General features: G+C 41.1%; 55 protein-coding genes (2 of these 55 only partly in view). 21 read left to right on the top strand and 34 right to left on the bottom strand.

Going from position 1 to position 57,671, the window contains the following annotated elements:
- Positions 1–685, top strand: the 3' portion of a protein-coding gene (locus tag H5180_RS08130) for a CBM9 family sugar-binding protein (protein WP_145237951.1). Its footprint begins 44 nt before the window's first position; the window shows 685 of its 729 coding nt (coding positions 45–729); its start codon lies off the left edge, out of view; the stop codon is at positions 683–685.
- 485 nt (positions 686–1,170) lie between these two features.
- Here H5180_RS08130 and typA read toward each other — a convergent pair whose 3' ends face one another.
- The gene (typA, locus tag H5180_RS08125; RefSeq protein WP_182758036.1) at positions 1,171–2,994 is read right to left on the bottom strand and encodes a translational GTPase TypA; all 1,824 of its coding nucleotides are present in this window, start codon (positions 2,992–2,994) and stop codon (positions 1,171–1,173) included.
- A gap of 520 nt (positions 2,995–3,514) precedes the next feature.
- Here typA and glnA point away from each other — a divergent pair.
- The 5 genes from glnA (at position 3,515) to H5180_RS08100 (ending at position 8,618) form a co-directional block, all read left to right on the top strand.
- The gene (gene glnA / locus H5180_RS08120; RefSeq protein ID WP_145237945.1) at positions 3,515–4,921 is read left to right on the top strand and encodes a glutamate--ammonia ligase; all 1,407 of its coding nucleotides are present in this window, start codon (positions 3,515–3,517) and stop codon (positions 4,919–4,921) included.
- Between the two features lie 132 nt (positions 4,922–5,053).
- A complete protein-coding gene (locus tag H5180_RS08115; protein ID WP_246175485.1) occupies positions 5,054–5,566 on the top strand; it encodes a DUF4124 domain-containing protein in 513 nt (170 codons plus the stop codon).
- Between the two features lie 90 nt (positions 5,567–5,656).
- Entirely contained in the window at positions 5,657–6,727 is a 1,071-nt protein-coding gene (gene glnL / locus H5180_RS08110) for a nitrogen regulation protein NR(II) (protein WP_145237942.1), read from the top strand.
- Between the two features lie 18 nt (positions 6,728–6,745).
- Positions 6,746–8,131, top strand: a complete 1,386-nt coding sequence (gene ntrC, locus H5180_RS08105; RefSeq protein WP_145237940.1) for a nitrogen regulation protein NR(I) — start codon at positions 6,746–6,748, stop codon at positions 8,129–8,131.
- A gap of 28 nt (positions 8,132–8,159) precedes the next feature.
- Positions 8,160–8,618: a cyclic nucleotide-binding domain-containing protein gene (locus H5180_RS08100; protein ID WP_145237937.1), complete on the top strand. Its 459-nt coding sequence runs from the start codon at positions 8,160–8,162 to the stop codon at positions 8,616–8,618.
- Here the strand turns inward: H5180_RS08100 and H5180_RS08095 are convergent.
- Together H5180_RS08095 and H5180_RS08090 are read right to left on the bottom strand one after the other, a co-directional pair.
- Positions 8,615–9,277 (bottom strand): hypothetical protein, encoded by a 663-nt coding sequence (locus H5180_RS08095; protein ID WP_145237934.1) that lies wholly within the window; start codon positions 9,275–9,277, stop codon positions 8,615–8,617. The genes H5180_RS08100 and H5180_RS08095 overlap by 4 nt on opposite strands.
- 56 nt (positions 9,278–9,333) lie before the next feature.
- Positions 9,334–9,621, bottom strand: coding sequence for a hypothetical protein (locus tag H5180_RS08090; protein WP_145237930.1), 288 nt, complete (start codon positions 9,619–9,621; stop codon positions 9,334–9,336).
- Positions 9,622–9,878: 257 nt separating this feature from the next.
- Between H5180_RS08090 and H5180_RS08085 the strand changes: the two genes are divergently transcribed.
- The 5 genes from H5180_RS08085 (at position 9,879) to H5180_RS08065 (ending at position 14,928) form a co-directional block, all read left to right on the top strand.
- Positions 9,879–10,262, top strand: coding sequence for an RNA-binding S4 domain-containing protein (locus H5180_RS08085; protein WP_064667768.1), 384 nt, complete (start codon positions 9,879–9,881; stop codon positions 10,260–10,262).
- Between the two features lie 76 nt (positions 10,263–10,338).
- Positions 10,339–10,767, top strand: coding sequence for a hypothetical protein (locus H5180_RS08080; RefSeq protein WP_145237927.1), 429 nt, complete (start codon positions 10,339–10,341; stop codon positions 10,765–10,767).
- A 195-nt stretch (positions 10,768–10,962) separates the two neighbouring features.
- Positions 10,963–13,710 carry an aconitate hydratase AcnA gene (gene acnA / locus H5180_RS08075; protein ID WP_182758035.1) on the top strand — a complete coding sequence of 916 codons (2,748 nt, stop codon included), beginning with the start codon at positions 10,963–10,965 and terminating at the stop codon, positions 13,708–13,710.
- A gap of 125 nt (positions 13,711–13,835) precedes the next feature.
- Entirely contained in the window at positions 13,836–14,072 is a 237-nt protein-coding gene (locus H5180_RS08070) for a hypothetical protein (RefSeq protein ID WP_145237921.1), read from the top strand.
- 10 nt (positions 14,073–14,082) lie between these two features.
- On the top strand, positions 14,083–14,928 hold the full coding sequence (locus tag H5180_RS08065) for an ABC transporter substrate-binding protein (RefSeq protein ID WP_182732340.1): 846 nt from the start codon (positions 14,083–14,085) through the stop codon (positions 14,926–14,928).
- Here the strand turns inward: H5180_RS08065 and H5180_RS08060 are convergent.
- From H5180_RS08060 to H5180_RS08040, 5 genes are all read right to left on the bottom strand, one after another.
- A complete protein-coding gene (locus H5180_RS08060; protein ID WP_145237915.1) occupies positions 14,925–15,455 on the bottom strand; it encodes a DUF4124 domain-containing protein in 531 nt (176 codons plus the stop codon). The genes H5180_RS08065 and H5180_RS08060 overlap by 4 nt on opposite strands.
- Positions 15,456–15,489: 34 nt before the next feature.
- The gene (locus H5180_RS08055) at positions 15,490–16,224 is read right to left on the bottom strand and encodes an ABC transporter substrate-binding protein (protein ID WP_182732338.1); all 735 of its coding nucleotides are present in this window, start codon (positions 16,222–16,224) and stop codon (positions 15,490–15,492) included.
- A gap of 137 nt (positions 16,225–16,361) precedes the next feature.
- The gene (locus H5180_RS08050) at positions 16,362–17,102 is read right to left on the bottom strand and encodes a phosphoadenylyl-sulfate reductase (protein WP_182732337.1); all 741 of its coding nucleotides are present in this window, start codon (positions 17,100–17,102) and stop codon (positions 16,362–16,364) included.
- Positions 17,103–17,145: 43 nt separating this feature from the next.
- Entirely contained in the window at positions 17,146–18,843 is a 1,698-nt protein-coding gene (cysI, locus tag H5180_RS08045; RefSeq protein ID WP_182758034.1) for an assimilatory sulfite reductase (NADPH) hemoprotein subunit, read from the bottom strand.
- Between the two features lie 68 nt (positions 18,844–18,911).
- The gene (locus tag H5180_RS08040) at positions 18,912–20,720 is read right to left on the bottom strand and encodes an assimilatory sulfite reductase (NADPH) flavoprotein subunit (protein ID WP_182758033.1); all 1,809 of its coding nucleotides are present in this window, start codon (positions 20,718–20,720) and stop codon (positions 18,912–18,914) included.
- Positions 20,721–21,128: 408 nt separating this feature from the next.
- Here H5180_RS08040 and H5180_RS08035 point away from each other — a divergent pair, with 408 nt between their 5' ends.
- Positions 21,129–22,760 carry an endonuclease gene (locus H5180_RS08035; RefSeq protein WP_182758032.1) on the top strand — a complete coding sequence of 544 codons (1,632 nt, stop codon included), beginning with the start codon at positions 21,129–21,131 and terminating at the stop codon, positions 22,758–22,760.
- A 750-nt stretch (positions 22,761–23,510) separates the two neighbouring features.
- Here the strand turns inward: H5180_RS08035 and rpsQ are convergent.
- The 11 genes from rpsQ to rpsJ are packed head-to-tail and all read right to left on the bottom strand — an operon-like array spanning position 23,511 to position 28,477.
- Positions 23,511–23,768, bottom strand: coding sequence for a 30S ribosomal protein S17 (rpsQ, locus tag H5180_RS08030; RefSeq protein ID WP_016709053.1), 258 nt, complete (start codon positions 23,766–23,768; stop codon positions 23,511–23,513).
- The gene (gene rpmC, locus H5180_RS08025; protein WP_054552371.1) at positions 23,768–23,959 is read right to left on the bottom strand and encodes a 50S ribosomal protein L29; all 192 of its coding nucleotides are present in this window, start codon (positions 23,957–23,959) and stop codon (positions 23,768–23,770) included. Before rpmC ends, rpsQ begins: the two co-directional genes overlap by 1 nt.
- On the bottom strand, positions 23,959–24,372 hold the full coding sequence (rplP, locus tag H5180_RS08020; protein WP_002957890.1) for a 50S ribosomal protein L16: 414 nt from the start codon (positions 24,370–24,372) through the stop codon (positions 23,959–23,961). The genes rpmC and rplP overlap by 1 nt, the downstream gene beginning before the upstream one ends.
- 12 nt (positions 24,373–24,384) lie before the next feature.
- The gene (rpsC, locus tag H5180_RS08015) at positions 24,385–25,086 is read right to left on the bottom strand and encodes a 30S ribosomal protein S3 (protein WP_054206128.1); all 702 of its coding nucleotides are present in this window, start codon (positions 25,084–25,086) and stop codon (positions 24,385–24,387) included.
- Positions 25,087–25,097: 11 nt separating this feature from the next.
- Positions 25,098–25,430, bottom strand: coding sequence for a 50S ribosomal protein L22 (rplV, locus tag H5180_RS08010; protein WP_004588690.1), 333 nt, complete (start codon positions 25,428–25,430; stop codon positions 25,098–25,100).
- Between the two features lie 14 nt (positions 25,431–25,444).
- Positions 25,445–25,723 (bottom strand): 30S ribosomal protein S19, encoded by a 279-nt coding sequence (gene rpsS / locus H5180_RS08005; protein ID WP_010561269.1) that lies wholly within the window; start codon positions 25,721–25,723, stop codon positions 25,445–25,447.
- A gap of 15 nt (positions 25,724–25,738) precedes the next feature.
- A complete protein-coding gene (rplB, locus tag H5180_RS08000; RefSeq protein ID WP_007376192.1) occupies positions 25,739–26,563 on the bottom strand; it encodes a 50S ribosomal protein L2 in 825 nt (274 codons plus the stop codon).
- 17 nt (positions 26,564–26,580) lie between these two features.
- A complete protein-coding gene (gene rplW / locus H5180_RS07995; protein WP_054206127.1) occupies positions 26,581–26,883 on the bottom strand; it encodes a 50S ribosomal protein L23 in 303 nt (100 codons plus the stop codon).
- A complete protein-coding gene (gene rplD, locus H5180_RS07990) occupies positions 26,880–27,485 on the bottom strand; it encodes a 50S ribosomal protein L4 (protein ID WP_054206126.1) in 606 nt (201 codons plus the stop codon). The genes rplW and rplD overlap by 4 nt, the downstream gene beginning before the upstream one ends.
- A gap of 17 nt (positions 27,486–27,502) precedes the next feature.
- Positions 27,503–28,138, bottom strand: coding sequence for a 50S ribosomal protein L3 (gene rplC, locus H5180_RS07985; protein WP_054206125.1), 636 nt, complete (start codon positions 28,136–28,138; stop codon positions 27,503–27,505).
- Between the two features lie 27 nt (positions 28,139–28,165).
- Positions 28,166–28,477 (bottom strand): 30S ribosomal protein S10, encoded by a 312-nt coding sequence (gene rpsJ / locus H5180_RS07980; protein ID WP_002957900.1) that lies wholly within the window; start codon positions 28,475–28,477, stop codon positions 28,166–28,168.
- A 419-nt stretch (positions 28,478–28,896) separates the two neighbouring features.
- On the opposite strand from rpsJ, the gene plsB reads away from it, so the two are divergent.
- Positions 28,897–31,341, top strand: coding sequence for a glycerol-3-phosphate 1-O-acyltransferase PlsB (gene plsB, locus H5180_RS07975; protein WP_182758031.1), 2,445 nt, complete (start codon positions 28,897–28,899; stop codon positions 31,339–31,341).
- Positions 31,342–31,355: 14 nt separating this feature from the next.
- On the opposite strand, the gene tesB is transcribed toward plsB, so the two are convergent.
- Positions 31,356–32,213: an acyl-CoA thioesterase II gene (gene tesB / locus H5180_RS07970; RefSeq protein WP_145237887.1), complete on the bottom strand. Its 858-nt coding sequence runs from the start codon at positions 32,211–32,213 to the stop codon at positions 31,356–31,358.
- 76 nt (positions 32,214–32,289) lie between these two features.
- Between tesB and H5180_RS07965 the strand changes: the two genes are divergently transcribed.
- Both H5180_RS07965 and H5180_RS07960 read left to right on the top strand, forming a co-directional pair.
- Positions 32,290–32,748, top strand: a complete 459-nt coding sequence (locus H5180_RS07965; protein ID WP_182731739.1) for an EVE domain-containing protein — start codon at positions 32,290–32,292, stop codon at positions 32,746–32,748.
- Between the two features lie 87 nt (positions 32,749–32,835).
- Positions 32,836–33,867, top strand: coding sequence for a cytosolic protein (locus tag H5180_RS07960; protein WP_145237879.1), 1,032 nt, complete (start codon positions 32,836–32,838; stop codon positions 33,865–33,867).
- 62 nt (positions 33,868–33,929) lie between these two features.
- Here H5180_RS07960 and H5180_RS23570 read toward each other — a convergent pair whose 3' ends face one another.
- Both H5180_RS23570 and H5180_RS07955 read right to left on the bottom strand, forming a co-directional pair.
- Entirely contained in the window at positions 33,930–34,139 is a 210-nt protein-coding gene (locus H5180_RS23570; RefSeq protein WP_145237876.1) for a PLDc N-terminal domain-containing protein, read from the bottom strand.
- On the bottom strand, positions 34,139–35,206 hold the full coding sequence (locus H5180_RS07955) for a potassium channel family protein (RefSeq protein WP_145237873.1): 1,068 nt from the start codon (positions 35,204–35,206) through the stop codon (positions 34,139–34,141). The genes H5180_RS23570 and H5180_RS07955 overlap by 1 nt, the downstream gene beginning before the upstream one ends.
- Positions 35,207–35,374: 168 nt before the next feature.
- On the opposite strand from H5180_RS07955, the gene H5180_RS07950 reads away from it, so the two are divergent.
- The gene (locus H5180_RS07950) at positions 35,375–36,325 is read left to right on the top strand and encodes a chemotaxis protein CheV (protein ID WP_145237870.1); all 951 of its coding nucleotides are present in this window, start codon (positions 35,375–35,377) and stop codon (positions 36,323–36,325) included.
- 165 nt (positions 36,326–36,490) lie between these two features.
- Positions 36,491–37,804: a short-chain fatty acid transporter gene (locus H5180_RS07945; protein WP_182758030.1), complete on the top strand. Its 1,314-nt coding sequence runs from the start codon at positions 36,491–36,493 to the stop codon at positions 37,802–37,804.
- 51 nt (positions 37,805–37,855) lie between these two features.
- On the opposite strand, the gene H5180_RS07940 is transcribed toward H5180_RS07945, so the two are convergent.
- Positions 37,856–38,872 carry a metalloprotease gene (locus H5180_RS07940; RefSeq protein WP_145237859.1) on the bottom strand — a complete coding sequence of 339 codons (1,017 nt, stop codon included), beginning with the start codon at positions 38,870–38,872 and terminating at the stop codon, positions 37,856–37,858.
- Between the two features lie 144 nt (positions 38,873–39,016).
- Between H5180_RS07940 and H5180_RS07935 the strand changes: the two genes are divergently transcribed.
- Positions 39,017–40,237, top strand: a complete 1,221-nt coding sequence (locus H5180_RS07935) for an EAL domain-containing protein (RefSeq protein WP_145237856.1) — start codon at positions 39,017–39,019, stop codon at positions 40,235–40,237.
- Here the strand turns inward: H5180_RS07935 and H5180_RS07930 are convergent.
- A complete protein-coding gene (locus tag H5180_RS07930; protein WP_145237853.1) occupies positions 40,234–41,310 on the bottom strand; it encodes a CNNM domain-containing protein in 1,077 nt (358 codons plus the stop codon). The two genes, H5180_RS07935 and H5180_RS07930, sit on opposite strands and share 4 nt — an antisense overlap.
- A 171-nt stretch (positions 41,311–41,481) precedes the next feature.
- On the opposite strand from H5180_RS07930, the gene H5180_RS07925 reads away from it, so the two are divergent.
- Together H5180_RS07925 and H5180_RS07920 are read left to right on the top strand one after the other, a co-directional pair.
- Positions 41,482–43,977: a S9 family peptidase gene (locus tag H5180_RS07925; protein WP_145237850.1), complete on the top strand. Its 2,496-nt coding sequence runs from the start codon at positions 41,482–41,484 to the stop codon at positions 43,975–43,977.
- A gap of 154 nt (positions 43,978–44,131) precedes the next feature.
- On the top strand, positions 44,132–44,839 hold the full coding sequence (locus H5180_RS07920) for a response regulator transcription factor (RefSeq protein WP_182731734.1): 708 nt from the start codon (positions 44,132–44,134) through the stop codon (positions 44,837–44,839).
- Positions 44,840–44,852: 13 nt separating this feature from the next.
- On the opposite strand, the gene H5180_RS07915 is transcribed toward H5180_RS07920, so the two are convergent.
- The 3 genes from H5180_RS07915 to dinF form a co-directional block, all read right to left on the bottom strand.
- Positions 44,853–46,367: a YifB family Mg chelatase-like AAA ATPase gene (locus H5180_RS07915; protein ID WP_145237843.1), complete on the bottom strand. Its 1,515-nt coding sequence runs from the start codon at positions 46,365–46,367 to the stop codon at positions 44,853–44,855.
- 33 nt (positions 46,368–46,400) lie between these two features.
- Positions 46,401–47,015, bottom strand: a complete 615-nt coding sequence (locus tag H5180_RS07910) for a trimeric intracellular cation channel family protein (protein WP_145237840.1) — start codon at positions 47,013–47,015, stop codon at positions 46,401–46,403.
- A 116-nt stretch (positions 47,016–47,131) separates the two neighbouring features.
- The gene (gene dinF, locus H5180_RS07905) at positions 47,132–48,466 is read right to left on the bottom strand and encodes an MATE family efflux transporter DinF (RefSeq protein WP_182731732.1); all 1,335 of its coding nucleotides are present in this window, start codon (positions 48,464–48,466) and stop codon (positions 47,132–47,134) included.
- Here dinF and H5180_RS07900 point away from each other — a divergent pair.
- On the top strand, positions 48,443–49,474 hold the full coding sequence (locus H5180_RS07900) for a polysaccharide deacetylase family protein (protein WP_182758029.1): 1,032 nt from the start codon (positions 48,443–48,445) through the stop codon (positions 49,472–49,474). The genes dinF and H5180_RS07900 overlap by 24 nt on opposite strands.
- 64 nt (positions 49,475–49,538) lie before the next feature.
- Here H5180_RS07900 and H5180_RS07895 read toward each other — a convergent pair whose 3' ends face one another.
- From H5180_RS07895 to H5180_RS07865, 7 genes are all read right to left on the bottom strand, one after another.
- Entirely contained in the window at positions 49,539–50,570 is a 1,032-nt protein-coding gene (locus tag H5180_RS07895) for a chemotaxis response regulator protein-glutamate methylesterase (RefSeq protein WP_182758028.1), read from the bottom strand.
- A gap of 10 nt (positions 50,571–50,580) precedes the next feature.
- Entirely contained in the window at positions 50,581–51,198 is a 618-nt protein-coding gene (gene cheD, locus H5180_RS07890) for a chemoreceptor glutamine deamidase CheD (protein ID WP_182758027.1), read from the bottom strand.
- Entirely contained in the window at positions 51,191–52,012 is an 822-nt protein-coding gene (locus tag H5180_RS07885) for a protein-glutamate O-methyltransferase CheR (protein ID WP_145237825.1), read from the bottom strand. Before H5180_RS07885 ends, cheD begins: the two co-directional genes overlap by 8 nt.
- A 121-nt stretch (positions 52,013–52,133) precedes the next feature.
- Entirely contained in the window at positions 52,134–54,821 is a 2,688-nt protein-coding gene (locus H5180_RS07880) for a methyl-accepting chemotaxis protein (RefSeq protein ID WP_182758026.1), read from the bottom strand.
- Positions 54,822–54,868: 47 nt separating this feature from the next.
- Entirely contained in the window at positions 54,869–55,354 is a 486-nt protein-coding gene (locus H5180_RS07875; RefSeq protein ID WP_145237819.1) for a chemotaxis protein CheW, read from the bottom strand.
- The gene (locus H5180_RS07870; protein WP_182758025.1) at positions 55,351–57,453 is read right to left on the bottom strand and encodes a chemotaxis protein CheA; all 2,103 of its coding nucleotides are present in this window, start codon (positions 57,451–57,453) and stop codon (positions 55,351–55,353) included. Before H5180_RS07870 ends, H5180_RS07875 begins: the two co-directional genes overlap by 4 nt.
- A 15-nt stretch (positions 57,454–57,468) precedes the next feature.
- Positions 57,469–57,671, bottom strand: the 3' portion of a protein-coding gene (locus tag H5180_RS07865; protein WP_145237813.1) for a response regulator. The gene runs 160 nt beyond the window's last position; only the last 203 of its 363 coding nucleotides appear in the window; the start codon falls outside the window, past its right edge; it ends in the stop codon at positions 57,469–57,471.

Below are 57,671 nucleotides of genomic sequence, written 5' to 3'. Positions count from 1 at the left end.
CGCTATGGCTATCGATGTAGAGCATACAGCAACACCAATTACTATTGACGGTGTATCTGAAAGCGCATGGGACCAAGCAAAATGGCAGCCTATGCCTTTTCTTATGGATGGCACCTTGCCTGACTCAGATAAAGACTTTAAAGGCCGCTACAAGTTACTTTGGGATGAAAACTACCTGTATTTACAAGCCGATATTGTGGATGATGTACTAATTGATACCCATCCAGATCCTACCGATAAGTACTGGGACGATGATGCCTTAGAAGTGTTTATTGATAGCGACGCAGCTGGCGGTAACCATCAGTTCAATCATACTGCGTTTGCCTATCACATTGGTCTTGATAACCAAGCTGCCGATTTCGGAGCTGATAAAAAACCCCATTTATACACAGATCATTTAATCAGCCACTGGCAACGAAACAGTACCGCCCCATATAACATCACATGGGAAGTAGCCATTAAGCTCTACCCGAATGATTTCCAAGAAGGTGTGCCAAACACCCCGCTTAAGTTAACGGCAAAGCAAGTAATCGGCTTTATGCTCGCCTACTGCGATAACGACGGCAGTAAAATTCGTGAGCACTTTATGGGTTCGCATGAAGTACAACCCGTAAATGGCAGCCGCAACCTAGGCTATATCGACGCCAGCGTATTTGGAAAGGTTACGTTATTACCGAAAAAGTGATAGGAGTTGGCGAGTCAACTAGAGTAAAGTTAGCAAGTTAAGCAAGGTTGGGTTGAGCGCAGCGAAACCCAACGAAAAAATACCCCGCTAACAAAAACAGGGGCTTTGCATTATCAGCTACTTTAAAAGCCCTTCCTCTTTTACTGCTCATTTTCTTCTCCTTGTGCAAAAAAATCTTTAAGTCAGTTATTCACAAAGAGGATAAGAGGCGCTGCACTTTTAGAGGAAAGAGGTTATGTTGCATGGTTTATAAAATCTAGCGGTTTTTACCTAATAGCTATACAAACACCAATCTAGCCAACTACGCTGTTCTAATCTGACCGCTTATAGCTTACAGCTCTTCCCCTCACAAACTTTACTCTCGCTAACTTTACTCTCGCTAACTTTACTCTCGCTAACTTTACTCTCGCTAACTAATAACCACAAAAAAGCCGCTGTATTTTGCAATACAGCGGCTTTTAAAATCAGCTTAATTTATAAGGTGATTATCCTTTAGGCGCACGACCAGCACGTTTACGTTCGTTTTCTGTAAGATGACGCTTACGGATACGAATGTTTAGTGGTGTTACTTCAACTAGCTCGTCATCATCGATGAACTCAAGCGCTTGCTCAAGTGAGTAGTTTAGGTGCGGAGAAAGCGTTTGCGCTTCATCAGTACCAGATGCACGTACGTTAGTTAACTGCTTGCCTTTAAGGGCGTTAACTGTAAGGTCATTATCACGGTTATGAATACCGATAACCATACCTTCGTATACTTCAACACCGTGACCGATGAATAAGCGACCACGTTCTTGTAAGTTGAATAATGCGTTAGTAAGTGCTTTACCTGTTGCATTTGCAATCATTACACCGTTCTTACGAACACCGATCTCGCCACCTTTGTGCGGACCGTAATGGTCGAAAGTATGGTACATAAGACCAGAACCTGATGTAAGCGTCATGAAATCAGTTTGGAAACCGATTAAACCACGACTTGGGATCATAAAGTCTAAACGCATACGACCTTTGCCATCTGGCGTCATATTTGTTAGTTCGCCTTTACGAAGACCAATTTGCTCCATTACAGAACCTTGGTGCTCATCTTGACAGTCAATTGTTACTGTTTCAAACGGTTCTTCTAGAACGCCATCAACAGTACGTAAGATTACTTCTGGACGAGAAACAGCTAGCTCGTAACCTTCACGACGCATGTTTTCGATTAAGATACCTAAGTGTAATTCACCACGACCAGATACACGGAAGCTATCTGGGCTAGCAGTCTCTTCAACGCGAAGTGCTACGTTGTGTACTAATTCTTTGTCTAAACGCTCACGGATATTACGTGACGTTACAAACTTACCTTCTTTACCACAGAAAGGTGAGTTATTTACAGAGAATGTCATTGTTACAGTTGGCTCATCAACACTTAGTGGTGGTAATGCTTCAACGTTGCCAGGGAAACAAACTGTATCAGAAATCTTAAGCTCACCAATACCTGTTACTGTTACGATGTTACCAGCGTAAGCTTTATCAGTTTCGATACGCTCAAGGCCTAGGTAGCTTTGTACTGCGCCAATTTTACCATTACGTTTAGTACCATCGGCACTGATAATAGTAACTTGTTGGTTAGGAGCAACAGAACCACGTTTGATACGACCGATACCGACTACACCAACATATGAGTTGTAATCAAGTTGCGAAATCTGCATTTGGAAGTCACCTTCAGGATCTGCATCCGGTGGTGATACTTCGTCAACGATCATCTTGAACATAGGTTCCATGTTGTCTGATGGCTCGTCTAAATCTAATGTTGCCCAGCCGTTAATTGCTGATGCATAGATTACTTTAAAGTCTAACTGTTCGTCAGTTGCGCCTAGGTTATCGAATAAATCAAAGATTTGATCCATAACCCAATCAGGACGTGCACCTGGTTTATCAATTTTATTGATAACAACGATTGGCTTTAAGCCTTGCGCGAATGCTTTTTGCGTAACGAAACGCGTTTGTGGCATTGGACCTTCTTGAGCATCAACAAGTAGTAATACTGAGTCAGCCATCGAAAGTACGCGTTCAACTTCACCGCCAAAGTCGGCGTGTCCAGGGGTGTCTACGATATTGATATGGTAGTCATTCCATGAAATGGCTGTGTTTTTAGCCAAAATGGTAATACCACGTTCTTTCTCAATGTCGTTTGAGTCCATCACGCGTTCTTCGTTACCGCCGCGTGTTTCTAATGTACCTGATTGCTCAAGTAGTTTGTCAACCAATGTTGTTTTACCGTGGTCAACGTGCGCGATAATCGCTATATTTCTTAACTTTTCGATGCTCATATTTTTACTCAGAGAAATTAAATTCTCATTGATCCTGCAAGATCTACGCACTCATCTGCGTTTTCACGAGATGTCCCAGCATAGGATTTAAAAGGGCGCATATTATCCCTTATTAATGACATGGATGAAAGTTTATCCAATATATATTTCAAAACTTTCTTTATACTTGCAATAAGTATCTGTTTTATATATGACATTTTAATTAATTTAATTTTTCAATTTGCCACTATTTTGCTCATTCCTAGCTATTATTGTCATAATTTGGCAGTATTTGGTGAGTAAGTTAGCTTTATGTTGGTGTTTATAATCTATACAATTTAGCGCCAAAGAGAAGTGACCACACTGACGCACCAAAATGATCACAAGCCGATCCAATATGGTGCAAAACATATAACAGCTGGATGTATAACTTATTTTTTAACCTTAAAAAACAATGCACTATAAAAATGGCATAAAAGCCGCTTACTATAAAAGCAAAAGCAATTATGCAGCAAAATAAAACCCAACAGTTGGAGGACACATGTCACAATCGGTTTTAGATTTTATTAAAGAAAATGACGTTAAGTTCGTTGATTTACGCTTTACTGATACCAAAGGTAAAGAGCAACATGTTTCTATTCCTCATCACCAAGTAGATGAAGATTTCTTTGAAGACGGCAAAATGTTTGACGGTTCTTCAATTGCTGGTTGGAAAGGCATTAATGAATCAGACATGGTATTACTACCTGTTGCTGAGTCTGCTAAATTAGACCCTTTCACAGAAGAAGCTACTTTAATTTTACGTTGTGATGTTGTTGAACCTGGCACATTACAAGGTTATGAGCGTGATCCTCGTTCAGTTGCTAAGCGCGCTGAAGAGTACATGCGTTCGACTGGTATTGCTGATACCGTGCTATTTGGTCCTGAGCCAGAGTTCTTCGTATTTGATGACATCAAATACAAAACTGATATGTCAGGTTCAATGTACAAAATTGATTCAAAGCAAGCAGCTTGGAACTCAGATAAAAGCTACGAAGGCGGCAACACTGGCCATCGTCCAGGCGTGAAAGGTGGTTATTTCCCTGTTGCTCCAGTTGATGATTTCCAAGATTGGCGTTCAGCGACGTGTTTAGTTCTTGAAGAGCTAGGTCAAGTTGTAGAAGCGCATCACCACGAAGTGGCTACAGCTGGTCAAAACGAAATCGCAACTCGCTTTAACACTATGGTATTAAAAGCAGATGAAATCCAAGAAATGAAATATGTTATCCATAACATGGCTCATTTATATGGCAAAACAGCGACCTTCATGCCTAAGCCAATCGTTGGTGACAATGGTTCTGGTATGCACTGTCACCAGTCTTTAGCTAAAGACGGTGTTAACTTATTCGCAGGCGACAAGTACGGCGGTCTTTCTGAAGAAGCGCTTTACTACATCGGTGGTATTATCAAGCATGCTAAAGCAATCAATGCTTTTGCAAATGCGTCTACTAACTCGTACAAACGTTTAGTACCAGGCTTTGAAGCGCCAGTAATGCTTGCGTACTCTGCACGTAACCGTTCTGCATCAATCCGTATCCCAGTGGTTCCATCAGAAAAAGGTCGTCGTATCGAAGTACGCTTCCCAGATCCAACAGCTAACCCATACCTTGCTTTCTCTGCAATGCTTATGGCTGGCCTTGATGGTATCAAAAACAAGATCCACCCTGGCGATGCAATGGATAAAGATTTATACGACTTACCAGCAGAAGAAGCAGCAGAAATCCCAACAGTTGCAACTTCACTACAAGAAGCGCTTGCGTCTCTAGATGCTGACCGTGAGTTCTTAAATCAAGGTGGTGTATTCACTAACGATTTAATCGATGCTTACATTGCGCTTAAGTCTAAAGAAGTTGAAAAGCTTAACATGACGACTCACCCTGTTGAGTTCGAAATGTACTACAGCTGTTAATTAGGCTGTAGAAAAATTATCTTATAGATAATATATGTGTGTTCTCAAGGCCCGTTCTGCGGGCTTTTTTTATGGCTAATTTTCCCATTCTCCACTAAAGTTTAATTAGTGCAAAAAATGCAAGGTGACAAGGTGAAAAAGACGCTTTTATTACTAGTAACTCTGATTTTAATCAGCTTTTATGGCTATTCTGGCGATAAGAAAATTTATTCTTGGAAAGATAAAAATGGCGTATCAGTATTTTCAGATACTCCTAAACCAGGTGCGCAAGAAATCAAGCTCACCAATCAAAGTTTGTCGATGCCGACTGTTGATACAAGCATTTTAGATGAACAGCAACCAGCGGCTGTGAAAAGCTATAAAGCGGTTATTTCTTCCCCTGCCGATCAAGGCACTGTTCGTGAAAATACCGGTTCAGTGTATGTAACTAGCCGTATAACACCACGCTTTGAGAATGGTTTTAAAATTCAACTACTAGTTGATGGCGCACCGTACGCAGAACCTAGCAATATCAGTACTTTTGCCCTGCGCGAGGTAAACCGTGGCGAACACACATTGCAACTGAAGCTATTTGACCCACAAGGCTCTGTTGTCTCTGTTAGTCCAGTGAGCACATTTTATATGCATAGAGCATCGTCTTTATAAAAACCATGTATTTCTATCAAAGACCATAATTTACTTAAAATATTTGTGCTAAGCTGCTAATAATCATCAACGCACTAAAATGGTGCAACCATGCCCGATAATAAAAATTTTAACCCTGAGTTACTAACTAGCATTTGGCAAAACCTGTCAACGGCAGTGATCTTACTTGATCAACAATTCACCCTTATTTACGCTAATAATAGCGCCAGTGAACTGTTAGGATTAGGCCCTAAACGTATCCTCAATCAACCTTTTGACAGTCTTTTTAATTACCATTCCATTGACCTTAAACGCATTGCACAATACTCTTTGGTAGATGGTGTAGATTGCCACCAGCACAGAGCTGACGTGGTTTTTGTTGATTCTCGTCATGCCAAACTGGCAATTAGTTCGCGTCGCGTGAAGTTACAAAATGAGTATTTTATTTTATTCGAGTGTCGCCAAACTGATGATGAAATTCGCCACGATCAAGCTTCTAATCAAATGCATCAATATCAAGCAGCACGTAACCTAATTAGAGGGCTTGCTCATGAAATCAAAAATCCTTTAGGCGGAATTCGCGGAGCGGCGCAATTATTGCAGTATGAGGTTGATCAGCAAGAACGGGATGAATGTGCAGAATTAATTATTGAACAAGCCGATCGCTTACGAGAGCTTGTTGACAGGCTACTGGGCCCGAATCAATTACCACAAAAGTCATACGGTAATATTCATCAAACCTTAGAGTCTGTAATTAAACTTAGTACATTAGATAATTGCGCCAATATTAGCTTGGAAAAAGATTACGACCCAAGTATACCTGATGTCTATATTGACCAAGGTAAAATTCAGCAAGTAGTACTTAACATCGTTCGAAATGCACAACAAGCGTTAGTCGGTGGTGGCGTGATAAAAATTAAAACACGTATTAATCACCAGCAACGTCGCCCCGGAAAAGCCCCTAAAAAGGCACTGCTGATCCAAATTTCAGATGACGGACCAGGTATCGATTCCAGCATCAAAGAGACATTATTTTACCCGATGATCACCAACAAAGAAGGTGGTTCTGGCTTAGGTCTCTCGATTGCACAAACCTTGATCGATCAACACAACGGCTATATAGAATGCGATAGCTGGCCAGGTCATACAGAGTTTAATATATATCTGCCTTTTGCGGATTAATCGGTTTTTGGAGTTTGCATGAAAACAGTTTGGCTGGTTGATGATGATGCATCTATTCGCTTTGTACTTGAAAAAGCACTAACTCGCGCAGGATTTAATGCTGAAAGTTTTTCTAATGCACAAGACGTGCTGTCAGCATTAAAGTTTAGCCAACCTACGGTACTGGTGTCTGATGTACGTATGCCTGGTATGGATGGTATGGCATTATTAGAACTGATCGCTGAACAAAACCCAGGCTTGCCAGTGATCATCATGACTGCGCATTCAGATTTAGATTCAGCGGTAAATGCGTTTCAAAAAGGTGCTTTTGAATACCTAGCCAAACCATTTGATTTAAATGAAGCCGTTGCGTTAGTAGAAAGCGCGTGTCGCGCTAACTCAACTAAAAAAGTAAAACGTAAACCCGCACCACCTAAGAGTGCCCATATCATTGGCGAAGCGCCAGCCATGCAAGAAGTATTTCGAGCAATAGGTAAGCTGTCAGCATCAAGTATGAGCGTACTTATCAATGGTGAATCTGGTACCGGTAAAGAATTGGTAGCCAGTGCTTTACATAACCACAGCCCACGCAAAGAAAACCAGTTTATTGCCTTAAACATGGCAGCTATTCCAAAAGAGTTGGTTGAATCAGAGCTATTTGGCCATGAAAAAGGCGCTTTTACTGGTGCTGATAGCGTACGTAAAGGTCGCTTTGAGCAAGCCAATGGCGGTACGCTATTCTTAGATGAGATTGGTGATATGCCGCTGGATGTACAAACCCGTTTGCTGCGTGTTTTAGCTGATGGTGAGTTTTACCGTGTTGGTGGCCATCAAAGTATTAAAGTTGATGTCCGAATCATTGCCGCGACTCACCAAAACCTTGAAGACTTAGTAAAACAAGGCAAATTCAGAGACGATTTATTTCATCGCTTAAATGTTGTGCGCCTGCGCCTACCTGCACTGCGTGAACGTACCGAAGACATTGAACGCTTAGCACAGCATTTTTTACATAAAAGCGCCAAAGACTTACAAGTCGAAAGCAAAATTCTCAGCTCAAAAGCCACCGACTTACTACGCTTGTTCAACTGGCCTGGCAATGTTCGTCAACTAGAGAACACTTGCCGTTGGCTTACCGTTATGGCTCCCGGCGAGCTTGTGAGTGAGCAAGACTTACCTCCAGAGATCTTAGCAATTGACGAGACTCAACAAGAGGGTGATTGGCTTGATGCCTTTCAACAATGGCTTAATCTAGAGCTTAAGCAAGGTAAAGAAAACATCTGGCCTAATGTACAAGCGCAATTAGAAACCCGCCTAATTAAAACCGCATTGGCAAACTGTGCAGGACATAAACAAGAAGCCGCAGTAAAAATAGGCTGGGGCCGCAATACATTGACCCGTAAATTAAAAGAGCGCAATATCAACTAACTTCCCTGCTCAAACGAAGGAAAATAAGTTGAAGTTAATCGAGCATATTCCATTAATAAAGCAGATGGAGATACTTAATAGGCTGAGTTTTTTTAGAGAGTTCAGCCTCAATGAGCGCCAAGTATTACTGGAGTCATTCAGTCACTTATACTTGATCAATAAAGATCGCTTTGTGTTTAAACAGTTTGATAACGACAAACAACTGTATATCGTGCTCAGCGGCGCTATTGTGGTATTTAAACATAGTCATCTGATGGATTTAGGCACCATTGAACCAGGCGAATTTATTGGTGAAGGTGCGTTTATAAATAACCGCGAGCACAGCACCAGTGCTCGTGCTAAAAGCGATACCATAGTACTGGCGATTACCAGCGAAGCACTAATACGTTTACCAAATGTGATCCGCGAAAAAATTAAAGACCGCATTATCGAAGGGATGAGCGAGCGTATAGCCAAACTTAGTCACTACCTAGAATCACGGGGCTAATCCATATACACAACTTGCAGCGAGCAGTTTAACCAATGCGGCCCTGTAATGTGTGCGTTATAGCGAAATGTGTCTGAGGGCTTTTCCCCAAAAGGAGTAGCAACCAAAGGGCTTAAATGCGTGTATGACTGCGAAGTATCTCTATAATTGATGACTAAATAATTTTCATAACGCTGCCAAACTAACTGAGCGCGGGCACCATTTAGTAAAGCAAATTCAACCAAGTTATCAACAAATCTAACTTTGAGACCATTGTAACGATCTTCAACGCAACCAGTAGTTCGCATTTGTTCTGGCACATCAAAACCTAGCTCTATTTGCTCACCACGCAAGTAAAAGCCAATATTGCCATTGCTATAATGATGATTTGCCGCCGACACATAGTGTATCTGTGGCTGATAGCCCATTGCTTGCATAATATCAGCAAGCTGCTCGGTTTCAGCTGTAAGTAGCTTATCTTCGGAAGTTAACAGTGTCGCAGCGGCAAACTCTTTGGGGATTGGTAATTGAATAAACTGATACGGTAATGGTTGTTGCTGTAAGCGTATTGTTAGCTGTTGTTTTTCTAGCTCTGTTAACGCTTGCGTGTACACATATATTGTTGGTTGTTGGCACGCAGTTAGTAATAACAACATGCCAATTAAAATGCCATATTTCATAGTCACCTCGCATAGATTACAACTGTAGTCTATTCGAGGTGACTATTTATAGCAAGTTAATTCACTTGGCTATTGAGCCAAGCATCCACGCTTTTACGGGTATATAAAACATCCTTAAACAAGCGGTGTCGTTGAAACTCAAGTAGTTTTTCTTTGCTATTTTCACCACAACTTAATTGGCTGTGATTGTCGTTAAAACGTGAAATAAGCGAAAAGCCTCGCTCTGGTTGTTGCGATGCTTTCTTTGCAACCTGATTAAGCCGCGCACGCACATCATCTGCGGTCATAAAGTCAGAACCCTCTAAACCCATTAGCTCTTTTTTCATGGCTAGTCTTACGCCCATGTTAAATCTCCAGTACTGCGGCATTTGTAATAAAATGACCAACTAAATATCGAATTCGATTCGAACAGCAAATTGTAGGCCAGCTTTTCACGCGGATACTACGCTTGAATTACTACCGTTTTTTTAAAGACGGTAGAAAATTCGATATAGTTTCAGGTTAATTCTATTTAATGCCCTGTAGACTTTAGGCTGCTTGATGCAAAAGTCGCGCACAGCCTTTATACTACAGGCTGTGCCCTACCTTAATGAGATCAAACATGAACGACGAATATATTGAAATTGAATTAGAAGAAGAGCCAATTGAGCTATGCAAACTCTTAAAAGTTCTTGATTTAGTCGAAGGTGGCGGCCAAGCCAAAAACCTTATCACTGAAGGTTATGTTGGCGTTAACCATGAAATTTGTACAATCAAGCGGAAAAAATTATACAGTGGTGATGTGCTTGAATTTGATGGTGAGCTATTTAAGTTAACCCTAAGTGAAGATGCAACACCGGCGCAGCGTGCTGTGGAAAATACTCAATCTGAGAGTGTAAAAAGCCCTGTGCAAGAAACACCAGCGGCACCTAAAAACAAACGTAAACGTACTAAAAAGCCGAAAGTAGATGAAAAAACGGGCCGTCGTCCAATTTCATTTGGTTAATCACCAGCATAACTTGTAAAACAGTTTGAGGTCGTCTTTAATTACTTTCTAAATAACGACAAATAGAAAGCATTTTATGACGACTTCAACAGCCCCTACTTGGCTCAAAAGTGTTGCTTGGGCCGCATTAGTTTGGAATTTACTCGGGGTAATTGCATTTATTATGCAACTGCTTATGACACCTGAGATGATTAGTAAACTTCCTGCAGATCAACAAGCTGCATATTCAAATACCCCTTTATGGTCTACCTTAGCATTTGCTGTAGCCGTTTTTGCTGGCACATTAGGCTGTGTTTTCTTATTGCTTAAAAATGCCATTGCGCGAGCGTGTTTTGCGTTGTCTTTAATCGCGATTTTTATCCAGCAATTTTATAATTTTATCGTCATTAACAGTATTGCATTACTCGGTGCGAGTGCTGTATTTATGCCACTACTGGTGATCATCATCGCTGTTTTATTATTACAACTTAGTCATCGTGGCAAACAACAAGGCTGGCTGAGATAAAACATCACTGCAAGCTTGCGTTGTTTTGATTGGTTTTACTACCCATGGCTTGAAATCTAAATTTTCAGCATCATCTCAGTATCATAAACTGTATACTAATCGTGCAATCTGATACTGGTATGCAGTTTGCATTTCACTATTTAAAAGAGGTTACATTTACCATTTAAGGACATTCATCTACTTTAGGGGCATATAATGAATAATAGTTTTGATACCCAAAAACAACTCACTATTAATGGCGAGCAGTTTCATATTCATTCACTGCAAGGATTAGGCGACAAAGCCAAACGATTGCCGTTCTCGCTGAAAATTCTACTAGAAAATTTATTACGCAATGAAGATGGCGTAAATATCAAAGCACAAGATATCGATGCATTATTAGATTGGGATCCTCAAGCTAAGCCAACTGCTGAGGTAGCATTTACGCCAGCACGCGTAGTAATGCAAGACTTTACCGGTGTGCCTGCAATCGTTGATTTAGCCGCAATGCGTGACGCCATGGAAAAACTCGGTGGCGATCCTGCGAAAATAAACCCACTCTCTCCTGCCGAATTGGTAATTGATCACTCTGTACAAGTAGATGGCTATGGTAATGATGGCTCATTTGATTTAAATGCCAAGCTAGAATATGAACGCAATAAAGAACGCTATGAGTTTTTACGTTGGGGGCAAACAGCCTTTGATAACTTAAAAGTAGTGCCGCCTGCAACAGGGATCGTTCACCAAGTGAATTTAGAATACCTGGCACGAGTGGTATTTAACGAAGACCGCAACGGGCAAAAATTTGCTTACCCAGATACCTTAGTTGGTACTGATTCTCATACTACCATGATCAATGGCTTAGGCGTGCTTGGCTGGGGTGTAGGTGGTATTGAAGCAGAAGCCGCAATGCTCGGCCAGCCAATTAGCTTGCTGATCCCACAAGTTGTGGGCATGAAGCTCAGTGGCCGCTTACCTGAAGGCACCACAGCGACAGATTTAGTACTGACCGTCACTGAAATATTGCGTAAGCATGGCGTTGTCGGTAAATTTGTAGAATTTTATGGCGATGGCCTTGCTGATTTACCACTGGCCGACCGCGCAACCATAGCCAACATGGCACCGGAATACGGCGCTACCTGTGGTATTTTCCCTATTGATGATGAAACCATTAGTTACTTGCGCTTAACTAATCGCGATGAAGAGCAGTTAAAACTGATTGAAGACTACGCAAAACATCAAGGGTTATGGCGTAATGATGGCGATGAAGCTAATTACACCGATAAACTCGAGTTAAACCTCAGCGATGTGGTGCCAAGCCTTGCAGGTCCAAAACGTCCACAAGATAGAATTGCACTGGATCAAGCCGGCGATATTATTACCAAACACTTAAAAACCTTCCAAGATGAACGCTTAGCAAAACGTGACAACAGCGATGAACAGCAATCGCGTATTGAAAGTGAAGGCCCTGTCACTAATCCTGATGAGCCAACCAACGAAGCGCAATTTATGGGCGCAGCAAAGGTTAACTTTAAAGGGCAAGAATTTGAGTTAAAAGATGGCGCTTGTGTAATTGCTGCCATTACTAGCTGTACCAACACTTCTAACCCAAGTGTGATTTTAGCCGCGGGTTTAGTCGCGCAAAAAGCTCGCCAGTTAGGAATTAACGTAAAACCTTGGGTAAAAACATCACTGGCACCTGGCTCACAAGTGGTCACTGACTACTTAAAAAAAGCAGGCCTGATGGATGATTTAGATGCACTTGGCTTTAACCTAGTAGGTTATGGCTGCACTACCTGTATTGGTAACTCAGGTCCGCTTGCCGATGAGATCAGTGAGGCAATTCAACAACATAAATTAGTAGTAAGCTCTATTTTATCGGGTAACCGTAACTTTGAAGGACGTATTCACCAAGATGTGAAAATGAACTTTTTAGCCTCACCACCTTTAGTTGTCGCCTATGCGATTGCAGGTCGTACTGATATCGATGTTTATAACGAGCCACTTGCGCAAGATGCTAATGGTAACGATATTTACCTGAAAAATATTTGGCCTAGTGTCAGCGAAGTGAATGAACTGGTGAAAAAAACCGTCACTAAAGAAATGTTCGCTACCAGTTACGGTAATGTTTATAAGGGTGATGATCGCTGGCAACAAATCAAAATTCCTGATGGTAAACTTTATGACTGGGATGATGCCTCAACGTATATTAAAAAAGCGCCGTTTTTTGATGGCATGACGACAGAACCACCAGGCATCCCTACTATTACGGGTGCTCGCTGTTTAGCAAAACTTGGCGATTCCGTCACTACTGATCATATCTCCCCTGCTGGTGCAATTAAAGCAAGCGCGCCTGCTGGCGAATACTTACAAGAAAATGGCGTAGATAAATCGCAATTTAACTCATACGGTTCTCGCCGTGGTAATCATGAAGTAATGATGCGCGGTACATTTGCCAATGTACGCTTAAAAAACTTGCTTGCACCAGGCACCGAAGGCGGTGTAACGCGCACTCAACCTGATGATGAGCTTGCCAGTATTTACGATGCTGCAATGGCGTATCAACAGCAAGGCGTACCGCTCGTTGTGCTTGCCGGTGCTGAGTATGGTACGGGTTCATCACGAGACTGGGCAGCGAAAGGTTCGCTATTATTAGGTATTAAAGCGGTCATTGCGCAAAGTTATGAGCGTATTCATCGCTCGAACCTAATTGGTATGGGCGTGCTACCACTGCAATTTAAAGCAGGTGAGAGCCATGAATCACTGGGGTTAACAGGTCAAGAGCAGTTCGATATCGAAGGTCTCTACGATAAAACCAAGGAAGTTAGTGTCGTTGCCACTAATAGCGAAGGCAAAAAACTAAGCTTTAGTGCCGATGTCCGTATTGATACCCCCAAAGAGTGGGATTACTACAAACATGGCGGCATTTTACAGTATGTACTGCGTAATATGTTAACTAGCTAATTAATCTATAATATTAGGGCTTTGCAAAATTAATTTGCTTAGCCCTTAATTTTTTGATGTAAAACAAGTCAGCTTACTCATTATTAACTACACTTAATTCATCTTATCATTAATGCCTGCATACTATGACCGAGCAGAAGATCATCACAGTACTAAAAGTATTTATTGTCCTTGGCATATGCCTTATTGCGACTGGACATTATTTATTAGTCTCGGATCTGTTTGGTGAACAAAATAGTATACATGGCATTATTATCAGCGCCGCTTTTATTGCTATCGGAGTGCTATTTTCTCTGCCTACAAAAATTTACCTCACTATTGTTTTAATGAACATAGAGGCTGTACGTGACAAACATGTATAGCAGCAAGGTCATGCAATTAATCAAACCATTTAACACCGCTAAAACTTTATTAATAGCGGCATTTTTAGTGCTTTGCTTACCCACTCAATTACGTGCAAATGACAAATTGATTATTGCATCCGGTAATTTTGCACCTTATTTCATGCAGGACAACGTAACCGGTAATGGTTACTTCGATCAACTTGTGGTTCAAGTGTTACTGATACAAGGCTATCAAAACCCGCAATTGGTGCCGTTAAATAATGATGCTATTCAACGCTACTTCAACAATAAAGTCGCTGATATAGCGATCAACTATACGGCACAACCAGCTGCACATGCTTTTATTTCTCGTTATCGAGTACGATTTATGAACCGTGTGACCATGCTTCCTTCTGCATGGACCGAAAAAGTAGCTACGTTGAACGATTTGAAGAATTTAAGAGTAGGTAGTTTTATAGGGGCGAGCGATATCTTTGGCCCAGAATATAAAAACATGGCGACACAGGTATTCACCTATTATACTGAAATAGGAAATCAACAAGCCCTAAATAAACAGTTACTTACCAATAAGATCGATGCCCGTATCGGTGATTATTTAATGCTCTACTGGCATACATCAACAAACACCCAACTTGACCCTACAAGTTTTATATATCGCGATATTTTAAACTATCAAGGCTCTTACATTGTTTTTCAAGATAAGTCTGTCAGAGATAATTTTGATGAAGGCCTGACAAGATTAGTTGCTTCAGGAGAACTAATGATAGCTACTGATCGTTGGTTAAAAGCCTATAACCTGCCAATCATTAAGCAACAATTTTTTGTAACACAGCCCGAAAAAACACAGCAAAACAACGCTATTAAAGCAAATTAATGCGTCTCATCTAACGATTTAGTACGTTGCTCTAACTGTTCTTTCACTTGCTCTGCATCTTCAAACAGCTTTTTCATCACCACGGGATCATAAACACTGCCTGAGTTTGGCATTAAAGACATATTAGTTGTTTTTGAGCTGCCTTTTAAAATGGACGTATCTTCGGCCGCAACTACTGTAATATCGCGCGGATCTAGAATTACTTTTTCACTTGTGCCCTCAGGATTAGGCTGATCTGAGTAATGCCATTGACCTTGCTGATCTTGCCATTTATAAATAACTGTCGTTGCTACTGAGCTTTCATTGGTAATTGATTCTACAACTTTTTGACTGGTCTCACTAACCAATGTGGCTGCCATGGCAAGGGTGTCACTTGATAACGCAACCATTTGCTCTGTTAGCTGATTTGATTTACTACTAATACCATCACTGGTTAACCACGTTTGACCATCGGGTCGTTGCAAATAAAATAATGCCGCGACACTGATCAGCAATACCATAATAGCGAGGTACGCAAAATACTTCATCTTCAATCCTTTGAGTTAAAATTCTCGATTGCTATCATTGATAGCGGGCTATGATTTTAGCTAGGCCGCCATTATCTTTCAAGCTTTGTAAAAAATCATTAAATTCTTTCGCGTACTTTTTACCCCTTGAATTATAAGAAAACTGCAACTGCAGCGGCGCCTCAGCGACATTTTCATCACTTATGGTCAAAGCAGCAAGCTCAGGGTACTTTTGTATGTACCAGTTTACGACAGAGCGTGACATAACAGTAAAGCGTTTACTTGTATCAGTATCTTTGTGCAAACTTTGCAATATTTCTAAGTCTGAATAAAAATTCTCACGGTGCAGAGTCTTATTCACTACTGGTAGCTCATATTTTGGATACACATAACCAAATCGCCCGAGTAAAACACCGCCCTTTAAACTGCTTAGCTCCTTAAAGTCAATTAGTTCAGCTCCTCGAGCGACTACTAACACATCTTCAATTACTACTATCTCTTGGCTCCAATAATAGGGTCCATTATCTACAAGCCAAACTTCTGATTCCATTCGTGCATCAACATCACCTCGTTTCACCATTTTCGCAGAGCGCATTTCAGGGACGAAGGTATAGTCTATTTGGATCCCCGTTGCCATCGAAAACGATGTAATAACATCATTTAAAATGCCTGTTTTTGAACAAACAAAGTGATAAGGAGGGTAATCTTGCTCGGGTAAGGCAATGCGAAGGTTATCGGCAAAAAGACTAGTAGAAAAGAATAAAAAGAAAATTACGTAATATGGTTTCATAAAATACATGCACATCAATTTATAACGGCTGATTGTATTATAGTCAAAAATTTAAAACGCAGCTAGGCTGCGCTTTAATAATCACTATAGTTAGCTATCTCAGCTTAAATGATTTACTTATATTTTTACGTTCAGAATTAGATCCCATCACCATCAATGTGTAGGCCACATTCGCGGTTTAGACCAAAAAAACGGGTCTCTTCTTCGGTCATACCTGGCTCTAGTTTACGCGTAGTATGCACATCGCCCATTGACACATAACCTTGCTCCCATAATGGGTGATATGGTAAGTCATGTTTAGTCAGGTACTGATAAACATCGCGATTTGACCATTCGATGATTGGGTAAACCTTTACCGTGCCACGGCTAATTTCAATAATTTGCTTATCGGCACGTGTTGATGATTGGTCACGGCGCAAGCCACTAAACCAAGTACCTGCATTAATGTCTTTTAATGCGCGAGTCATTGGTTCAACTTTATTAAGCTGGTTGTATTGTTTAATACCTGCTTCACCTAGTTCCCATAACTTACCAAACTTGGCTTCTTGCCAAGCTGGGCTTAACTGCGACTTATACACTTTTAAATTTAGCGATAAGCGTTCGGTCATTTGCTCAATGAACTGATAAGTTTCAGGAAATAAGTAACCAGTATCTGTTAATACCACAGGAATATCGGGGCGCTGTACTGTAACTAAATGCAACATCACAGCCGCTTGAATACCAAAGCTCGATGATAAAAACTGCGTGTCTGGCAAGTTTTCCAGTGCCCATGCGACACGCTGCTCAGCGCTCATATCTTTCAATACGCCGTTAGCATCAGCCAGCAGTGTTACTTGGCTTTCTTTATCTAGCTGTAATATGTTTTTAAATTCACTCATAGTAAATTCCAAACCTCAGCAAGCGTAACCGCTTGCTTTTAAATTAAGCGTGAAAATCGGTGACTGACACTTTAACTTCAGCAACTATGCCTTTGCGGATCACAAAGTCACCAAAGCATTCGCCGTCATTACGCTCACTTGCCCATTGACCTATTAATTTGTCAAAGGCGTCTAAATACACGTCTTCACCAACATTCTCTAAATACAATTTAGGAATACGCGTCCCCTCAAGGTTACCCCCTAAGTACACGTTATATTTACCTGGGCCTTTTCCTACTAGGCCAGCTTCCGCTAACATTGCGCGGCCACAGCCATTAGGGCAACCAACCACACGCATGATGATACTGTCATCAGGAATACCGTGCTTAGCAAGCAATGCCTCGGTCTTTTCAATTAAGCTTGGTAAGTAACGCTCAGCTTCCGCCATTGCGAGTGGACAAGTTGGTAATGCCACACAGGCCATCGAGTTTTTACGTTGCTCAGAGTCTTTGTCGTCAATCAAACCGTGATTACGGGCTATTTCTTCAATCACTGTTTTTTGATCGGCAGGAACACCGGCGATGATCAAATTTTGGTTGGCTGTCATACGGAAATCACCTTGGTGAACTTCTGCAATTTTGCGACAACCTGTTTTCAGTGGTTTACCCGGTAAATCTAAAATACGGCCACTTTGGATAAATAAAGTTAAGTGATGCTTACCATCAATACCTTCAACCCAGCCAATGCGATCGCCACGATGAGTAAACTCATAAGGGCGGCTTGGCGCAAATTTAACACCTGCGCGTTGCTCTACTTCCGCTTTAAATACATCAGTACCAACACGGTCTAAGGTGTATTTAGTTTTTGCGTTTTTACGGTTTGAGCGATTACCCCAGTCGCGCTGTACAGACACCACATGCTCAGCAATTTTTAGCGTATCCGCTAAGGCGATAAACCCAAAATCATCGGCTTTACGTGGATAGGTTGCGGTATCACCGTGGGTCATGGCAAGGCCACCGCCTACTAATACGTTAAAACCAACTAGCTTGCCGTTATCTGCAATAGCTACAAAGTTTAAGTCATTCGCATGCACATCCACTTCGTTGTTCGGTGGAATGGTCACTGTGGTTTTAAACTTACGCGGTAAGTAGTTAGATCCTAAAATTGGCTCTTCTGTAGTCTCAGCCTTTTCACCGTTTAACCAAATTTCTGCATACGCTTTAGTTTTTGGTAACAAATGTTCTGAGATTTTTGCAGCCCACTCGTATGCTTCTTGATGCAACTCAGATTCCACAGGGTTTGTAGTACAAAGTACATTACGGTTAACATCACCTGCCGTTGCAATAGAGTCGATGCCCACGCTATTAAGCATTTGGTGCATGCCTTTTATATTTGGTTTTAACACACCATGAAATTGAAACGTTTGACGGGTTGTTAAACGAATACTGCCGTAGCTAGTTTTTTCGTCAGCAAACTTATCAATTGCTAACCATTGTTCAGGTTTGATAATACCGCCAGGCATACGAGCACGTAACATTACGTTGTGTAATGGCTCTAGCTTTTGCTTAGCACGCTCACCTCGAATATCACGGTCATCTTGTTGATACATACCGTGGAAACGAATTAACTGAAAGTTATCCGCAGTGAAGCCACCGGTGATCTCATCTTTTAAATCTTGCTCTATGGTGCCACGTAAAAAGTTACTTTCTCTTTTCAAACGCTCGTTATCAGAAAGCTTTACGTTTTTATCTTGTTCGCTCATGTTTGATCCTAAATTTGTTACAGTGACGGCTGTTAGCTTTGCTTTTATAAAGTAAGCAACGTCTACGCTTAGTACACGTCTTTCTGATAGCGATTTGCGCTACGTAAATCTTTTAAATACTGCTCAGCGTCTTCATCGTTCTTACCGCTGTTTTCTTTGATGATATCAACCAATGCCTGGTGTACATCTTTCGCCATGCGATTTGCGTCACCACAAATATAAAAATGCGCGCCCGCTTCTAGCCATGCAAATACGTCTTTGCTGTTTTGGCGTAGCTTGTCTTGCACGTAGACCTTCTCTGCTTGGTCACGGCTAAACGCCACATCAACTTTACTTAGTAGCCCTGATTTTAAGTAACCTTGAATTTCTACTTGATATAAGAAATCTTGGGTAAAGTGTGGATTACCAAAGAATAACCAGTTTTTACCGGATGCTTCGCGGGCATCACGTTCTTGCAAGAAAGCACGGAACGGCGCAATACCAGTACCAGGGCCAACCATAATCACTGGCGTTTCGTCGTTAGTTGGCAAACGGAAGTTATCATTATGCTCGCTATATACTTTTACTTTACAACCTTCTTCAGCACGACGTGCTAAATAACCAGAACAACCACCTAAATGCTCACTACCGAATGCTTCAAATTCAACTAGACCAATGGTTAAGTGCACTTCATCTTCAACTTCTGCTTGGCTTGACGCAATTGAATATAAACGTGCTTGCAGTTTACGTAGGCAATCAACAAACGTTTGTGCCTCAAGCGCAGCTGGATTTTGGCGGATCACATCAAAGATTTGGCGAGGCTCAATATATTCACGCATTGCCGCTTTATCTTCAACCAGCTTTAATAGCTCAGGCGCACCTGTCGCTATCGCGTACTTTTCAACAAAGCCAGGGTATGACTGAGTCAATTCAAGTTTTTCAATCAGTGCATCACGAACACTGAGCTCTTCATCAGCGATTTTAACTTTGCTGACACCATCAATTTGCGTCAGTGTCAGTACTTCATCAACCAGAATCTCATCATTTAAAAAATACACGCCTAATGAATCGCCCGGTGTGTAAGTAATATCAGATCCTTCCAGTGAAATCTCAACATGGCGCACATCTTTGCTAGAGTCACGACCAGTGATCTTTTGCACTAGGCTAAGTTCTGCTGGAAATGGGTTTTGCTTAGTATATTGGCTGGCAGCTGTTGCTGGTGCACCAAATGACACCACTTGCCCACCTGTTGCGCCTTGCTGTGCTTTTAAATCAGGTTCAAATGCATCAAGTGCTCCGCTGATCCAGCTGGCGGCTTCATCATCGTAATCAACGTCTAAATCAGCACGCTGATAAATGGTTTCTGCACCGAGCTTATTTAAGCGCTGTTCAAAGTCTTTTGCTGTTTGACAGAAGAACTCATAGCTTGAATCACCTAAACCTATAACCGCAATTTTAACGCCATCAAGCTTAGGCGCTTTTTTGGTTGCTAAAAACTCATGTAATGTTTCGGCATCTTCCGGCGGCTCACCTTCACCGTAAGTAGAAACAACGACAGTTAAGAATTTTTCTTTTTTCAGGGCCGTTGGTTTGTAATCAGCCATGCTAACCAGCTTAACAGCTAAACCACGAGACTCCGCTTGCTCTTTGAGCTTAGTCGCTACACCTTTTGAATTACCGGTTTGTGAGCCATATAAAATGGTCAATGCCGCTGCATCCCCAACACTTGGCGCAGCACCTACAACACCACCTAATGCCGCCGTATTGGCATTCGCAGCAAGATAACCACTTACCCAAGCTTGCTGGATTGGATTAAGCTCAGCCACTAAACCTTGTAGCTTCTGTACTTGCTCTTGCGATAGCGGACTTGCTAGCGCATTGAGTTGACTTAACAACATGAATTAATTCCCCGTAACCCTGAAAGTTATCTGCAAAATGCTCACTGATTGCAGTAATCACTTTGCCTAAAATTTGTGTCAACTTTAAGGCAAATAACTCAGGCCCTAAAGATTTCTCTGAGTGTGAAGAATAACGGGGTACGCGCCAATAAAAAAAGAATAGAATCTGCTTTGTTATTCCATTTAGTTATTAATTTATAAATTAACCAGTAAAAACAGATTAAAAGGTAACAAATAACTGCTTACGATTTCAGCATCACACTTAGCCGATCAGAAATATCATACAAAAATTTATTCACTTCATTCTTTTCAAAACAGGTATTAACTTTTTTGCAACAAATCTTGGGTAGGCTATAGTGGATTTGGCCACATTCTGTGCGCCTACTATAAATATAATAAGGAAACACTATGTCACACGGGGCATATAGAAAACTCATACTCAGCAGTGCTATGTTAGCTACAGCACTTCCCTGCATGGCCACCATTAATAATGGTGACTTTGAAAACTGGTCAGGTAATAGCCCAAACGGCTGGAGCACGATTGATACTGGTATTACACTATCAGCTTCAAATACCATAGTAAATTCAGGAGCTCTTGCTGCAAAAGTAGTGGTTAATACCGCTAGTCAAAGCAATACTGATTTACTGCAAGAAGTTACTGTTGAGGCCGGCAAAAGCTACTTATTCTCAAGCTGGGTTTATCACACCGAAGGCGGCATTAAAGCGCGCTTAATTGCCGACGGCTATCAAGGCTATTCAAATCCAGCGTTATTAAATCAGTGGCAACAAATAAGCTATACATATCCAGCAACCAGCAATGCTACGATTACCGTTGGCCTGCGTTTTTACGATGTCAGCGGCTTTGATGGCAGTGAAACTGTTTATGTGGATAGTTTTACACCTGGTTCTAGTGATACCACCCCACCGCCACCAGTCGGTTGTACTGATAACACCGTTAACTTAGCACTCACAACTGATAACTATGGCGAAGAGACTAGCTGGCAAATCACTAACGCCCAAGGCACAGCGGTTGCGTCAGGTGGCAGTTATAGTGGCAACAACAGCTATACAGAGCAAGTCTGCTTAGTTGATGGCGATTACACATTTAGTATTTTTGATAGTTACGGCGACGGTATTTGCTGTTCATTTGGTAATGGCAGCTACACGCTAACATCCGCCCAAACAACATTGGCTAACGGCAGTAGTTTTCAAAGCAGTGAAGCAACTCCCTTTATACTTGGTGATAATACCAACCCAGAAACGCCACCCAGCGAGCCAACTGGCTACTATGTTACAGCACAAGGTTTAACGGGCTATGCACTTAAAACCGCGCTCTATAACATTATTAAAGGTCACAACTCACAGGGTTATTCAGCTATTTGGAGTTTTTACGATATTGCTTCACGGGATAAGTACTTTGAAAATGACAATTCAATACTCGATCGCTATTCAGAAAATCCCACCGGTCAAGACAGCTATAACTATGTCGCTGTAAGTGATCAATGCGGCACTTACAATAGTGAAGCTGATTGCTATAACCGCGAACATTCATTTCCTAAAAGTTGGTTTGGCGGCACAAATGAGCCTATGAACTCAGATGTTCACCACATTTATGCAACCGATGGTTATGTAAATTCTAAACGTAGCAACTTTCCGTTTGGTGAAGTGGCAAGCGCTACGTTTACATCAACAAACGGCAGCAAACTAGGCTCTGCTAGTAGCGCAATTAATTACTCAGGTACAGTATTTGAACCGATTGATGAATTTAAAGGTGACTTTGCTCGCGCCTACTTCTATATGGCAACCCGCTACGAAAACGTCATTGGTACTTGGCAAAACAACACCACGGCTAGTAATGCCGTGCTTAACGGCTCTAGTAACCAAGTGTTTGAGAATTGGGTAGTAACTATGTTGGTTAATTGGCATAACGACGATCCAGTCAGTCAACTTGAACTAGATAGAAACCAAGCCGCTTATGAGCATCAAGGCAATCGCAATCCATATATCGATCATCCAGAATTTGTTGAGATGATTTGGTAAAGGTCAGCGGTCAGCGGTCAGCGGTCAGCGCAGAAAAACATCAGCCTTTGCAGTTGCAAAGGCTGTTTTGCTCTCTAATTTTATAACCCAATTTATGCAGTAAGAATATAATTAATGCTCTTTTGTTTGTCATTGTTGGGCATCTTTTTTGTTGCTCAACCCATGCTAACGCAGCAGTTGCAAATTCACTGTTATTTGCAATTGAGTGATCCACCGCTTCTGCAAGCTTCATAATTTGCAAAATAGATTGTCTATATTCGGTAAGGCCTAGGCTTAAAAGGTAATTTTGAATCGGACACATAGCATTTAATCAGAGTGAAAAAATACAGCATAAAAGCTGGAGCTAGGTTAAGGTCAAGTAGTTTTTATGAGGGAGATTTATCGACGTGCTTTTTCTATGGTATGAATTTTTATACCTGCATATTCTTATACCAATCGTGTTAAGTTACTGACCATTTATAGCGACAGATAAATACAGTGATAACAAGGCGTAAATTGTGACATGCAGTTGTTCTACTTGAAAAAATTATAACGCAGTTAGCGCTTTATTTAGCTCGCTAGAATGGTTAAATATTTAAGTCGATTGGTATTACTGTTCTCTTCTTCCCGGCCCTCAATAGACTCAACCCAAGCTACGGTGGGAAAATTTACTCCGCGCTGACGGCTGAAAGCTTACCGCTAAAAGCTGCTCCAAACGCAAAAAGCCCCAGCTAATGCCGGGGCTTTTTATAAAACAGACTTAATTAAAAATTAAGCTTGTTTTGGACTAGAAATAACGTCTACTAATGTCCAAGACTTAGTCTTAGAGATTGGAGCGCATTCACGGATAGTAACAACGTCACCCGCTTTTGCTGTGTTATTTTCGTCATGTACGTGTAATTTAGTCGTACGTTTGATGAATTTCCCATAGATTGGGTGCTTCACGTAACGTGCGATAGCGATAGTGAAAGATTTTTCCATCTTGTCGCTGATTACAGTGCCTTGAAGAGTACGAATTTTATCACTCATTATTGACCTGCCTTCTGGTTAATAACTGTTTTTACACGCGCGATATCGCGACGTACTGTTCTTAGCGTGTGAGTTTGAGCTAACTGACCAGTGCTTGCTTGCATGCGCAGGTTAAACTGCTCACGAAGAAGACCTAGAAGTTCAGCATTAAGCTCTTCTACGCTTTTATCTTTTAGTTCGCTTGCTTTCATCACATTACCGTCCGAGTTACGAAAGTTGTTTTGAATGGCAGTTTACGAGCAGCAAGGTCGAATGCTTCACGAGCAAGCTCTTCAGAAACACCTTCCATTTCGTAAAGTACTTTACCAGGCTGAATTTCAGCAACCCAATATTCAACAGAACCTTTACCTTTACCCATACGAACTTCAAGAGGCTTTTCTGTGATCGGTTTGTCAGGGAAGACACGGATCCAGATTTTACCTTGACGTTTCACGTGACGTGTCATGGCACGACGAGCTGCTTCGATTTGACGAGCAGTCATGCGGCCACGGCCAGTAGCTTTCAAACCGAAAGTACCGAAGCTTACTTTGTTACCGTTTTGCGCTAAACCACGGTTGCGGCCTTTGTGCATTTTACGGAATTTTGTACGTTTTGGCTGTAACATTACTCGCTACCTCTACTTAGCACTTTTTTTGGCTTTCTTTGGTGCGCGTTTAGCTGGCTTCTCTTGCTCTTGTACTAGTGGTAAACCACCAATAACTTCGCCTTTGAAGATCCAAACTTTAACACCAATGATACCATAAGTGGTTAAGGCTTCAGAAGTTGCGTAGTCGATATCAGCACGAAGAGTATGTAGAGGTACACGACCTTCACGATACCATTCTGAACGTGCGATTTCTGCGCCGCCAAGACGACCGCTAACTTCAACTTTGATCCCTTTAGAACCGATGCGCATTGCATTTTGTACCGAACGCTTCATAGCGCGACGGAACATAACACGACGCTCTAGTTGAGAGGCAATGCCGTCTGCTACTAGTTGTGCATCTAGTTCTGGTTTACGTACTTCAGAAATATTGATCTGAGCAGGTACACCAGCAATCTTAGTTACCGCTTGACGTAATTTTTCTACGTCTTCGCCTTTTTTACCGATAACAACACCCGGACGAGCCGTGTGAATTGTTACGCGGATTGATTTTGCTGGACGCTCAATAACGATTTTAGACACAGAAGCCGCTTTCAATTCCTTAGTAAGGAATGTACGTACTTTGTGATCGCCAAAAAGCTGTGCAGAGAAATCTTTTGAACTCGCGTACCAGGTAGAAACCCAAGGTTTAGATATACCTAGGCGAATACCAGTAGGATGAACTTTTTGTCCCATTACTTATACTCCTAGCTATCTGAAACCACAACAGTGATGTGGCTTGTACGCTTAAGGATGCGGTCTGCGCGTCCTTTAGCACGTGGCATAATACGTTTCATTGTTGGACCATCGTCCACAAAGATCGTTGTTACACGTAGCTCATCAATGTCAGCACCTTCGTTATGCTCTGCGTTAGCAATAGCAGACTCAAGTACTTTCTTAACTAATACAGCCGCTTTCTTAGGGCTGTACGCCAGGATTTCTAGTGCGCGATCGACAGGTAACCCGCGGATCTGATCTGCAACTAGACGTGCTTTTTGCGCCGAACCAGAGGCGAATTTATGTTTAGCTAATGCTTGCATTTATCATTCCCCTCTTAACGTTTCTTCGCTTTCTTATCCGCAGCGTGGCCACGGTAAGTGCGAGTTGGTGCAAATTCACCTAGTTTGTGACCGATCATTTCGTCAGAAACGAAAACTGGTACATGCTGGCGACCATTATGGACAGCAATGGTCAATCCGATCATGTTAGGTATGATCATTGAACGACGGCTCCAAGTTTTAATTGGCTTCTTGTCACCGCTTTCCAAAGCTTTCTCTACCTTCTTCAGCAAGTGTAGGTCTATAAAAGGACCCTTCTTGAGAGAGCGTGGCATGGCTATTCCTCAATATTACTTAGTACGACGACGTACTATAAATTTATCCGTACGCTTGTTCTTACGCGTCTTAGCACCTTTAGTCGGCTTACCCCATGGAGACACAGGATGACGACCACCAGATGTACGACCTTCACCACCACCGTGTGGGTGATCAACCGGGTTCATGGCAACACCACGAACTGTCGGACGAATACCACGCCAGCGATTTGCACCTGCTTTACCAAGTGAACGAAGCATATGCTCAGCATTGCCTACTTCACCTAGCGTCGCACGACAATCTGATTCAACTTTACGAACTTCGCCTGAACGAAGACGTAATGTTACATACTGACCATCACGAGCAAGGATTTGAACGTATGCACCAGCAGAACGTGCGATTTGAGCACCTTTACCTGGTTTTAATTCTACGTTGTGAACAGTCGAACCTACAGGCATATTGCGCATAGGTAATGCATTACCAGGCTTGATTGGTGCATCAACACCAGACTGGATTGCATCACCAGCTTTTAAGCCTTTTGGTGCGATAATGTAACGACGCTCACCGTCTGCATATAATACAAGTGCGATGTTTGCGCTACGATTTGGATCATATTCTAAACGCTCAACAGTGGCTGGAATGCCATCTTTAGTACGTTTAAAATCGATTAAACGGTAATGCTGCTTATGACCACCACCGATATGACGAACCGTAATACGACCATTGTTATTACGACCACCTGATTTAGAGTTTTTCTCTAATAGTGGTGCGTATGGCTTGCCCTTATGTAGATCTGGGTTTACCACTTTAACTAGGTGACGACGACCCGCAGAAGTTGGCTTACACTTTTGAAGTGCCATAATTCTAACTCCCCTTATTACTCGGCGCCGCCGACAAAGTCTAGTTCGCTGCCTTCTTTAAGAGTAACGTAAGCTTTTTTCCAGTCGCTACGACGACCGAAACGTGCGCCAGTACGTTTTGTTTTACCCTTAACATTAAGTGTGCGAACACCAGTTACTTCCACTTCAAAAAGCTTCTCTACAGCTGCTTTAACTTCAGCTTTAGTTGCGTCATTTACTACTTTGAAAACGATAGTGTTGTTTTCTTCAGCAGCAATAGTGCTTTTTTCAGAGATATGTGGAGCAAGGATCACTTTTAAAAGACGTTCTTCACGAATCATGCTAGCGTCTCCTCAAGTTGCTTAACAGCAGCTGCTGTAATAAGTACCTTATCGAAAGCGATTAAGCTTACAGGGTCGATACCAGCTACATCACGCGTGTCAACCTTGTACAGGTTACGTGCCGATAAAAATAGATTCTCATCTACTTCTTCAGTTACGATTAGAACATCTTTAAGCTCAAGTTCTTTAAGCTTAGCAACTAGTTCTTTAGTTTTTGGTGCTGCTAGAGCAAAACTTTCAACAACGATTAAACGCTCTTGACGAACTAATTCAGATAAAATGCTTTTGATCGCACCGCGGTACATTTTACGGTTTACTTTTTGGCTGTGGTCTTGTGGTTTAGCTGCGAAGCTAACGCCACCTGAACGCCAAATTGGACTACGGATTGTACCAGCACGTGCACGGCCAGTACCTTTTTGAGCCCATGGTTTTTTACCACCACCGCTTACTTCAGAACGTGTCTTCTGAGCACGAGTACCTTGACGAGCACCTGCTGCGTATGCAACAACTACTTGATGTACTAATGCTTCGTTAAACTCACGTCCAAAAGTAGCTTCAGAAACTTCAAGACCGCCAGAAGCGTCTTTAATTGCTAATTCCATCACTAAATCTCCAGGACTTATGCTTTAACAGCAGGTTTAACGATAACGTCACCGCCGATAGCGCCAGGTACTGCACCTTTAACTAAAAGCAAGTTACGCTCAGCGTCAACGCGTACTAGTTCTAAGTTTTGAGTCGTTACACGCTCAGCACCCATATGACCGGCCATTTTCTTACCTTTAAACACCTTACCAGGTGATTGGTTTTGACCGATTGAACCAGGAGCACGGTGAGATAGAGAGTTACCATGTGTAGCGTCTTGCATGCTGAAATTCCAGCGCTTAACACCACCTTGGAAACCTTTACCTTTAGAAGTACCGGTTACGTCAACTTTGTTGATTTCGTTGAATAATTCAACAGTAAGCTCAGCGCCTACTTCAAAATCGCCTTCACCACCATTTAGGCGGAATTCCCACAGACCGCGACCCGCTTCAACACCAGCTTTAGCGAAGTGACCCGCTGTTGCTTTGTTTACACGGCTTGCTTTTTTAGTGCCTGCGGTTACTTGAAGCGCGTTATAACCGTCTGTTGCGTCAGATTTGATCTGAGCAATGCGGTTAGGTGTCGCTTCAATAACTGTCACAGGGATAGATACACCATCTTCAGTGAAGATACGTGTCATACCCACTTTACGACCGACTAGACCTAATGCCATTTTCCTAAAACCTCTCTAATCTTTCGATTAACCCAGGCTGATTTGAACATCAACACCAGCAGCAAGATCTAAACGCATAAGTGCGTCAACAGTCTTGTCAGTTGGTTCTACGATGTCGATCAGACGTTTATGGGTGCGGATCTCGTACTGATCACGCGCATCTTTATTAACGTGCGGTGATGTAAGTACAGTAAAACGTTCAAAGCGTGTAGGTAGTGGAATTGGACCACGTACTTGTGCGCCAGTGCGTTTCGCAGTTTCCACGATTTCCGCCGTTGATTGGTCAATCAAACGGTGGTCAAAAGCTTTTAGGCGAATACGAATGCGTTGATTTGACATTCTTAAACCTCAATATAAAGAGCATTTAAAAGAGCATAAAAAAACGACCGAAACAATCTTAAAAACATAAGATGCCGGTTGTTGATTTATATCTACGTTGAGTTCCAAATCGGAACTCCTGTTTTATTAGCTTGAAATCCAAGCTTAATGTTCCTTCCAAGTTCCCGGGGGAATTTTGAAAGCCTGCGTATTATAGTGATATTGGTGATAAATGCAACAACTATTTCAAACTACCAGAATGAGGATTATTTATACTGTAAAAAAGGGTTGTCACTATGTCGTCATTACTGGGAATTTACTATAGTTAGGAAGCCATGCAATCGGACTTGGCACTAATGATAATGGTCAGTCCAGTTTTTAATTGTTATTATTCATCCTTATTTTGCTTTTATCTCTTAATCCTTAACCTTGGTGAGTTGATGCGTATTTTTAATTATTGCTTGAATTTTGTGTCTATGGTGATGAATCGCCTATTTGTGAAAAGCAAAGTACTGCCCGAGAACCCAATTGAACAATACGGTCTTAATCCCGCCTACCCTACTTTTTATATAGTTAAACTTAATGCTCGCTCAGATTTAGCGGCTCTTGACCGAGTTTGTAAAAAGTACAACCTGCCCAGACCAACTGAACAACAGCTGTTGGGTAATGCAGAGTTAGACCGCTTTATTGGCCTACAAAATCCACCACCACTGTTTGGCAGCCAAGCGAAGCCAACTGACGCGCTAAACCAGGGTAAACAAATAATTGCTCAACTATTTACCAGTGGCGAAAAAAACGTGCAAGTCATTCCGGTCACTATTTTATGGGGTCGTAATCCAGGTAAAGAAAAACCAGGTTTAGGTACGCTGGTTTCGCACTCACTTACACCTAGCTGGTTTCGTAAGTTTTTTGTATTACTGTTTTCAGGGCGTGATAACTTTATACGCTTTAGTCAACCGTTGGATTTATCGTTATTAGTAAATGAAAAAGCCGATGTTGATGAGTTACCTCATAAATTACTTCGCGTCGCTAGGGTGCATTTTCGTCGTCAAAAATTGGCGGCAACGGGCCCTAAAATGCCCTCACGCGAGCAACTATTTAATTCATTGTTAGCATCACCGACTATAAAAAAAGCAATTAACGATGAAGCAAAAAGCAAAAAAATCAGCCATGAGCAAGCACGGCAAAATGCGTTAAAGCTATTAGATGAGATTGCTGCTAACTACAGTGATGCCACCATACGTGTTGCAGATCGTGTATTAACCTGGCTATGGAACAAGCTCTATAACGGCATTGATATAAAATACACCGAACAAATCCATGATCTAACCAATAAAGGTCATGAAATTATTTATATGCCGTGTCATCGCAGCCACATGGATTACTTATTACTTACCTACTCGATTTATCATCTTGGTTTAGTACCACCACATATTGCTGCTGGTATTAACTTAAACTTCTTCCCAGCAGGCGGCATATTCCGCCGCAGTGGCGCATTTTTTATTCGCCGCTCATTTGCTGGCAACAAGCTTTACTCTGCTGTATTTAAAGAGTATTTAAGTCAGTTGTTTATCAAAGGTTACTCAGTTAAGTTTTATACTGAGGGCGGACGTAGCCGTACCGGGCGTTTACTACCACCAAAAACAGGTATGTTGGCGATGACACTACAAGCTATGTTACGTGGTATTGATCGCCCTATTTCGATTGTGCCGGTGTACATTGGTTATGAACACGTCATGGAAATAAATACTTATCTGAAAGAACTCGCAGGTGATGATAAAAAAGGCGAGTCGATTTTCGGTATTTTCAAAGCCATTAAAAATCTCAAAAACTATGGCCGCGGCTATTTGAATTTTGGCGATCCGATTTCGGTTAATCAATATTTAAATGAGCATCAACCTGATTGGCGTGAATCTATTCACCCAACTGATGTTCAAAAACCACAATGGCTTGGTCCGCAAGTGGCGACTTTAGCGGATAAAGTGATGGTTAATATTAATAGTGCCGCCGCGCTTAACGCAGTTAATTTACTGGCAATGATCTTACTGGTAAATGATAAGCAAGCATTGAGCAAGCCTAAATTGTTAGCACAACTAGACTTTTACTTACATTTACAACGTAGCGCTAGTTACAGTGAAAAAATCACCACCCCAGATGAAACTTCATCACAGTTACTCGAACATGCTTTAAAGTTGAATAAATTTGACGTTATAAGCGATGAGTTTGGCGAGATTATCGCGATTAACGATAAAGAGAAAATCATCTTTAACTACTACCGTAATAATATTCTCCATGTGTTTGCCGTACCAAGCTTACTGGCACTGCATATATTTAAAAGCCATAAAACGACAGTATCGCAGTGCCAAAAATTGGTTAACTGTTTTTACCCGATGTTTGCTAAAGAATGGTTTTTACACGAACTTGATGAAAATTATATCACCCGCATACTGGCCAGCTTTGTAGATCAAGATTTAATAGAAATAGATGGTGATAACATAAAAATCACCAACAGTAATGATTGCTTAGCCAAGCTGGAAATTCTAGGTCGTGCGCTTAGCTTAACCCTGCAACGCTACGCCATTGTGATTGGCTTTATTCAAACCAGTAAAGAAATTGAACGCGAAGAGCTTGAACGCGAAAGCCAAGTATTAGCGCAGCGCTTAGGTACCTTGCATGGTATTAAGACCCCTGAGTTTTTTGACAAAAAAGTATTGGTAGGCTTTATTAGCAACTTGCGCGAACAAAGTTTAATTAGCGAAACCGAGAATGGCTTACAGGGCAGTACTGAACTTTGTGAAGTGTATATTCACCTTAAAGCCTTGCTGCCAGCGCGAGTCTGGCAGTCAATTAGTGATATTGTGCAAGGACAATGTAAGCAAAAATAACTGCAAGCGGCATATTAACGCTGACGCATTACACCTTCTTGGATCGTTGAGGCAACTAAATTGCCTTGACGGTCAAAGAACTGACCACGCACCAACCCCCGCCCTGAGCTCGCACTTGGGCTATCAATGGTATATAAAATCCAATCATCCATTCGAAACGGACGATGAAACCACATCGCATGGTCAATTGTTGCTACTTGCATGTTTGGCTGCATAAACGAGACACCATGAGGCTGTAGAGCCGTTGGTAAAAACTCAAAGTCAGACGCATATGCCAATAAATAGTTATGAATACGTTGATCATCTGGCATCTCGCCATTGGCTTTGAACCAAATATGTTTAACCGGCTCCATTACCTCTGGCTTAAATGGGTTATGAAAGGTGACCGGACGCATTTCAATCGGCATTTCGCGAATAAACTTATTGCGGATCACCTCAGGTATATGAGATGCATGCTCTTGATAAAACTCCAGTGATGAGCGCAGCTCCTCAGGAGCTGGTACATCCGGCATTGTAGCTTGATGCGACAAGCCATCTTCAGCACCTTGAAATGATGCCGTCATATAAAAAATAGGTTTTCCATATTGAATAGCACTAACTCGGCGAGTACTAAAGCTCTTACCATCACGGATCGTTTCAACATCGTACACAATTGGCTTTGCAGCATCACCAGGGCGTAAAAAATAAGAATGCAGTGAATGAACAATACGGCCTTCCGGTAAGGTTTCTTTAGCTGCAGACAGTGCTTGGCCCATGACTTGACCACCAAATACCGCACGAAAACCCAAATCTTGGCTTTGCCCTCGATACAAGCCCTGCTCTATTTCTTCTAACGTTAATAACGACAATAAATCATCTAAAACTTGGCTCATAGTTGCTCCTCAATCCCATTTAGATTTTAATGATACTATAGACAAGTATGATGTAAATATTTCAAGGATCCTAGTTATGGCGTATTGGTTATTTAAAACTGAACCCGATGCATTTTCAATCGACGATTTAAAAAGCGCCCCTGCACAAACCACTGCATGGGAAGGTGTGCGCAACTACCAAGCCCGTAATTTTATGCGCGATGGCGTAAAGCTCGGCGATTTAGTAATGATTTACCATTCTAGCTGTAAACACGTCGGCGTTGCAGGTATCGCAATAGTGACTGCTGAAGCCTACCCAGATCCTTGCCAGTTTGATTTAAGCAGTGATTATTACGATCCTAAATCAACCTGTGATAAACCGAGATGGGTTGTGGTTGATGTAACCTATCAGCAGCATTTAAATAAATTAGTCAGCTTAAAAGCGATTAAAGAAAACGACGCCATCACCGAAATAGCTCTAAAAAAAGGTGGTCGATTATCGGTAATGCCAGTGACTAAAGCGGATTGGCAAGCAATTATAAAAATGGCAGAGTAACAACAATAATTTGCTGCTAATACATCACGTTTTCCTTCTTTTTCCAAATTTGCTAAAATAGGTGGCTTGTTTTAGTTAGGGGGTTAGATGAAATTACTGTATTGGTTAGATGAGTGGTTAACTCTACCTCAAGATGAACAGCAAACCAGATTACCTATCTCTGGAGGCGATTTACTTGGCGATGTTTTTGTTAAGTATCACTTTATTGATATAAATAAGCCTTTATTGTTCACCTTTTCTCCTGCAGGTACTAATTACCAAGAGCATGATCTCAATGATGATTTTAGCCCTTGGGGATTTCAACTAGCGCAAAAACAACATGTGAATGTTATTTCTTTTCAGCACTTAGGAATAAGTAATTGGTTTAGACACCGTAATTTACTGTTTTTCCTCGAGCAACTCGCTCCCTTGCTAACACCCTTTACCCAGCGATTAGGCTACGGCTTAAGCCGAGGTGGCTTTGCTGTGGGTGCATTTGCTAATTTACTAAAGCTAGATAAGGTACTGTTATTTCACCCTGTTAGCACCAAAAATAAAGCACTTGCTCCTTGGGATGACCGCTCAAGTACGGATATAGCACAACAATTCGATTGGGAGCAAGATTACCACGATCTCGATTTAGGCAATGCTAAAGGCTATATAATTTACGACCCGACCAATCGTATTGACCGTGGCCATGCTAAGCGCTATTCGCAACTAACCCACTTACGCGTGTTTGGTATGGGTCATAGTACCCATGCCAACTACCTAAATAAATTTGGCTTTTATAAACAAGTGGCCGTCGACTTTATTAGCCATCAACAAGTCGATATTGCGCAATTTCGCCTACAAACCAAAACCCTGCGCTTTAAAGAAGACTATTATAGAAGGCTCAACAAGGCGAATGCTAAATCGGCACACCGCCAAGTATTATTAAGTAAAGCACACAACATACTGATTGATGAAAAAGCAGCGCATGTGCAAGAGCATCAAGCCAAAATTGATATTCAACCATTGATTGATGTCGCGCTAAAGCACCAAGATGAACACCCTAAGGATGCTATTCAGCTGCTGGAAGTTGCTCAGCAACTTGCCCCTGATGATCCTTTAGTAGAGCACAAACTAAAACAGTTAAAATAAAAAGCCGTGCTTGTTTAATCAAGCACGGTTGGCAAATTTATATGTAAACTGACAACTCAATTTTAACCTTTCTTTTTCTTGGTAGTTTTCTTTTTGTGCCCGTGCTTGGGCACTATCGCAAAGTACATTATCAGTGCGAGCCATGAAAAGAAAATGATGCCGATTAACCAGCCATTTTTTTCGTGGCCTTGCGTACGTTTACTATTGAGCACAATCACTACTGGGAGTATATATGCGCTCAAAAGTAGAATTAAAAACGCCACTTCATTCATTACTTAGCAAGCCCCTGCCAATCAACTTCGCTGCTTAAAACACGATCAACCGCAATGTAATGTAAAATATCACCACTGTTAACCGGATAATCCAGTGGTGGATTTAAATCCATATTTTGCGCACTCAGGTTGTGAGCAACACCAAGTAAAATAGCATCATGGTCGTGTTTAAAATGATGAAATAATTTACCAAATTCCATTACCGCTAAATCAGCAGGAATAGCTAAACTAAACTGGGTATCACCATGCAAAGTAGATAATAATTCCTCTTGTACACGACTTGAGCCGGGGTCTTGCATTGAACGTACTAGAATTTCGGCTGACTTAGCCGTTGAACATTCCACGTTGTAACAATGTTCTAGTAGCATTTCGACTTTACTCTCATCGTTAAAGTGCGCACTAATATGGCAGTCATCTTTCACTAATTTACTAATGCGCAGGGCGGTCGTAAAAGTTTCGTCGTCGTCTTGCCCGTCAATAATAATTTTATCTGCCAGTTTAATTGCGACCCTTTCCAGCTCGCTTAAATCTGTAAAACTAGTTAAGCGCACAAAATCAACATGGGCATTAGCTAAAAACGGATGCTCCATTGACTCTGTGACCGCAAGCAAAATTCGTCGATCCAAACGCTTTTGGTCAGCGAGAATATAATCAATCATTTTTTTAGTACGAATTTGATGCCAGCCAAAAATAATAATGTGATTGTGAAAATGTGCAAAACTTTTATCACCCGTCATAGCGCGCCTAATTAAATAAGTAACTGTTTGCCCTGTTTTACCTAACAGGACACCAAATAAAGCTAAACCAAATGGAATTTGCAGTATCGCCACAATCCATCTACCCAGATCTGTAGTTGCACTAAAATCACCATATCCTACCGTTGAGGTAGTAACGATATAGTAATAAACAAAAGTGCTAATTGGCCTCAGTGCGGCTTCTTCAGCGAAGATTAACAACAACCAGATCAAGACCATATGTAATAATGTCGCAATAGCGACAGCTTGCCAACTAACCTGATCAATATGGTTTCTGACTAGTAAAAATAATCGTTTAAATATAAAAGGCATGCCCACACTTGGTTATTCAGCTATCAATTATCGATAAGTTACTGTAATGCTTAAATGAAGGCAATGGTTGAAATACTTTTGAGGATCAAGATTATTATCTAGACTGCTTTTTTAAAGTAGAACAGTGTAAGCTATACTTGAATTATTAATTATAAAGTCGAGCGTGTTATGTCAGGTGTATTAGCTTCTGTTGATCAACGAACTCAACTCGTTGGTGAAAATCGCTTAGAGTTATTATTGTTTTATTTGCACAGTCGCCACTTGTTTGCTCTTAATGTCTTTAAAGTTAAAGAAGTAGTGAAACTGCCGCATCTTAGTATCATTCCACATGCCCATCCTAAAATATCAGGCGTGGCCAATATTCGTGGTGAATCAATCCCTGTTATTGATTTACGCCAAGCGATTTGCATGTCTGCGGCTAAGAACACTGAAGATAGTAACTTAGTGATCACTGAATACAATCGCACAGTACAAGGGTTTCTAATTGGTAAGGTTGATCAAATCGTTAATATGACATGGTCAGATATAATGCCACCGCCTTCCTCTATCGGTAAAAATCATTATCTAACTGCGCTCACTAAAATTCAACGTGATGGCCAAGAGCAGTTAGTAGAGATCATTGATGTAGAAAAAGTACTAGCAGAAATTGTTGAGTACGAAGTACAAATTTCTGATGAGGTGCTTGATCAAAGTATCGTAAACGAATTTGTTGGCCGAAAAATACTCCATGCTGACGACTCACCTACAGCACGAAAACAAGTGAGCGATACATTAACGCAGTTGGGTATTGAGATTATCCCAGCCAGTAATGGTCTTGAAGCACTCAATATGCTTAAAGCCTGGGCTGATAAAGGCATGGACGTAGAAAAAGAGTTACTGATGGTGATCACCGATGCAGAAATGCCAGCAATGGATGGTTATCGCTTAACGCACGAGATCCGTAACGATAACCGCTTAAAAAATCTGCATGTGGTACTTAACACATCCCTCAGTGGCAGCTTTAACCAAGCCATGGTCGAGAAAGTGGGTTGCAATGCGTTTTTATCTAAATTTCAACCAGACTTACTCGTAGAAGAAGTACAAACACGTTTAAAAGCGGTCCTCGCACCACAGAAATAGCACTGTATCTAAGCGTGGCTTATGCCACGCTAGTGCTTGAATTAACGTTTGTTATAATGACGAAGAAATACGCGATTTAACACCACGACTACAACTCTATTTGCCAATTAAACACTTTCGTGATTAATTGGCAATATGTAGCAATAATCAAAACACACAATCATTATGCTAAATCATGTTGCCAAACCGTTCACTAAATTAGTGGAACGTTACCTACCCGATCCATTTATTTTTGTTATTTTACTCACACTACTTACCTTTATAATTGCGTGTGTAGTGACACCTTCAAACCCACAACAAGTGCTGAGCGCGTGGGGCAGTGGTTTTTGGAACTTACTGAGTTTTGCCATGCAGATGCTGTTGGTATTACTCACCGGATATATGCTGGCAAGTACACCGATGATGAGCCGACTGCTCACGCAATTAGCAAAACTTGCCAATACTGCGCCAAAAGCTATTTTATTAGTGACTTTTGTATCATTACTTGCCAGTTGGATTAACTGGGGATTTGGCTTAGTTATTGGCGCTTTATTTGCCAAAGCCATTGCCCGCCACACACTAGTTGATTATCGCTTACTGGTTGCCAGTGCGTATTCTGGCTTTATTGTTTGGCATGGTGGCTTGGCAGGCTCAATTCCTTTAACTATCGCAACGTCAGGGCATTTTTCACAGCAAAGCATTGGTGTGATAAACACCAGCGAAACACTTTTTTCAGGATTTAATATAGCCATAGTTATTGGCTTATTTATCATTATGCCACTGGTTAATCGTTATATGTTACCCAGCGCCAAAGACAGCATTTATGTTGATAAAACGCTATTAGCAGAACCGATACCTAAGCCCAACAATGTTACTCGCCCTGCCGATAAAATTGAACACAGTAAGTTATTAGGACTAGGCATTGGAGTGCTTGGGCTAGTTTATTTAGCTAATTATTTTGTGTTTAGTGGCGGCTCACTTAATTTAAACAGTGTGATTGCACTGTTTTTATTTTCTGCGATTTTACTGCATCAAACGCCGTATAATTTACTTAATAGCCTGCAGCAAGCAGTCCCCAGCGGCGCAGGGATTATTATCCAGTTTCCATTTTATGCTGGGATCATGGCAATCATGGTACAAACAGGTTTGGCGCAGCAAATATCACAAGGATTTATCGCCTTCGCCAGTGCACAATCACTGCCGTTTTGGAGCTTTTTAAGCGCGGGATTAGTCAATATATTTGTGCCATCTGGCGGTGGACAATGGGCGGTACAAGCACCGATAGTGATACCCGCAGCACAAGCTCTGGGTGCAGATATGCCACGCGTGGCTATGGCGGTAGCTTGGGGTGATGCGTGGACTAACCTGATTCAACCATTTTGGGCCTTGCCAGTGCTAGCAATTGCCGGCCTAAAAGCCAAAGACATTATGGGCTTTTGTTTAGTGCAACTAATTATAACCGGCGTGTTTATATCCTTGGTGTTGAGTTTTTATCCGTAACGCTTGCTGCAAAAATATAGCGTGAGTAACACCTCACGCTATTTAAATTTGTTAACTCGACAATATCTTCATCGGCAGGCTTAAAATTGCATTTTCAGAGTCAGCAAAATGCATCATCACAGCCACATGGCCTGCAACTACTAAAGCGTACATCACGGCCGAAAAACCTTGCCCATATTTATCTAGTGGCAGTAAATGTGAATAGTGGCGGCCGCGCCATTCAAAGGCTATTTCCAGTGCACCGATAAATAAGAAAAACACTAATAGCATTAAGCCAAAGGTGTAGCTTAGCCATAAGCCAAATAACACGCCTAAAATACAAATACTCAATCCAACCCATGAACGCATTGAGAAGCTAATACTTTTTAATACATGCCCGCCATCAAGCGGCAAGATAGGTAACAAGTTAAATAAATTCAATAATGCGCTGAGTACTGCGACCCCGGCGAATATTTCCATCTCGGTGGCGTAATAAAGCACCACCCCCATTACGGAGGTGATCAAACCAAATGCGGGCCCCATTAAAGAAATCACCACATCTTGCCAGCGGGTGGTAATTTTATCGTCGCTTACGGCAAGCCCGCCGACGAACGGGATCAAGTAAATGCCTTTGGTTTTAATCCCAAAATATTGCATTGCTCTAACATGGCCGTATTCGTGGATCACTAAACAGGCAATCAGCATCAAGGCAAATTCAAAGGTGAACAGCCACGCATAACCAGCCACTGAGGCGCCAGCTAACGCCACTTTAACAACTTTGGCACTTTTAAAGATCTTAAAACCAAGCGCAAATAATCCAAGCAGCCCCTGCTTAGGTTTGGTTTTTTCAATTGGTGGCAAGGTGAGCTGTTGTACAAATTGATTATTAATATGAAGTGATAAACTTTGTTCAACTACAGCACTGGTGTCTAAGCCAATTACTTGATCGTCAAGTTTAAATTCAAAATAATTTTCGCGCGGATTATCAAACCCAATCGCTTGTTGTTGCTGAAAAATTTTTACAATTTGTTGCCCTGCGAGCACTAAACTAAATTGTTGATCAGCGAGGGTCAGCTGTATTTGCATGATGTCACTTTAAACCTTAAAAATTATATCGTTAGTATACCCATTTTTTTAACGAGATTATGGAATATATTTGCAACTATAAAGCTGACACCTTCGCTATTCTCGACTACTTTTAGTTAACAAGTAAATTTTATTTCAGGGAAGAAAATGACAAAATTAGCACGCAGCATTCTGGTCGTTGATGATTCAAAAGCTATTTTAGTAGTGATGCAGGCTATCTTAAATGAGCTTAATGTGCCCAATGTAACTACATGCTTGAATGCTCAAGACGCTCTTAATAAAGTAAAAACGAATCTATATACTTTTGACGCCGTGTTTACTGACCTGAATATGCCAGACATGGATGGCATGGAGCTTATTCGCCACCTTGGCGATATCCAATATCCAGGCGCAATTGTCATTATTTCGGAAATGAATTCAAAAATCATTGATTTGGCGGCTGATTTAGCCCGAAAAAATAATGTACATTTAATTGGTAACATTGCCAAACCAGTGCAACTCAACCAAGTTTATACACTGCTACAAAAACTAGAGTATTTAGCTTGTCATACTGAAAAACCCACAGAACCAATTTCTGAAACGCAATTGCTGCATGCAATAAGTCATAATGAGATAACGCCGTTTTATCAACCAAAAGTAAACCGTAATAGTAATAAAGTTGAAAGCATAGAAGTATTAGCCAGAATAGTGACCGCGGAACAAGGCGCAGTACTTTTACCGGAGCGATTTATTTGTGTCGCTGAAGATCTAGATTTAATTAACCTAATCACATTTCAGTTGTTTGAAAAGGCAACAGGCGATTTCTCAGAAATAAAAACTCGTTTAGGCTACAAACTTAAACTGGCCTTTAATTTGTCTCCCTGCCAGCTAGAAGATTTAAGCTGCCCAGATAAGCTGGCTTTAATTTTACATCTTAATCAATTGACCCCAAGTGAAATTATTTTAGAGATCACAGAACAGCATGCTTTATCCAGTTCAGCACAGCTAGAAACTCTAAACCGTTTGCGAATGCGTGGTTTTGGTATTTCTCTTGATGATTTTGGCACTGGGTTTACCAATGTACAACAATTAAAAACACTGCCTTTTACTGAGGTGAAAATAGATCGTACCTTGATCAGTAATATTGAAAGTGATTTATTTTCTCAGGTCATTGTTAGTAGCTTAGTGAATATAGCTATTCAAGATGACTTAACAATTGTCGCTGAAGGCATTGAGCGCGTTGAGGAGCTTGAATACTTGGAGCGTTTTAAAGAGCACATTTTAATGCAGGGCTTTTTGATCAGTCGCCCAAAAGGCAAAACTGAATTTATTCGCTGGGCGCAATCATGGCTACATATGGTTTCATTAAATAGTCATAGCCGACGTTAATTTTTTCGTTTCGCCATGGTATTCTCAGCGCTTAACAATTTATTGCTACTTTCCAAGCGCTGACGCCACATTTGCTTAGCAACTGCTTGCATATTAGCTGATTGATCATGCTCGTCTACAATTTCAAAGCCCATTAACGCTTCAATCATATCTTCGAGCGTCACAATCCCCTGCACATCACCATATTCATCTACCACTAAGCAAATATGAGTGCGCTCAGCTAACAAAGTATGTAATAAAGTAGGTACATATAAGGTCTCTGGCACAGTATAAATAGGTTTTATCAACTTGCTGATTTTATAGTTCTCGCCCAATCGATGATACGCCAACATAATATCGTTTTTATGTACAAAACCGATAATATCATCACCATTTTTATCATATACCAACACTCGAGAAAACGACGCTGAACCATGCTCAGCTAAATACTGATTTACAGTTAAATCTTTATGCACTTTAAACAAGACGGTACGCGGGGTAAGTAATGAATCTAATTTAGCGTGGCGAAAATGCAATAAACTACGGATGATTTCAGACTCTTCCTGATGCAAAGCACCTGATTGCGACCCCATATCAGCCATAGCTTCAATTTCTTGACGAATATAATACTCTTCGTTGTAATTACGGCCCAATATACCGGTGAGTTTTTCAGCAAGCCACACAAAAGGCTTTAGTGCGATGACTAAATACTGTAATGCTTGGGTCACCATAGGTGCAAGCGTTCGCCAATGCTTTGCGCCCAGAGTTTTTGGAATAATTTCTGACAGCACCAATACTAACAATGTCATTATCGCCGAAGCAATTCCCACCGCCGCATCAGAAAAAACCACCGCGGCTTGTGCCCCTACACCGGCAGCACCTGCAGTATGGGCAACCGTATTTAAGGTTAAAATAGCAGCTAAAGGCTGATCTACATTGGTTTTTAATTGCTCAAAACGTTTGGCTAGCTTAGGCTTTTTTTTACGCAATACTGCGACATAGCTTGGCGTAATACTCAATAGTACGGCTTCCATAATCGAACATAAAAAAGAAATCGTAATCGCCGCAACCATGTAAACGATTAATAATGTCACTGTTACCCCTTAGCCAGTCAGTCAATTATACCCCCTTAGGTATACACCTTACCAAGTGTAGCCCCTAACCTCAAACCTTACGCTGCTGAGCAATGAAATCCATCGCAGAGCACTTTTTGGCACCACAACCACATGCTATATTAAATTAAATTCCCTACATCAGGCTCAATAATGAATTTTAGTTCACTATGGCGCGGTAAAGCACCTCGCCTAACAACCACATTCGCGGTGTTAACTTTAAGCACATTAAGTAGCGCTTTAGTCGCTGCACCATTAGATAAAGCAGATATTAAGTTTATTGGCCCAATTGCAGCCGACATGCAGCTAAAGCCATATCAAACTGAGCATCAAGATGCGATTATTAACGCACTATTACCTAGCATTCAACAACCAACAACAAGTATTACGGTATTTGGCGAAAAATTAAAGTGGCAAACCTTAGACAAAGTAAATGCGTTAACTCTTGGTGGTCTACAAGCATTAAAGTTTACCGCTCATGCAGAGCGCTTTAGCCAAGGCACATTGACACTTAAAGGTATCGAAAAAGCGCAGTTGTTTATCGATGGTGAAAAACAATCAGTCACAAAAGAAAGCTATGAACTGGCATTACCGCAAGGCGATCACCAAATAGTGATTATTGCTGAACAAGTTGCTAATTGGCACGATGTTGACGTTGATTTCAACCCTAAAGCAGCAATTGATAGATTAACTTTTAGCAATAAAGAGCAACACGGTTTATCTGCTAAACAACTGTTTGATGCCACAACGGTTAGTTCACTATCTTTAGCACCTGATGCCAAACACTATTTAGTGGCAAAACGTCATTATCAGGATAGCACTGGCAATCAAGCAAATGTGATCACAGAGCTAAAAAATGATGATAATCAAACAGTTTACCGTTTTGAGTCGGGTCAACCGAGTAACATTATTTGGAGCCCCGATAATAATTATTTAGTCTATCTATTAGATGGAAAGTTAAAGCAATTAAATCGAAAAACCCTTAATCTTAAAGTGATTGCCAGCAACCTAGAGGGCGCGGGTGACTTTGCATATTACGATAACAACAGCTTAATCTTCAGCTGGTCCAAATCACCAGCAGCTGATAACAGCCTAACTAAACACTACCAAGGTTTACAAGATCGTTGGTCATATGCCCGCACAACCTCACAAGCTTACTTATTAGATATAAGTACAGGCCTGAGTAAAACAATAAGCCAAGGACCACTTAGTCACAGTATTGAAGATTTTAATAGCAAACGTGGTACGGTATTACTGAGTCGTGGTGTGCAAGTAATGCAAGCGTCGACTCACCCCACCACTGAGTTAGTGGAATTGAATATTGCCAATGCGAGCAACACAGTTATTGGTCAGTTTGCTACGTTTAATCAAGCTAAATACACAGGTGATGACATTTATGTCACTGCGGGTCCTGATTTTAAAGATGGTTTAGGCAGAAACCTACCTGAGAATATGCTTGCTAACAACTATGATGGACAGCTTTACCTATTAACTGATCATGGTAAAAATGCAGCACCATTAAGTCGTGAATTTGATCCTGCCATTGGTCAACTTGAAGTGCTCGCTAATGGCGATGCCCTCATTAAAGTCACTGAGCAAGATACGATTGCTTTGTACCTGTACGATAAAAGCAAACAACGCTTTAGCAAACTCAAAACAGGTTTTGATGTAGTTGAACAATTCAGTTTTTCAAACAACCGCAGCCCAGCTATTTTAGTTAGCGGCTCTAATGCATCATCTCCACAGCAATTAAAACAGTTAAGTATTAATAAAAACACCGCAACCACATTGTGGGATTCTAAACCACAAGCGTATGCAAATACCGATATAGCCAGCTTAGATGAATTTAACTTCATCAATACCGCAGGTGTTGAAATTAAAGGTCGTGTTTACTTTCCAAGCAATCTTGATAAGAACAAACACTACCCAGCATTAGTATATTACTATGGCGGTACATCACCGGTTACTCGTGGTTTTACTGGGCGTTATCCTTTCAATTTATGGGCAGAGCATGGCTATGTGGTTTATGTAGTGCAACCGACCGGTGCAACTGGATTTGGCCAACAGTTCTCTGCTAAGCATGTGAATGCGTGGGGTCAATATACTGCGGACGATATTATGCAAGGTACCCAAGCACTATTAAAACAGTATCCATTTATTGATAAAAATCGTTTAGGTAATTTAGGCGCATCATACGGTGGCTTTATGACTATGTTACTGACCACTAAAACAGACATGTTTAGTGCCTCAATCGCACACGCCGGGATTTCTAATATTACCTCGTATTGGGGTCACGGTTGGTGGGGCTATTTATATTCTGGCGAAGCCTCTAAAAACAGCTATCCTTGGAATAATAGTGAACTATACAGCCAACATAGTCCGGTTTTCCATGCAGACAAAGTAACCACACCGCTACTGCTATTACATGGTGATGCTGATACCAATGTACCTGTAGGCGAAAGTCACACTATGTATACTGCGCTGAAACTACTAGGCAAAGATGTTGACCTTATTGAATATAAAGGGGCGGACCATCAAATTTTTGCTCGCGATCAACGCTTTGATTGGTGGGATACTATGCTTGCCTACTTCGATAAGCATTTAAAAGAGCAACCACAGTGGTGGCAGTACTTATACCCTGAAAAGTAGCTTTTATTCTGTTCAACAGGTAAACCTAGTATGTTTACCTGTTGATAATAATTAAATAATCACCTAAATAGTGCATAAATACTAAAAATCGCCCTTCTCACCTTTTACGAATGAGTGATAACATAGAGGCATCATTAAAGGTAATTAAGATACTATGACTATTCATGTTTTATTGGTTGAAGATGACGAACTATTAGTAAAACGTATATTCAATCATTTTGCAGAGACTGAATTTTGCATTGAAAATGATGCGACTGGCGCTGATGCCTTAGCAATAGTGCAATCTCGCGCTAATAATCATGATGCCATATCATTAGCAATTATTGACATAGTATTACCTAAACGTGATGGCTTACATTTAGCAAAAGAACTCAACACCCTCACAGACATTGGTGTGATCATGCTTTCAAGCAGAGATTCTCAAGCCGATCGTATTGCCGGACTTGCCCAAGGCGCTGATGACTATATTTGTAAACCAGTTGATTTATTAGAGCTTGAACTACGTATAAGAGCACTTTATAAGCGCTTGAAAAGCAATAATAACAGTAGCGATGAAAGCGAAGAATTCATTGAATATGCTGACTTCAAACTGCATCCAGACAACCGCACTTTAATCACTGCTAATGGCATTGAATCTAGGCTCACTGAAGCGGAACATAAAGTGTTAATTTGTTTGATCTCAAACGCAGGAAAAGCCACGTCTCGTGAAAAAATATCAGAAGAAATTGGCCAGCCAGATTGGAGTCCAAATGACAGAACTGTTGATGTTTTAATTGGCCGCTTACGTAAAAAACTGAGCGATGAAAAAGACCAAAAACGCATCGTTACGGTACGCGGTAAAGGCTACATGCTGTCAATTTAATGCAATCTAACCACTAATACTGGGTTAATTGTGATAACAAACGTTCAAATGCACGATAATTGAGTGCCTCTTTTAGTTCATCTAAACTAATATTATCTTGCCCTTTTAGATCACTAATTGTTCGCGCTACTTTGATCACTCGATGATAAGAGCGTGGCGATAATGATAGCTTTTCACTGGCTTTAGCTAAAAACTGTAACTCCGGCGCTGCAAGCGCGCAATGCACACTCATTTCTTTATTATTAAGTCGCGCATTGACTTTACCTTGGCGACGCAATTGCAGATTATATGCCGACTCGACCCGCGTGCGCACAGTCGCACTACTTTGTTCTTCTTGAGTGCTTTGCAATTGCGCGCTATTTAAACGTGGTAGCTCTATTTGTAAATCAATACGGTCAATAAATGGTCCTGACACTCGCGATAAATAACGCATAACTTGATCCGGAGTTGCGCGCTTATCATTATGACAACCCGTAGGACTTGGATTAAGAGCCGCAATTAATTGAAACTGTGCAGGAAACTCCATTTGCCTTGCCGCTCTTGAAATCGTTACAGTGCCTGTCTCCATTGGCTCGCGTAATGAGTCAAGCACCTTACGTTCAAACTCAGGTAGTTCGTCAAGAAATAATACGCCATTATGTGCCAGTGAAATCTCCCCTGGTTTTGGGTTTGAAGAGCCTCCTACTAGCGCCACAGCGGAGCATGTGTGATGAGGATTACGAAATGGTCGCTTGCGCCAATTAGTTAGATCGACACTTTGGCCAATAATTGAATACAACGCTGCGGTGGAAAGTGCCTCATCATCGGACATGCCCGGCATAATAGTCGGCATACGTTGCGCGAGCATTGACTTACCCGTACCAGGTGGCCCCAAAAAAAGTAAATTATGGCCACCCGCCGCAGCGATTTCTAACACTCTTTTTGCGCCGGGCTGGCCTTTTACATCACTTAAATCAATTAAGAATTCAACACCGCTATGTTGCTGTTCTGGGTAGCTAATATTAAGAGGTAAAGGCTGCTGATTGAGTAAATCACTCCATACTTCTTGGATAGAAGAGACCGCTTTGCGCTCAACGCCATTTACTAAACTCGCTAAACTGTCATTTACTAAAGGTAAAAAACAACAACGCCCTTGTGCTTTAGCTGCTAAAACTGATGGGAGTATTGCATTCACGCCACGCACTTCGCCATTCAGTGCCAGCTCACCATAAAATTCATAGCGTTCAATATCAGTGCAAACAATTTGCTCTGAAGCGATGAGAATACCAACCGCAATCGCTAAATCAAAACGCCCCCCCTCTTTGGGTAAATCAGCAGGTGCTAAATTGACTGTAATGCGTTGGTCTGGAAAACCAAATTTAGAGTTTTCTAATGCGCTGCGTACACGATCTTTGGCTTCTTTTACTGAGGCTTCGGGCAAACCTACAATATGAAATGCTGGTAAACCATTACCTAGATGCACCTCAACGATCACTTCAGGTGCTTGAATACCCACTTGGGCACGAGAATAAATTCGAGCTAATGACATCCTTTGTCCCTGTAACGTTCTGTTCTTTACAGTCTAGTCAGGATATTTAAAAATATGTAGTGTTAGTTGCCATTTCATTGCTGCAAGGCGTAACAGCAAGGTGGTTAACATCGCTAACACCATCGCTATCTCTGTCTCAATGTTCAATACAATTGCTTGGGTATAAACAATACCACCAGCAATACAAGTAATTGCATATAGCTCACCTTTTAATAGCATAGGAATATTGCCTGCCAACACATCTCGCGTTACTCCGCCAAAGCAACCGGTGATCACTCCCATAATAATTGCGGTTGTAGCTGGCATCCCCGCGAGCAATGCTTTTTGCGCCCCCATTACAGCAAAGAACGCTAAACCAAACGCATCTGCAACTTGTAAATGATATAAAGGAATTGATTTTTGCTTATTGATCAATCGCGTGGTAACAAAGACAGACGCAAATATCGCGATAAAATAACTTTGGTCGTGTAACCAAAATACCGGAACATCTAAAATCAAATCTCGAATTGTGCCACCACCTATCGCGGTGACCGTCGCCAGTACCACGACTCCAAAGCCATCCATTTTTTTATCATAGGCAATTAAAGTGCCTGACATGGCAAATACGGCGATGCCAATTAAATCAAACCAATGATAAAGTTCAGTCATATATCCAAGCCATCCCAAGATGCGAATCGAAGTTAAAATAAACAGTGCTTAACGACGCCGTTTTAGCACAATAAATCCAAAGTTATAAGTGAACTTTAGATTTATTGCTATTTCTATTAATTCAGTAACTGCTGCGCTGTTTGCAACTGCTTATAACGTACGACCAATGTAATGCCACGCAGTAGCATAAAGCAGGTCATTGCTAACCAAAGCGCATGATTTTGCCAAGCATTAAACACCCAAAACACGCCAAAGAATCCAACTAATGCTGAAATTAGCATGGTATTTCGCATATCTTGAGCTCTGGTTAGGCCAACAAAAATACCATCAAACAAAAAGCAACTCATTGCCGCTAATGGCATAAAAATCAACCATGGTAAGTATTCATTGGCGGCTTTGATCACTTCAGGAATATCTGTTAATAAGGTAATAATTTGCGAACCAAACAATGCAAAAAACACGCTATAACAAAAAGCAAATAGCATTCCCCAAAATACGCTTATTTTTACCCATAAGTTTATACGCCGTACGCTATGTTGACCTTTTGCTTGGCCAACTTTTGCTTCACTTGCATAGGCAATACCATCAAGAGCAAAGCTCACTAGCATTAAAAAGTTCAGTAATACAGCATTTACCGCAAGCGTTACCTCGCCAATGCGTGCACCATAGAAGGTCATAAAGCTAAAACACAGTTGTAAAATTAAGGAGCGAATAAAAATATCACGGTTAAGACTTAATAACGCCCACATTTTATCTCGGCTAAACCACCCACCTAAAAATAGCGGCACAGTCATTTTTTTCGCCAACCTAAAAACCAAGAATAATGCAAATAATAGCGCGGTATAATCGGCAATCAACGATGCCCAAGCAGCTCCGGCGACTTGCCAATCTAAGTACACAACAAAATAAATATCTAAAACAATGTTGGTGATATTAGTAACTAGTAATAAATAAAAAGGCCCTTTACCGTAATGAATCCCTAACATCCAAGCTAATAATACCAAGTTACATAATGCCGCTGGTGCACTAAAAATACGAATTTCAAAATAACTATAAGCTTGTGCGAGCACCTGCGCACTGGAACCAGAAAGGTAAGCTATGGCATTTTTAATAAGTGGCGATAAAGCAATTAAAGAAAATGCTACGATAAGCGCTAATACTAAACTGCGCTTTAATAATCCGGCTAATTGAGGATAATCTTTCTTGCCATAAGCTTGCGCAACCAGCCCTGTGGTACTCATGCGTAAAAAGCCCGCCAACCAAAATAGTAATGAAATTACCGTGGCGCCCAAGGCAATTCCGGCAAGAAAATGAGCACTACCAAGATGCCCTATTACTGCAGTATCAACTATTCCTAACAGTGGCACGGTTATATTTGATAATATCATTGGACCAGCTAACAACAGCAAGCTTTTATGGTGTGCTTTATGACGATTAAGAAATTTTTTCACAGTCTGCTATCGATCCTCTTTTGTCTATCTTTACCTGCTCACAGCGCAGTTATTTTACAGTATCACCATGTCAGTGAGACCCTGCCAGCAGTCACCAGTGTCAGTGCAGAAACCTTCACTGAGCATTTAAACTATCTAAAACAGCATGACTTTAACGTAGTGCCACTGAATGAATTACTATCTGCTTTACAACAAGGCCAAAGTTTACCAGATAAAACCGTCGCTATTACCTTTGATGATGGTTACAACAATAATTATGAACAAGCAGCGCCGATATTAGAAAAGTTTGCTTACCCCTATACTATTTTCGTTAATCCAAAATTGATTGATGAAGGTAAAGGCTATGTAATGGGCTGGAATAAACTCAGAGAACTTGCCAAAAAAGATGCTCTGATCAGCAATCACAGCGCACAACATGATTACCTACATCGTAAATTAGCCGATGAAACACCCCAACAATGGCAGGCGCGTATTAAGCAAGATATTTTGTCATCACAACAACGGATCAAAGAAGAAATTGGCCATGACTATAAATACTTAGCATATCCATATGGCGAGTTTAATAACCAATTACAAAGTTTAGTGAAAGAGTTGGGCTTTATTGGTATTGGCCAACACTCTGGTGCCATCAACAAAGATTCTGATTTTAGCCGTTTACCACGCTTTCCGGCTTCTGGGTTTTATAGCAAGCTTGATACGCTAGTGACCAAACTAAACTCTCGCGCATTTTCAATCCAAGAGCTTACTTATATTGATAGCGTGACCAGCCAAAATCCACCTCAGATCAGCATTAAATTTAATATGGGAGACTTTCATAAAAGTCAGCTAGCTTGTTATGTATCGGGCATCGGTCAGGCAAAACTAGACTGGTCAGCAGCTGATACTGTGACCATAAATTCACCGAAAAATTTAGCTCAAGGGCGATCACGATTTAACTGCACAGCACCATCAATTGCTCATAAAAATAGCTATTATTGGTTTTCACAACCGTGGGTAATTGTGCAGTAAAAATATAATCCCTTGATAATTATCAACCTGAGCCCGGGATAATCAGCTCAAGTTTATAAGATGACTACTTTTTCATTGCTTGGTTTAGTAGATGCTGCGTCACTTTATCAAGCGAGACCACCGCTAAAGCTGCTCCGATCTCTACAGCGGCTTTAGGCATGCCCCATACCACTGACGATAGTTCATCTTGCGCTACGGTATAAGCACCATGCTGTTTTAGCGCCAGTAAACCTTGCGCACCATCGCTCCCCATACCCGTTAATAAAGCTGCGATGGTATTTTTAGGGCAAACTTTAACCAGCGAGTTAAACAATACATCAACCGCAGGACGATGACGGTTAACCGGCTCGCTCTCATCAAGCTGACAATATAAGCTGCCTCCTTGCTGTATAACGCTTAAGTGTTGACCACCCGGGGCGATAAACGCCCAGCCAGCTTTTAACTTATCGCCTTGCTGCGCCTCTTTGACATTAATAGTACATGTCCTATCCATGCGCAAAGCAAATGAACTGCTAAACACAGGTGGAATATGCTGCGTGATAACGATCGGAGGGCAATTTTCTGGCATTCTTATTAGCACCTCTTTAATCGCCTCTGTTCCTCCTGTTGAAGCTCCAATCGCCAAAACCTTATTGATACTAAACTGTGCATTACTTAACGTTTCGATAGGTTGTACTTGGCTTAATTTAAAAGGTCGTACTCGTGCCGCTGCTGCCGTACGGACCTTTTGTTGCACTAATTTAGCATACTGGCTTAATTGCTCAGTTACATTGACTGTCGGCTTAGCTATAAAATCAACTGCTCCTAATTCCAGCGCCTCCAAAGTTATCGGTGAACCTTTTTGGGTGAGCGTTGATATCATTACCACAGGCATAGGCCGTAGACGCATTAGGTTTTTCAAAAAACTAATGCCATCCATTTTCGGCATTTCAATATCTAAAGTCAGCACATCGGGATTAAGTTGCTTAATCATTTCTCGTGCTTGATAAGGGTCTTCTGCACACCCTACGACCTGAATATCATCAGCCTGGTGTAGTACCTCCGTCAATACTCGTCGAATCAATGGCGAGTCATCAATCACTAACACCTTGACCATTTTTTACCCCTTAAAATAACTCAATATCGGTTTTAGAATCTTGTTCTTCAATATCGTGTAAATAACGGACTTCGCGTTTTTCAATCACATCAGTGTGCATGTCGCGCAATTTTTTAACCTGTGCTTTGCCTGTTTGAGGGTTAAAATTGACCTTACGCGGCCAAGGCCCCCCCACATCATGAGACACTAATTCTAGCCCTTCTTCTTGCACATAAGAGTAAGCAAAGCGAATATTACCAAGACCAATATCTGTCATCGAGCGAATAATTTTACCGCCGCCAAACAGTTTTATTTTTAGATTTTGCCTAGAGGCGCCATTTTTAAGTACTTCATTAATTAAAAACTCCATCGCCCAGTTACCATAACGACAATTTAAGTTATGCGCACTAGTTGGCTCTGCGCCTTTTTCAATCGGTAACATAAAGTGATTCATGCCACCCACACCAAGCTTGTCATCATAAATGCAAGCAGCAATACATGAACCTAGCACAGTGGAAATCACCTCATCGTTTTTTGACACGTAAAACTCACCGGGCAATACTTTAACAATAACTTGCCGCTGACCTGAGTCCCAAAACCGCTTAATATGCTCAAACCCATGTAATACTGGCTTAAAATGACTATCCATAAATCACCTTCTGATACATAGTTTTACCTAAGTTTTTAAACTCACTATGCTCCTTTCCCATGGTTTCAGAATGACCTAATAATAGGTACCCATGTTCAGCTAAAATATGACAATAACGGTGGAATAACTGATCTTTTGTTTCTTTATCAAAATAAATCACCACATTACGACAAAAGATCACGTCAAAAGGCCCTTTCATTGGCCAGTCTTGTAATAAATTCAACCGCTTAAAATGAATTTTTTGCTGTAATTCAGGTTTAACTTTGAATAACTCACCATCTTTAGTTTTTAAAAACCAGCGCTGTAATTGATGTTGTTCAAGTCCATTCACATTAGCCGCAGTGTAGGTACCTGATTGTGCTTTAGCTAATACATTTGAATCCAAATCAGTGGCTAAAATTTTCACATCCCAATCGGCTGGAAATAACCCATGTAAGGTCATAGCTAAAGAATAGGGTTCTTCCCCAGTTGAACAACCTGCAGACCATATCCGAACTCGCCGAGTGCTTTTATTTGTCACTAATAACTTGGGTATTACATGGGATTGCAAATAATCAAAATGATGTGATTCACGAAAAAAAGAAGTCAGATTAGTTGTTATTGCATTGATAAAATCACTAAATTCTTGCTCTTTATGTGCCTCTAAATAAGCTAAATACTGTTTAAAATTTGTCAGCTGCAATGTTCTGAGCCGACGAGCAAGACGTGAATAGACCATTTCTCGTTTATGATCACCTAATACAATGCCACACGCGTCATAAACTATTGCAGCTATTTGCTTGAAATCATGGTCGGTTAGTAAAAACTCTTTCATTACAATTACTCACAATAGGCGTGACTGAGCTGCGATTGAATATTAACAAAATTGCTAAAAGTTAAGACTCTGGATTTTTCAAAGTACAGAGGCTTAACTAGTAATGCGATTGCAAAAAACGTTAAAATTCCTCCCATTCATCAGCTGAATTAGCAAAGTTATTACCTCGCGCTTTACTACGGATATTATTACTACGTGGTGGCGCGGTAGTAGGAGTTACTGATGCAGTATTAATTACAGCGTCTTGCTGACTTATAGTAAAAAAGTTCAGTAACCGGGTCATATCATTCGCTTGCTCTGACATTGACTCGCTGGCCGCGGATGCTTGCTCAACTAAGGCCGCATTTTGCTGGGTCATTTCATCCATTTGCGAAATAGCTTTGTTGACTTGCTCAATACCTGAACTTTGCTCTTCGGATGCTGCTGCAATATCAGATATCATTTCAGTTACTTTTTGTACTGCAATAACAATTTCTTTTAAAGTGGCTCCTGATTCATTAACTAATAAAGTGCCATCTTCAACTTTACCAACGCTATCTCTGATCAACTCTTTAATTTCTTTTGCAGCCCCCGCGGAACGCTGCGCTAGATTACGCACTTCGCCGGCAACGACAGCAAAGCCACGCCCTTGTTCACCAGCTCTAGCAGCTTCAACAGCGGCATTAAGAGCTAATAAATTAGTTTGAAATGCTATTTCGTCAATCACGCTAATAATATCGGCAATTTTTTTACTCGACTCATTAATTGCCGACATGCTGATCACCGCGCGATTAACAACTTCGCCCCCTTGCTGCGCTTTGTCGCGCGTTTCTTCTGCTAATTCATTAACCACTTTTGCATTATCAGCATTTTGACGTACTGTACTGGTCATTTCCTCCATGCTAGATGCTGTTTCTTCAAGCGATGAGGCCTGCTCTTCTGTACGCTGGCTTAGATCAGCGTTGCCTTGAGATATTTCCTCTGCTCCACTTGCCACTAAGGTTGCCGAGGTATTAATACGATTAATGACTTCCGTTAATTTATCAGCCGTGGTATTGGCATCACGCTTGAGTTTTTCAAACGACCCCTGATACTCTTGCTCTATCCGTTTTGATAAATCACCATTGGCCATCGCATCAAGCATATTAGCAGTACCGGTGACAGCATCATCAACAATACCAATTAAACCATTTAGACCTTTAGCTAAGCGTAAAAAGAAACCGCCCTTACCTTGCTCTGTAACACGAGCGTCTAGATTACCTTTGCGTGCAGAGCTGACTAAGTCAGCAATTTCTTTTTCTATTGCGACTTCGGCTGTTCGATCTTCCCACTCCACCACAGTGCCAATACGTTCATTTTCTGGGGAAAAAATAGGGTTCGCAACTAAGCCAAAGGTGCGCCCACCTACAAGTATCTCTGCACTGTAAGTATCGGTTAGCTTGCTTAACAGATTGCGTTGATGAGCTGGGTTTTTATGAAATACATCAATGTTTTGCCCTATTAACTGACTACAATCAAAATTAGGTAAGTCGCGTCGTAAATCTTGCTCTGCGGCGCGCATCATATTTTGCACCGCTTCATTCATATATATAATATCGTTTTTAGTATTTGCAATCATGGTGTTTGTGGCAACCCGATCCAGCGCTCTTCGTACACGTAAATTCTCTTCAGCAGCACGTTTTTCAGCAGTCGATTTTTTAATACTTTCGGTTAAATCTTGCCACTCAATTATTGTTCCTAAGCGCTTACCTTCTTTATTAAACCAAGGGGTCGCAATAATATTAAAAATTAACGATGCAATTTCTAGTTTTGACTCAATAGAGTCGGTCAAGTTTGTATACAACTGAACCTGTTGTGCTGTATTTTCAAAAAATGCCGTAATACTTGAGCCCACTATACTATTGACGGAAAAATCACCTAGTACACTCTGCAGCTCACCTTGTCTGGCTTGGAACATTTGTTTTAATTGATTGTTAGCAAACACTATCTGTAAATCATTGTCTGCCATCATCACACTCGCCTGGCAGATCGTTAATGCGCTCGATAGATCAGCATCCCTTTTTGATTCTTTTTCTAATTCTTTTTGAGCTGTGATGTCTGTCGCATATTTAACCACCTTATAAGGTTTGCCACTGAGATCAAAAATTGGGTTATAAGATGCTTGGATCCATACTTCACTGCCATCTTTAGCGATACGTAAGTACTCACCTGAGTCAAATTCACCACGACCTAGTTTTTGCCAAAACAGTTGGTATTGCTCACTTTTAGCAACCTCAGGTTCAATAAATATACGGTGATGCCGCCCGACTATTTCTTCTAACTGATAACCAAATGTCTGCAAAAAGTTGTCATTCGCGGTCAACACGCTGCCATCTAAACCAATCTCAATCACCGCTTGAGATTTACTAATAGCAGCAATTTGACCCGCAGCTTCAACAGCAAGCATCTTTTGCGCCGTAATATCACTGGCAAATTTCACAACTTTTATAACATTTCCATGCTCATCCTTAACGGGGTTATAAGTTGCTTGGATCCACACATCTTTGCCGCTTTTACTGATCCGCTGAAACTCATCAGCAATAAACTCTCCGCCTTTCAAGCTTTGCCAAAAGCTTTTATATTCACTGCTCTGAGCTTCTTTTTTAGATACAAACATTGAATGATGCTGGCCCTGAATTTCTTCTAAGGGGTAACCCATTACATCTAAAAAGTTATTATTCGCCGTAATAATTATGCCGCTAGGTTCAAACTCAATCACCGCAAGTGACTTATTTAATGCCGTAACGATTAAATCATTATTTGATTTTTTAGAATTACTAAACCACCCCATGCCCATCACCTTCTTGTTGATCACCATTTGCTATATTTAGTATTTGGCTAAATATCCATTGTTTTTTGCAGGTCCAATAACGCGACCATCTTCTCACCGACATTCACTAACCCTGCGATAAATTCAGCATTCTCTGAGCCGCTAAAGTTAGGCACCGTCTTCGCATCTTGCTCTACAATACTGTAAACATCAGATACGGCATCGACTACCATTCCCATAATCTTGCTATTTTGCTCAAAAATTACTTTCACTACGATCACCACTGTTAACGGTCCATAGTCAATCGTCGCTAAGCCAAACCGTAATCTAAGATCTAAAATAGGTACTATGGTGCCACGTAGATTAATCACCCCTTTTACATAATCTGGGGCATTCGGGATCTCGGTGATCTCCTCCCAACTGCGAATTTCTTGAACAGTTAAAATATCAACACCGTATTCTTCATCAGCCATAATAAAGGTTAAAAACTGCTTAACTCCTTGGGCCTGTTCAAGCATTATTTTGTTATCTAATTCGCTGTGCGCAGAGATCATGAAGCCTCCAAGTTGGCTTGCGATTCAATAATCAATTCTTGGCTACCGGGTTTTCTTAATCCTGATAATTTAATTAAGCCGCTGATATCGACAATCAACGAAACCCGACCATCCCCTAATATAGTGGCACCTGACACGCCATCTACTTTTTGGTAATTAGCTTCTAAACTTTTAATCACTACTTGTTGCTGTGACAATAAATCGTCAACTAACAAACCAATTTTTTGGTTATCGCTTTCAACCACCACTAACAAGGTTTTATCAAGCGTTTCTATCGCACCTTGATGATTAAAAATACTGTATAAACGCAAGATAGGAATGTATTCATCACGCAGTCTAAGTACATCTAGGTCTTTACCCACTCGGCTGACTTTGCTGATATCTATTTGTAATGATTCAACAATAGAAATTAATGGAATAATATAGGTGTGCTTTGCAACCCTCACTAACTGACCATCTAAAATAGCCAGCGTAAGTGGCAAGCGAATAGTGAAGGTAGACCCAACACCTGCAGCAGATGAAACTTCAACCGAGCCATTGAGTGATTGGATATTACGCCTGACCACATCCATACCTACCCCACGTCCGGATATGTCGCTTACCTCATCCGCGGTTGAAAAACCGGGCATAAAAATGAGTTCATTAATTTCATCATCATCCAACTCATCAGCTTCACTTACTAGCCCATTAGCAACCGCTTTTTGTTTAATCTTTACAGTATTAAGGCCTTGTCCGTCATCCATGATCTCTATAACAATATTGCCACCTTGGTGAAATGCATTAAGTGTGACTGTACCGACTGGGTCTTTACCTGCAGCAAGACGCTGTTCAACAGTTTCTAGACCATGATCCAGCGAATTTCGCACTAAATGCACCATAGGATCTGATATTTTTTCCATTACAGTTTTATCAAGCTCGGTCTGTTCACCTAACAGTTTTAGCTCAACTTGCTTATTTAGCTTTTGCGAAATATCTCGTACTAAACGCGGAAAACGACTAAATACAAAGCTGATTGGCAGCATTCGGATACGCATTACATTTTCTTGTAAATCACGAGTATTATGAGCCAATTGCGCTAAACCTTCCTGCAAAGAGGCGATAGTCGCTTCGGTGATCTCTTGTTGACCAATTTGGCTCAACATGGCTTGAGTGATAACCAGCTCTCCAACCATATTGATCAATGAATCAACTTTATCTATGCCTACTCTGATTGAAGTAGATTCTGCAGCTGGAGTGCTTGCTTTGACCGCAGTGCCTTTTTTTATTGGTTTAACCGCAGCAACATTGACAACTGCAGGGGCTGAAGTTGAATTAGGGTTTTCCTCAATTACATCAGGTGTTGTAATTTGCGCATCATCATCATCATCATCATCATCAGCAAATAACCCTCCGCACAACGCGATGGTAATATCAGCATCATCTTCAACCCACTCAAATATTTCTCGAATCGCACTCTCATCTTTTGCTGTGTTTAAAAAGAATCGCCAAGATAAAAAACAATCATCGGGACTTAAATCAGCAATGTCAGGGATCTCATTATTGAAAGCTTGAGTCTCTAAATCGCCCAATTCAGCCAACTCACTGATCATATACAGTGGCTCATTGCCTGTTTTAAATAAATTATGATATGGTTTAAAATCAATCTGATAGGTGTTTAGCGCAAGTTGAGCGGGGCTAGCAGTGACTTCCAGTTTATTTTTTTCGGCTTGATCTACCCCTAAAATCTGTTCAAACTTAATTCTCAGTGCAATAGCTTCGTCTAAATTAGGTTCTTGCTCTGCTTGTAAGCCACGAAGTAACTCCCGCAAGCAATCAACAGATTTAAGTAATAGGTTAACATGCTCTGCGGTAAGCTCTCGTTTCCCCTCACGAATTTGATCTAATAGGGTTTCTAGAACATGAGTAAAGTCAGACACAGAGTTAAAACCAAATGTACCACTGCCGCCTTTGATAGAATGCGCAGCACGAAAAATGGTATTGATTGTTTCTAAATCTTCTTCGCCAGGTACCAAGTTTAATAACTCAGCTTCCATCGCATCTAAGCCTTCAAAACTTTCCTCAAAGAAGACTTCAAAAAATTGACTTAAATCTATACTCATACCCCATCCCCTAGATTAGCGAATTACTTTTTTTAAAACCGCTAATAACTGTTCAGGATTAAAAGGTTTAACTATCCAGCCAGTTGCACCAGCAGCTTTCCCTTCTACTTTTTTGTCCATTCCTGATTCTGTTGTTAGCATTAGCAATGGCGTAAATTTATAGTTTGGTAAGGTGCGTAACTCCCTGATCAAAGTAATACCATCCATCACTGGCATGT

Source organism: Pseudoalteromonas sp. SR41-4 (genome assembly GCF_014163985.1).
In the GTDB taxonomy this organism is placed as follows: domain Bacteria; phylum Pseudomonadota; class Gammaproteobacteria; order Enterobacterales; family Alteromonadaceae; genus Pseudoalteromonas; species Pseudoalteromonas rhizosphaerae.
This window is presented reverse-complemented; position numbering and strand designations above follow the sequence as displayed.

Bases quoted from the DNA above. Each gene is read 5' to 3' on its own strand.
- H5180_RS08040 (WP_182758033.1), bottom strand. From the start codon at position 20,720: ATGTTGTTAAGTCAACTCAATGCGCTAGCAAGTCCGCTATCGCAAGAG.
- H5180_RS08060 (WP_145237915.1), bottom strand. From the start codon at position 15,455: ATGAAGTATTTTGCGTACCTCGCTATTATGGTATTGCTGATCAGTGTC.
- ntrC (WP_145237940.1), top strand. From the start codon at position 6,746: ATGAAAACAGTTTGGCTGGTTGATGATGATGCATCTATTCGCTTTGTA.
- H5180_RS07920 (WP_182731734.1), top strand. From the start codon at position 44,132: ATGACTATTCATGTTTTATTGGTTGAAGATGACGAACTATTAGTAAAA.
- H5180_RS07950 (WP_145237870.1), top strand. From the start codon at position 35,375: ATGTCAGGTGTATTAGCTTCTGTTGATCAACGAACTCAACTCGTTGGT.
- H5180_RS07935 (WP_145237856.1), top strand. From the start codon at position 39,017: ATGACAAAATTAGCACGCAGCATTCTGGTCGTTGATGATTCAAAAGCT.
- glnA (WP_145237945.1), top strand. From the start codon at position 3,515: ATGTCACAATCGGTTTTAGATTTTATTAAAGAAAATGACGTTAAGTTC.
- H5180_RS07955 (WP_145237873.1), bottom strand. From the start codon at position 35,206: ATGCCTTTTATATTTAAACGATTATTTTTACTAGTCAGAAACCATATT.
- H5180_RS07875 (WP_145237819.1), bottom strand. From the start codon at position 55,354: ATGATCTCTGCGCACAGCGAATTAGATAACAAAATAATGCTTGAACAG.
- rpsJ (WP_002957900.1), bottom strand. From the start codon at position 28,477: ATGTCAAATCAACGCATTCGTATTCGCCTAAAAGCTTTTGACCACCGT.
- H5180_RS07925 (WP_145237850.1), top strand. From the start codon at position 41,482: ATGAATTTTAGTTCACTATGGCGCGGTAAAGCACCTCGCCTAACAACC.
- H5180_RS08085 (WP_064667768.1), top strand. From the start codon at position 9,879: ATGAACGACGAATATATTGAAATTGAATTAGAAGAAGAGCCAATTGAG.
- rplC (WP_054206125.1), bottom strand. From the start codon at position 28,138: ATGGCATTAGGTCTAGTCGGTCGTAAAGTGGGTATGACACGTATCTTC.
- rplW (WP_054206127.1), bottom strand. From the start codon at position 26,883: ATGATTCGTGAAGAACGTCTTTTAAAAGTGATCCTTGCTCCACATATC.
- H5180_RS07915 (WP_145237843.1), bottom strand. From the start codon at position 46,367: ATGTCATTAGCTCGAATTTATTCTCGTGCCCAAGTGGGTATTCAAGCA.
- rplV (WP_004588690.1), bottom strand. From the start codon at position 25,430: ATGCAAGCATTAGCTAAACATAAATTCGCCTCTGGTTCGGCGCAAAAA.
- cheD (WP_182758027.1), bottom strand. From the start codon at position 51,198: ATGGATAGTCATTTTAAGCCAGTATTACATGGGTTTGAGCATATTAAG.
- H5180_RS08090 (WP_145237930.1), bottom strand. From the start codon at position 9,621: ATGGGCGTAAGACTAGCCATGAAAAAAGAGCTAATGGGTTTAGAGGGT.
- plsB (WP_182758031.1), top strand. From the start codon at position 28,897: ATGCGTATTTTTAATTATTGCTTGAATTTTGTGTCTATGGTGATGAAT.
- acnA (WP_182758035.1), top strand. From the start codon at position 10,963: ATGAATAATAGTTTTGATACCCAAAAACAACTCACTATTAATGGCGAG.
- tesB (WP_145237887.1), bottom strand. From the start codon at position 32,213: ATGAGCCAAGTTTTAGATGATTTATTGTCGTTATTAACGTTAGAAGAA.
- rplD (WP_054206126.1), bottom strand. From the start codon at position 27,485: ATGGAATTAGCAATTAAAGACGCTTCTGGCGGTCTTGAAGTTTCTGAA.
- H5180_RS07945 (WP_182758030.1), top strand. From the start codon at position 36,491: ATGCTAAATCATGTTGCCAAACCGTTCACTAAATTAGTGGAACGTTAC.
- rplP (WP_002957890.1), bottom strand. From the start codon at position 24,372: ATGTTACAGCCAAAACGTACAAAATTCCGTAAAATGCACAAAGGCCGC.
- H5180_RS08055 (WP_182732338.1), bottom strand. From the start codon at position 16,224: ATGAAACCATATTACGTAATTTTCTTTTTATTCTTTTCTACTAGTCTT.
- H5180_RS23570 (WP_145237876.1), bottom strand. From the start codon at position 34,139: ATGAATGAAGTGGCGTTTTTAATTCTACTTTTGAGCGCATATATACTC.
- H5180_RS08035 (WP_182758032.1), top strand. From the start codon at position 21,129: ATGTCACACGGGGCATATAGAAAACTCATACTCAGCAGTGCTATGTTA.
- rpsS (WP_010561269.1), bottom strand. From the start codon at position 25,723: ATGCCACGCTCTCTCAAGAAGGGTCCTTTTATAGACCTACACTTGCTG.
- H5180_RS08070 (WP_145237921.1), top strand. From the start codon at position 13,836: ATGACCGAGCAGAAGATCATCACAGTACTAAAAGTATTTATTGTCCTT.
- rplB (WP_007376192.1), bottom strand. From the start codon at position 26,563: ATGGCACTTCAAAAGTGTAAGCCAACTTCTGCGGGTCGTCGTCACCTA.
- H5180_RS08050 (WP_182732337.1), bottom strand. From the start codon at position 17,102: ATGAGTGAATTTAAAAACATATTACAGCTAGATAAAGAAAGCCAAGTA.
- H5180_RS08080 (WP_145237927.1), top strand. From the start codon at position 10,339: ATGACGACTTCAACAGCCCCTACTTGGCTCAAAAGTGTTGCTTGGGCC.
- H5180_RS07910 (WP_145237840.1), bottom strand. From the start codon at position 47,015: ATGACTGAACTTTATCATTGGTTTGATTTAATTGGCATCGCCGTATTT.
- rpsC (WP_054206128.1), bottom strand. From the start codon at position 25,086: ATGGGACAAAAAGTTCATCCTACTGGTATTCGCCTAGGTATATCTAAA.
- H5180_RS08095 (WP_145237934.1), bottom strand. From the start codon at position 9,277: ATGAAATATGGCATTTTAATTGGCATGTTGTTATTACTAACTGCGTGC.
- H5180_RS08065 (WP_182732340.1), top strand. From the start codon at position 14,083: ATGCAATTAATCAAACCATTTAACACCGCTAAAACTTTATTAATAGCG.
- H5180_RS07870 (WP_182758025.1), bottom strand. From the start codon at position 57,453: ATGAGTATAGATTTAAGTCAATTTTTTGAAGTCTTCTTTGAGGAAAGT.
- H5180_RS07960 (WP_145237879.1), top strand. From the start codon at position 32,836: ATGAAATTACTGTATTGGTTAGATGAGTGGTTAACTCTACCTCAAGAT.
- cysI (WP_182758034.1), bottom strand. From the start codon at position 18,843: ATGAGCGAACAAGATAAAAACGTAAAGCTTTCTGATAACGAGCGTTTG.
- rpmC (WP_054552371.1), bottom strand. From the start codon at position 23,959: ATGAAAGCAAGCGAACTAAAAGATAAAAGCGTAGAAGAGCTTAATGCT.
- typA (WP_182758036.1), bottom strand. From the start codon at position 2,994: ATGAGCATCGAAAAGTTAAGAAATATAGCGATTATCGCGCACGTTGAC.
- H5180_RS07880 (WP_182758026.1), bottom strand. From the start codon at position 54,821: ATGGGGTGGTTTAGTAATTCTAAAAAATCAAATAATGATTTAATCGTT.
- H5180_RS07965 (WP_182731739.1), top strand. From the start codon at position 32,290: ATGGCGTATTGGTTATTTAAAACTGAACCCGATGCATTTTCAATCGAC.
- glnL (WP_145237942.1), top strand. From the start codon at position 5,657: ATGCCCGATAATAAAAATTTTAACCCTGAGTTACTAACTAGCATTTGG.
- H5180_RS07900 (WP_182758029.1), top strand. From the start codon at position 48,443: ATGACGATTAAGAAATTTTTTCACAGTCTGCTATCGATCCTCTTTTGT.
- rpsQ (WP_016709053.1), bottom strand. From the start codon at position 23,768: ATGAGTGATAAAATTCGTACTCTTCAAGGCACTGTAATCAGCGACAAG.
- H5180_RS07885 (WP_145237825.1), bottom strand. From the start codon at position 52,012: ATGAAAGAGTTTTTACTAACCGACCATGATTTCAAGCAAATAGCTGCA.
- H5180_RS07895 (WP_182758028.1), bottom strand. From the start codon at position 50,570: ATGGTCAAGGTGTTAGTGATTGATGACTCGCCATTGATTCGACGAGTA.